Consider the following 50,896-nt stretch of genomic DNA (forward strand, 5'->3'; position numbering starts at 1 on the left):
TGTACTCAGAGACACAGGCAACACAAGCAAATTACCTGCTTGGAATGGATTAACCTTGCTTGGTGTTGATGGCGTAGTGTGGCGAGCAGAAGATACAGATGAAAACAATCAATCGTTCATGAAGCCAAAGAATAATAAAGGGTTAGAAACTCAGTACCCCCCAAGTTTTAATGGTTTGCCAAATGGAATTAAGCACTCATCTCATTACATGGAGTGCGTTTGACTCATATGCTGTAAATGAAATGGTATTGGCTGAGCAACACCATGTTTTACCGAGGCTTTTATTCGTTAGGTTTATTACATAAATGGGCAAATACAGGTGTGGAAAGACATTGGTTAATCCCCTTGAAAAAGAATGTTCAATATGAAGCTGTCCGCAAACTTGGGCAGCAAGATAAACTAGTTAAATTAAGCAGCAACGCAAGAGCTAGAAAGTTATGGCCTGATTTACCGAACGAACTCGTTGTTCTTAGTGTCTCGAAAAATACAAGGCAAGCAGTACGATGTTCTTACCTCAATGCCTGACCCAATGCAGTACCCTTCAGCAGAAATATCCGATTTATATAGTCACCGTTGAGGAAATAGAATTGGGTTATCGAGAACAAAAACAGTATATGTTTGGTAACCGCCTTACATTTAGAAGCCGTTTGCCTGAATTGGTCAAGCAAGAACTTTGGGGGATACTACTGACATATAATCTCATTCGATATCAGATGACACAAATGTGCATGATGTTAAAGGGAGATTATTTACCGTATCAGCTTAGTTTTAATGGTGCGCTTGACCATATAATGAGCTTAATAATTGGGCTGCCGTATTCTTCATCTGGTACTTTACCAAGGCAGCTCAAAAACTTTTATGACATGACATAAAGCTCGATTCTGGCTCCTAGACGGCAAAGGACATTCCCTAGATGGGTAAAGAAGCGACCACGTCGCTACCCTACAAAAAGAGATGCCGCTCACCTTAAGTGAACGGCATTACAGCTTATTGCTGCCTTTTTTGAGTTAACCGCCGAGAATTAAGCGATTAGATTTAGTGCATCATTGAACAGCTTGCTTGGACGCATTGCTGCAAACGCTTTTTCGTCATTTGGCTGGAAGTAGCCTTCAACGTCCATTGCTTGGCCTTGAACTTCATTAAGCTCAGCAACAATGGCAGCTTCATTTTCGGTAAGTTGCTTTGCAACATCTTCAAATTTAGCTTTTAGCTCTGCATCTTTCTCTTGTGCCGCAAGCTCTTGAGCCCAGTAAAGAGATAGGTAGAAGTGGCTACCACGATTATCTAGTTCATTCACTTTACGAGATGGAGATTTGTTCTCATCTAGGAATTTACCAGTTGCTGCATCAAGAGTATCTGCAAGCACCTGTGCTTTTGCATTGTTAGTTACTTGACTCAGGTGCTCAAGAGAAGCTGCAAGTGCTAAGAATTCACCTAGTGAATCCCAACGTAGGTGGTTTTCTTTTTCGAACTGTTGTACGTGCTTAGGTGCTGAACCACCTGCACCTGTTTCGAATAAACCACCACCATTCATTAGAGGGACGATAGATAGCATCTTCGCACTTGTTCCAAGTTCTAAAATTGGGAATAGGTCAGTTAAGTAGTCACGTAGTACGTTACCTGTTACTGAAATTGTATCTTGGCTGTCTTTCATACGCGCAAGTGAGAACTTAGTCGCTTCAACAGGTGCAAGAATACGAATATCTAGACCGTCAGTATCGTGCTCTGGAAGGTATGCATTTACCTTTTTGATTAACTCTGCGTCGTGTGCACGTTCTTCATTTAACCAGAATACTGCAGGCGTATTTGAAGCGCGTGAACGGTTAACCGCCAGTTTTACCCAATCTTTAATTGGCGCATCTTTCACCTGACACATACGCCAGATATCACCTTGCTCAACGTCATGTTGAAGAAGTACGTTATCTGTTTGGTCAACAACACGAATTACACCGTTTGAAGGCGCTTCAAACGTTTTGTCATGTGAACCATACTCTTCAGCTTTTTGAGCCATTAGACCAACGTTAGGAATAGTACCCATTGTACGAGGGTCAAAAGCACCATTTTCTTTACAGAAATCAATAGTTGCTTGATAAACACCTGAGTAACAACGATCTGGGATAACAAAACTTGTATCTTGTTGTTTACCTTCTGCATTCCACATTTGACCACTTGTACGAATTGCCGCAGGCATAGATGCATCGATAATTACGTCGCTTGGTACGTGTAGATTTGTGATACCACGATCAGAATCAACCATCGCGATGCTTGGACGAACATCATAAATTGCTGCTAAATCCGCTTCGATTTCAGCGCGCTTAGCGTCGTCTAGATTAGCAAGTTTGTTATAAACGTCCCCGATACCATTGTTTACGTCTACACCTAACTTTTCAAAAGTCTCGCCGTGTTTGTCGAAAACTTCTTTGTAGAACACCTTAACAGCGTGACCAAAAATGATTGGGTCTGAAACCTTCATCATTGTCGCTTTCATGTGAAGTGAGAAAAGAACACCTTTCTCTTTTGCCGCTTCAACTTCTGCTTGTAAAAAGCTACGTAGCGCGTTTACGTTCATGTGTGAAGCATCGATGATTTCGCCAGCAAGAAGAGGAGTACTTTGCTTTAATACACTTACCGTGCCGTCAGCAGCTACGTGTTCAATTCGTACGTCAGTTGCTGCACCGATAGTTGTAGATTGCTCAGAACCAAAGAAGTCACCTTCACTCATGCTTGCTACATAAGATTGTGAGTCAGCAGACCACGCACCCATTGAATGCGGGTTTTTCTGAGCATAAGCTTTAACAGAACCTGGCGCACGACGGTCAGAGTTACCTTCACGTAAAACTGGGTTTACCGCGCTACCTTTGATTTTGTCATAAGTTGCTTTGATAGCAGCTTCTTTGTCATCTTTAGGCTCTTCAGGGTAATCAGGAAGTGCGTAGCCTTTTTCTTGAAGCTCTTTGATAGTTGCTTTTAGCTGAGGGATTGAAGCACTGATGTTAGGTAATTTGATGATATTTGCTTCTGGAGTTTTTGCTAGTTCACCTAGCTCAGAAAGCGCATCGGCAATTCTTTGTTCTTCTTTAAGGAACTCAGGGAAGTTTGCGATCACACGACCAGCTAGAGAAATATCTCTTGTCTCAACTTCAACACCAGCTGCTTTTGTGTAAGCTTGAATTACTGGTAGTAAAGAGTAGGTTGCCAAAGCTGGCGCTTCATCGGTTTTTGTATAAATAATTTTTGATGTCATCATCATTCCTAGATAGTTTTGGGTCAACTAAGACCGTTCAACATAAGCAAAATCTTGCTAACTTTTGTTACCCAACGTTATATCGACGTGTGAGCACCAAAAAAATTAGCTTGTAAGATCAAATCTAAATTCGTAGTAATTAGCAAGTTTGTTAGTTATTTTTACTTATTAAAGCAATAAACATAACTAACAGACCTGGACATCGGCAGGGATTGTACCAATCTAAATGCAATGCTGCTAATGCAATTTACTTCAGATATAGATAAATATGTTACATAGAGGCTTTCGTGAGGGAATTTAATAAAGAGATGAAGCGAGGTACTTGCGTAACTCGCTTTTAGAGCCTTGAGAATATTCTACGCCATTTCACCAATTTTCGGTGCAATATTAGTAGCATGTAAGCCCTTAGGCCCTTCCTGTAGCTCGAATGTTACATCTTGACCAGCTTTAAGCGTCTTGTATCCATCCATTACAATCGTTGAGTAATGTGCAAAGATATCTTCGTCACTGCCGTCTTCTACGATGAAACCAAACCCTTTGGCATTGTTAAACCATTTGACTTTTCCGCAAGCCATACTTCTACATCCTTCTATAAGTTGACTAATTAAGTTAATCTAACCTTTGAAATTTGCTAAGCTGTCCATAACATGAACAACTAGGACTAGAATGTAGTTTAAATAACCATACAGTCAAGTTTTTTAGTGCAGTTTTTTAACATTTTATTTATTTTTTAATTCAAGTTTGCTTGAGTATATAAGACAAGACTATATTTAATTATGAGTGGGATAAAAGATTCAGGTGTGTTGGAAGAGGTCAAAGACCAAGAGAAGCAAAAACTTCAACCGCCAAGAAAATACAAAGTTATTTTAAATAACGATGATTATACACCTATGGATTTCGTCATTGAGGTATTAATGACATTTTTCAACATGGATAGCGAAAGAGCAACTGAAGTGATGCTACAAGTACATCACGAGGGAAAAGCGGTATGTGGAATGTATCCTGCAGACATAGCCCATACAAAGGCTGAGCAGGTGAACAGATACGCTCGCGACCATGAGCATCCGCTCTTGTGTAGCTGTGAGCAAGAATGACCTTATTTATTCTCGTTGGGGGTTGCCAATGCTAAATAAAGACTTAGAAATTACACTTAACACCGCGTTTCGCGAAGCTCGTACACGTCGTCACGAGTTTATGACGGTAGAGCATTTATTACTTGCCTTGATCGATAACCCATCGGCAAGTGATGCATTAAATGCATGTAGCGTGGACACAGAAGGGTTAAAGCGCGATCTTTCCGAATTCATTGATGAAACAACGCCAATCATACCAGAGCTGGAAGAGGATAGAGAAACTCAGCCAACTCTAGGTTTCCAACGTGTTTTGCAGCGTGCAGTGTTTCATGTGCAGTCTTCAGGAAGAAACGAAGTTACTGGTGTGAATGTACTCGTTGCGATTTTCTCAGAGCAAGAAAGTCAGGCAGTTTATCTACTTAAAAAAGCTGATGTAAGTCGTCTAGATATTGTTAATTTCATCAGCCATGGCATTTCTAAATCAGACGATGAGCCTGAACCAGAAGAACACGAAGATTTAAATGATGAGGGTACTGAAGTTCAAAGCGAAGAAAAAACTAAGCTTGAGAACTTTACGGCAAACCTTAATGTGATGGCAAAAGCCGGACAAATAGATCCGCTCGTTGGACGCGATCAAGAAGTTGAGCGTACTATTCAGGTTTTATGCCGCCGTAAGAAAAATAACCCGTTGCTGGTTGGTGAAGCGGGTGTAGGTAAAACAGCAATTGCAGAAGGTCTTGCATATCGTATTGTTAATGAGCAGGTGCCGGAGGTAATCGAGGATGCTGTCGTTTACTCTCTTGATATGGGGGCTTTGTTAGCTGGTACAAAATACCGCGGTGATTTTGAAAAGCGATTTAAAGCGTTATTAAAAGAGTTGCAAGCTAAGCCGAATGCAATTTTGTTTATTGATGAAATTCATACAATCATAGGTGCAGGTGCAGCCTCTGGTGGTGTTATGGATGCATCAAACTTAATTAAACCATTACTATCAAGTGGTAAGCTTCGCTGCCTAGGTTCAACAACATATTCAGAATTTAAAAACATCTTTGAAAAAGATCGAGCACTTGTTCGACGTTTTCAGAAAATTGATGTGGTCGAACCAAGTGTAGCCGATACAGCCAAGATTTTGTATGGGTTAAAGGAGCGCTATGAAGAACACCATGGCATTCGCTATACACAAAAAGCACTTAAAGCGGCGGCTGAATTGAGCGCGAAATATATTAATGAACGTCATCTGCCAGATAAAGCGATTGATGTGATCGACGAAGCAGGCGCTAATCAAAGATTATTGCCAGTTTCAAGACGCAAGAAAACGATCGGGGTGTCGGATATTGAGCAGATAGTTTCGAAAATTGCACGTATTCCCCAGCAAAATGTTTCATCTAGTGATAAAGAGGTCCTCAAAAATCTAGATCGTAATCTTAAGATGCTGGTATTTGGTCAAGATGAATCTATCGATGCCTTAACATCTGCAATTAGATTGTCACGTTCTGGTTTAGCCAATGAAGAAAAGCCAATTGGCTCATTTCTGTTTGCAGGACCAACAGGTGTAGGTAAAACAGAAGTTACCAAGCAATTGGCCAAGTGTATGGGCATAGAGTTTATCAGATTTGATATGTCTGAATATGCAGAAAGACATGCGGTAAGTCGTTTAATCGGTGCGCCTCCTGGTTATGTTGGGTTTGAGCAAGGTGGACTACTAACTGATTCTGTGATTAAACATCCTCATGCTGTAGTGCTTTTAGATGAAATCGAAAAAGCTCACCCAGATATCTATAACATATTACTGCAAGTTATGGACCACGGTACTCTGACAGATAATAATGGACGTAAAGCTGACTTTAGAAATGTTATCTTTGTCATGACCACGAATGCTGGTGTGCAAGAAACAGTGAGAAAGTCGATTGGTTTCCAACAACAAGATCATTCACATGATGCTATGTTAGAAATCAACAAGGTATTTACGCCAGAGTTTAGAAATAGACTCGACAACATTATTTGGTTTAACCACCTCGATAAGGAGGTTATCTTGCAAGTTGTGGACAAATTTATTGTTGAGCTGCAAGCTCAGCTTGATAAGAAGTCTGTAAACTTAGAGCTAACTAATGAAGCAAGAGATTGGCTGGCCGACACAGGTTATGATAAATCAATGGGCGCAAGGCCTATGGCCCGTGTAATACAGGATAATCTGAAAAAGCCATTGGCCAATGAAATACTGTTCGGCAAACTTGCTGATGGTGGTAGCGTTAAAGTATCGGTCAAAGGCAATGAATTGTTATTTACCTTTGAGCAAGAATTAGTACCCGCTTAAAGATACTTTATTTTAGCGTAATTTAGAAAGCCCGCTGTTTCAGCGGGCTTTTTGTTGTTAGCTACAGAATTGCAAGAGTGGGGGAGCTAATTGCGAGAGAGATGCCTGATGAGTCATTTAAGTCCATTTCGCAGCAACGCAAAGGGTCATAGAGGTGCTGAATAGTGTTTACGTAGAGTTATGATTGCACTTATCAATCACTTTCCCAACTCAGAGATAAACTATTAGGTGAAAAGAACAGAGCAAGCTTTTTGTTAAAGATGATTATTAGGAATGCTCTGAATGCAAAAAACCTAGCCATGAAGCTAGGTTTTTTGCTACATACGTCTTATAGCATCTCAGTTGATGCTGGCGAGACGAATAGAATTAACGCGCGCGGAAAACAATGCGTCCCTTGCTTAAGTCGTAAGGTGTTAACTCTACTGTGACCTTGTCACCTGTTAAAATACGGATGTAGTTTTTACGCATTTTGCCAGAAATATGAGCCACAACAACGTGACCATTTTCTAATTCAACACGGAACATAGTATTTGGTAAAGTATCAAGGACCGTGCCTTGCATTTCAATTACGTCTTCTTTCGCCATTTGGAGCGTATCACCTCTGTATAAGTTAATCGTTGGAGATTTTGCCCAAAAGCACGCAATAAGTAAAGGAGGGAGCCTAAATTAGTGACTTAAATATTTTTCCAAACGTCTTCTTTAAACTGTTGAGCGGGTAAAAACTGCTTTTTGTAGCGCATTTTTTTGCATTCGTCTATTTGGTAACCAAGGTAAACGTATTGTTTATTCTCGGATTTTGCGAGATCAATTTGTGCCATAATCATAATTGTGCCAAGGCTCATATGCTCATAATCAGGGTCAAAAAAGGTATAGATAGCTGAAAGGGCATTTGGCATCGTGTCAGTAACCGCAATCGCGATCAGTTTCTCTTCATGCCATAGCTCAATAAAGGAAATAGGCATCCATCTACAAAATAAAAAACTTTCATATTGCAACCGGTTAGGTGGGTACATAGTGCCGTCTTGATGACGTTCTGAAATGTACTTTTCATACAATGGATAATAGTTTGGCTTTTCATTGAAACTAACTTGTATTGAAAATTCGTTTTTGATTCTTTTGAACTTCCGTTTTTGGGATTTGGAAGCAACGTATTGTTGTGCTAGCACCCTTACTGATTGGCAAGCATTACACATTGGGCAGTGGGGTCGATAAATTTGATCTCCACTGCGTCTAAACCCAAGGGACAAGAGCGCTTCAAAACGTTCTGGTGAATAGCATTCGTGGTCAAGAATTACGAGCAGTTGTTCTTTTCTATTTGGTAAGTAACTGCAATCAAACTGTTGACTGAGTCCAATTTTTGATGGGAAGTGTTCAGTCATATATCGCCCTCAGTTCTTGTGGCTGCCACATATCATTTTCTGGAATGTAGTCGCTTGCTACTTTAAGTCTAGTCAAAAATTCAGCTCTAGGAATGACTTTTGCGCCCATAGAGCTTAAGTAGGGGTTATCCAGCTGACAGTCAATAAAGTGGGCATTATGCCTTTTTAACCAATTTACAAGGGCCCACATTGCCAATTTAGATGCATTGGGAACTATATGAAACATGGACTCACCGCAAAACACACCGGATACCATAATCCCATATAGGCCACCCACCAACTTGCCTTCTACCCACACTTCGACGCTGTGTGCAAAACCCTCCTGGTGCCCTTGGCAGTATGCTTGAACCATATTTTTGTTTATCCAGGTGCCTTCGTTATGCAACCTTTGTTCACGGCATCTGTTGATAACCTGTTCGAAAGCTGTATTTGTAGTTACCGTAGGGTTGAGCTTGTTCTTAGCTTTTCTGAGTGTACGTCCGATGTGAAAATCTGCTAATTCAAGAATACCTCGGTCACTCGGTGCCCACCACATTATGGGTTCGCGTTCATTGAACCAAGGAAATATTCCAAGTTGGTATGCTTTGCGCAGTCTTTGAGTGCTAAGACAACCACCAATTGCTAAAAGTCCATCAGGGTCTGTCAATGCAAAGTGGCAAGGTGGAAAAAGAAAATCAGATGGTGATAAGTGAAACAGCTGTTGCGTCATATCTGAATTAAAGAGTAAGGCAGTTAAGCGCTAAACATACAGTAAGTTTAGCAAAATAAGAATGGAAGCACGCCAAAAAATGACGTGCTTAGCGTATTATTTTAGATTGTCTAAATAACGCTCTGCGTCAAGAGCCGCCATACAGCCTGTGCCCGCTGACGTAATAGCTTGACGATAGATGTGATCTGAAACGTCACCAGCCGCGAATACACCTTCAACGCTTGTTTGTGTTGCGTTACCATTAAGGCCTGACTCTACTACTAGGTAGCCATCTTTCATTTCAAGCTGGCCTTCAAACATGTCTGTGTTTGGCTTGTGACCAATCGCAATGAAAACGCCCGCTAAATCCAAGTCTTCAGTCGCATCAGATTTAGTGTCTTTAATTCTAATACCTGTTACACCCATATCGTCGCCTAAAACTTCGTCTAGAGTGCGGTCAAAATGTAGCACTACGTTGCCGTTTTTCGCTTTTTCTAAAAGGCGATCAGAAAGTATTTTTTCACTGCGGAAACTATCTCTACGGTGAACAACGTGAACTTCTTCAGCGATGTTTGAAAGGTATAGAGCTTCTTCAACAGCAGTATTACCGCCGCCAACAACAGCAACCTTTTGGCCACGGTAGAAAAAACCGTCGCAAGTAGCACATGCCGATACACCACGACCTTGGAAGTTAGTCTCTGATTCTAGACCTAGATACTTAGCAGATGCGCCTGTTGCAATGATAAGTGCATCACAAGTATATGTACCCTGATCACCAGTCAAGGTGAAAGGTCTTTTAGTTACATCTACTTTGTTGATGTGATCAAAAATAATTTCAGTTTCAAAGCGCTCCGCGTGTTCTTTCATACGCTCCATTAATGCAGGACCAGTTAAGCCGTGTGCATCGCCAGGCCAGTTTTCTACTTCAGTTGTTGTTGTCAGCTGACCGCCTTGTTGCATACCAGTAATTAAAACTGGGTTTAAGTTTGCACGTGCAGCATATACAGCAGCAGTGTAGCCAGCAGGGCCTGAGCCTAAAATCAATAGTTTACAGTGCTTATCACTCATTAATTTCTGTCCTAAAATTTAGTATTAGCATTACAATGATGCCGATTCTAAGTAAATCAACCCAGAAGTAAAATAAAAATCAAATAAAGCAAATTGAGAAATTAGAATCTTGTCAAAAATACTGTACTTGATGGAAAAGTAGGCCAACGAAGCTTAAATTGTCGGATCTCCATGACCTTTCTATTTTTTTTTGATATGTTTTAAACAATTTTTTTGCTGCCGTAGTAACGGTCGCCCAGAATAAAAGGTATATATGGCATTTTGGCAGGACAACGCTGGCTTTTCTTTAGAGGCAAATAAGTGCACGGTTTTAACAGATGCTAAGTATTATCACAGTGAATTATTATCGCTGATCGGTAAAGCTAAAAAGCGAATTTATATTGCGGCTTTGTATTTGCAAGATGATAGCGCTGGTCAAGGTGTATTGACTGCGCTACATAATGCCTCGTTACAAAACCCCGATTTAGAGATCAAAGTGCTTGTTGACTTTCATAGAGCGCAACGCGGCCTTATTGGAGAGGCAAAGTCCGAAGGTAATGCACGCCTGTATTGTGACTTTTTAGAGAAATTTGGCTCAAATGTGCAAGTTTTTGGTGTGCCAGTAAAAGCCAAAGAATTGTTTGGTGTACTTCACTTAAAGGGATTTGTAATTGACGATACAGTGCTGTATAGCGGCGCGAGTATCAATGATGTGTATTTACATCAACAAGACAAATATAGACTTGATAGATACTTTTTGATTGAAAATACAAAACTTGCTGAAAGCTTTATTGGCTTTATTGAAAAGCACTTAGTCAGCTCTGAAGCTGTTCCTAGGTTAGACTCAAGACCTTTACCTTCTTTTGCAGATATCAAGCTTGCGCAAAAAAAGCTGATGCGTTCTTTGAAAAGGGCAAATTATGATATGTCTGCGGGCGATGAAACGTCTGGGTTAAATGTAAGAGCATTTTTAGGCTTTGGCCGCAGAACAAATAAGTTGAACCGATTGATTAAAGCGCTGTTCGACACGACAGAACAAGAGTTGATTTTATATACACCTTACTTCAACTTTCCTGCGCCTTTGCTGAGGTCATTGAGGAGGTTGTTGAAACAAGGCAAGTCAATTACCATAGTGGTAGGTGATAAAACAGCCAATGATTTTTATATATCACCAGACAAGCCATTTAGTCGGATAGGTGCACTTCCTTATTTGTATGAGCGAATTCTACACAAATTCTTAAAATCGCAAAGAAAGTATATAGAGCAGGGGATCTTAAATGTGTACTTGTGGAAAGATGGAGCTAACTCATTCCACTTAAAAGGCATAAATAAAGATAATCAAGTTCACTTAATGACGGGTCATAACTTAAACCCAAGGGCTTGGGGACTAGATATAGAAAACGGCATTTTGATCGAGGATAAAGCACAAGAATTAAAGCCTTATATCGATACAGAAAAAGAGGCTATTTTAGCCCATTGTCGAAAGCTCTCTGGGCCTGATGACATTGAGACGCTACAAGATTACCCAACGCCAGTACAAAAAATACTGGGGCAAGCAAAGCGGGTGAAAGTAGATTTCATTATCAAAAAGTTTATCTAGACACTGTCATCTGAAATCATCCGTGGGTGCTTTGTAACGGCGTAATGCCAGAGCAAAGCCCCGCTGTCAAAAAATTAGATAGATATGGTGAAGGCGTTAGATAGCGAACAGTTATTTGCACTTACCATTTTCATGTAGTCTGTAATCATTTAATGCCTCATTGTAATTACGTTATTTTCGAGCGTTCAATCTTTAGAGCAGATAGTAAGTCACGAAGGCTTGGAAGTGTCGTTATGGGTTTTAACCTTGTGTCGACGCAGGTACCCAGGGCTGACGCCGACAACTTTCTTAAAAGCCTTACTAAATGACGCTTCAGAACGATAACCCACCTGCTCAGCAATACTTACCATTGACTCTTTACCTGCCTTGAGTAGGTCTTGAGCGAGATGCATACGCCATTGACTGAGATAGGACATCGGTGTCATTCCAATGATTTCATGAAATAAATTCGAAAATGCTGATCGAGACATACCAACCGCCTTTGCCATACTTTGTACTGTCCATGACTCAGCGGGCCTTTTATGGATCAAACTTAATGCACAACTTAACCGTGTATCCGCTAATGCTTCAAAGTAGCCTTTGTTGGGCTGATTGCTATTGATATGCCACCGTAAAACTTGAATTACAAATGCTTCTGTGAGCCTATCCACTACGACTGTGCCACCTGGTAGAGTGGAACGAGATTCATGGGCTAACAGATTGGCAAGATTACTTAGCCGTGACAAAGACCCTTCCTCGTCGCTTTTTATATGCAAAAACTCCGGCATATCCCTTAATAAAGGCAAATTGGAGTGCTGTTGATATTTAAAGTATCCACATAAAAGGGTAGTGATATTTTTTTCACCAGCAAAAGGGTTTTCATTGTTATGGATTTTTCTTAATAACTTATCGCCGGGGAAAACATCACTACTTGGTTTGTCACTGATATGGTGAGCGGATCCGGTCGGGAACGCGACGATGTCCCCGGTAGATAAATAGGTTTGTTGTTTATCCGTTATACTTAGCCAAGCCTTGCCACTGACCACAAAGTGAAAAGTACCGTAGTCAGTATTTCTCTCTTCGATACCCCAAGGGGCTGCAAAGTCAGTACAAAAATAACTACTGGCTTGGAGCCTAATGGCATTGAGAATATCAGATAAAGCATCAGAGCCAGCGAGACAGTTATTAGCTCTAGGCAACTCTTCTTCTAAGCTAAATTTAACGGGCTGTGACATTTAACTACTCCAGTTGGTTCACAAAGCAAAAGTCAATGGAGCTAACATACATTGCCTTATTGATTATAGTGCGTAAAAAAGTATGTGATTGAATCGGCTATCAGCTTTATAAGCAAATGGCGACAGCGCTTATAAAAATCAGTTTTATAAGACTTTGCCCGCTATTTTCTCATCGAAACCTCAAGTTTTTCAGACTCTACGAACTTGGCGTAAAAACTCTTTCGACAATTATACGATCGGACAAAACATCAATCCCATTGGTCATGGATAATGCGCCTGATGGTGCATAGCATTTAGAGGTACCGCGTATTTGTACGTTAAGTCAATAAATTGCAGAGCGTGTTGCAATACAAGGCTACTAGCAAATACCTTGACCTTAAAATATGGAGGGGTGGGTATAACGAATAATAAGAAAACTTTATTGAATTGCACGACAGTATTACAGGAGAACATCATGAGTAAAACACGAGAAAATTCAATCAAAAAGGCTGTGCTTGGGACAATACTAGTGACTATTGGGTTTAACTTTAGTCCACCAATCGTGCATGCAAGCCACCATTTTGAAAGCAAATTGGCACAACAGCATCCAAAGTTTGATTTAACTGACATGTTTGTTTTTAACTCGGACCAGCGTGGTTACACATCATTTATGATGGATGTAAATCCTACCACTAAACACAAAGCGGAGTTCGGCACAAATGGCGTTTATAGCTTTCATATTGCGCGAGACACATCATTGAGTGGAGGAGGCTTGACGATAACGGCGCACTTAAAAGGTGAACAATTGGTTTTTGGTATAATAGATGGCGCAAATCAGGCTATTGGTACCAAAGGCAAAGTCTTTGGAAAAGCGACTGTTGGTAAGCCCGCTAAGTTCAAAAATGGCATTAAAGTTTGGAGCGGCGCTGCACACGACCCGTTTGTTGGAAACTCAGAGGGGATTATAGGGTTTTTAACGACTCTGATTGGAAAAGGCAAACTTGAGTTGACAAAGTTCAACAACGGAGTCGATTTGTTTAAAGATTTTAAAAGCAGCATTATTCTAATTGAAGTGCCAAACAAGATGCTACCCGAGAGTATCCAAGTGTATGCGACTAGCGCAATATACAATATTGACCAGTGGGTACAGGTTAATAGGGTGGCAAATCCGCTGGTAACGCATCTATTTTTAGCAAATAACAAAACGGAGGTCAGTGAGCATGTTCATCATCGTCCGGATAGCGATTTATCTCGCAGATATGCGATATCCGGTATGGTATTAAGGGCAGTGGCGCTTGATGGTAAGAAAGCAAACTTAGTAGAGTATTCAGACTATGTAGCTGAGCAATTGTTACCAGACATGATTGCTTATAAAGTGGGTAGTCGAGCAGAGTATCGTTATGGAAACATAAACGGACGCAAGCCAAGTGATGATGCGATGGATGCGGTGTTAAGTCTTTTTATGGGGCGTAAAGTAACTGATCATGCTAATACATTTAACCGACACCCCAATAAATTTCCTTACGTAGTACCAGTAAAATAGTGCAACTTATACGCTTTATCTAAGCTTTGGTGTTTCTACTATTTTTGAAACACCTTGCTCGAATGGTGGTCAAAAATTTTAAGTTGAAACCTCATTTATAGCCGAGGTTTAGGTATTACGCGGGTTTAGACGTTAACCCTGTGTGCTTTCTCAAACAAATGGTGTGCAAAAAAATACAGAGGCATTCTATTACAGGTAGCGTGTGGCCAGCTATGATTTGATAACTATGCCACTGCGCATTGTTAACCAAACTTGACACATTTAAATCGCTATACAATCTTCAATGATTGGAATGTATTTAATTTGTGTTCCGATAAATAGACGGAAACGCCTAAATAATGGCATTTAGATCGTGGTTTCAATAGACATTGGTTTGTGGTGTTTAGCAAGAAAATGGCAAGCTGAATTAGGAAGGCTTCTTAGTTAGGTAGCTTATGAAATGGCAGCAATTAAGCAGTAACGAAAAATCTAAGTACTTTGTTGGTGAATATCTTAGGGTAAGGGAGCGTTCAACTTCGCTTTGTTCATGTCTAGCAGCTGAAGATCACGCTGTTCAACCGGTTGCATATGTGAGTCCACCGAAATGGCATTTAGGCCACACTACATGGTTTTTTGAAGAAGTTATATTGGAAAAATGTTTGAGCGGATATACGCGGTTTAATCAGCAGTATCGGTTGTTGTTTAATTCCTATTATAAGTCAGCAGGTAAGCATTGGCAGCAGAACCAGCGCGGTGACCTTTCAAGACCAACCGTCGAGGAGGTAATACGCTATAGGAGTTATGTAGATAACCTTATCGTGAATTATTTATCCAGCGCTGAAGTTGATGATAGTGATTTATCCTTGCTCGAGATTGGACTTCATCATGAGCAGCAACATCAAGAGCTGCTGTTGATGGATATTAAATATATTTTTGGGTGCAACCCCATCTCACCGGTATTTAGTGAGGCTCGCCTTAGTACTGCCTCTCTCATCAACCAGACATGGCGTTCATTTAACGAAGGGATATCCCAGATTGGTGCTTTTGAGGGCTCTTTTGCGTATGACAATGAAAAACCTAAACATAAAACTTATATCTATTCATTTGCTATTAGCGAAAGCACAGTAACAAATGGTGACTATCTTGAGTTTATTGACAGCGGAGGATATGACCAAGCAGAGTTTTGGTTGAGCCTAGGGTGGGATTGGGTAAGTAATGAGGAAATCACGCATCCATTATATTGGCGAAAAATAGACAACGAGTGGTATGAGTTTTCGTTACATGGTCTAAATTTATTGGATCTCAATGCGCCTGTCACACACGTTAGTTATTTTGAAGCTGATGCATATGCAAAATGGAAAGGTGTAAGGTTGCCTAGTGAGCAAGAGATGGAAGTGTATCTGGCCTCATACGATGGCGAATTCTTTGGGATATCTGAGTGCGAAAAACGAGCGCGTGATAAACCTGACATTTATCACCCAACTCAAAGTGACGCACCGTTTGGTCAAGTTTGGTGTTGGAGCAAAAGCCAGTACTCAGGCTACCCCGGTTACAAACCATATCAGGGGATGCTTACTGAGTACAATGGCAAGTTTATGTGCAATCAATTTGTTCTGAGAGGAGGATGTATAGCCACACCTTACGGTCATTACCGTCATAGCTATCGCAATTTTTATGCACCAAATCAACGTTGGATGTTTTCAGGCATCAGATTAGCAAAGGATATTTAATGACACACTTCAGATTACTCACGCAAGACGCACATGGTGAAAATACCCAAGATGACCAGCTGGCAATAGAAGTCCTGACGGGGCTGAGCGCTACACCCAAACACCTGTCAGCAAAGTATTTTTATGACGATACTGGAAGTGAAATTTTTCAGAAAATTACTCGGCATGAAGATTATTATCTTACAGCCAAAGAAGTTGAAATTTTGACCCGAATTAGCGGGCAGTTAGCGCAGTTAATTGACGAACAAGAAATTGATATTATTGAGCTTGGTGTAGGGGACGGCCACAAAAGCAAATTGATTATAGATGGCTTTTTACAAAGTGGTTGTAAAGTAAACTTCTACCCTATCGATATATCAGAAAAAGCCATGGTGATGTTACAAGAGAACATTGTACCGGATGATAAGTTGACAATTCATGGTGTCGTTGCAGAGTATTTTGAAGGGTTGAAGCTAGTTAGAAGTCAATCGAGTAACAAACAATTGGTGCTCTTTTTAGGCTCAAATATTGGCAACTTTAATCGAGAGCAGAGCCAAGGTTTTCTGAGAAAACTATGGATGAGCTTGAATGCATCAGACTTCATATTAACTGGCTATGATTTGAAAAAGGATGTGAATAAACTCACTGCGGCTTACAATGATAGGGCTGGACTGACAGCGCAATTTAACCTCAACTTACTGCACCGTATAAACACCGAATTGGGTGGCAACTTTAAGCTAGAAAAGTTTCAACATTTTGGCGTTTATAATCCCATATTAGGCGCAATGGAAAGCTATGTGCTTTCAACCGAAAAGCAGGAAGTATATATTTCGGCCTTGCAACGAGCGTTTCAATTTGATGCATATGAAGCTATTCACTTAGAATATTCGTTTAAGTTTACACCAAATGATATTGAGTGTTTGTGCCAACAAACCGGCTTTAAAGTCATTAAACACTTTACAGATGACCAGCATCATTTTGTCGACTCTCTGTGGCAAGTTGTCAAAGATGGTCTGTAAAGCAGGCGAGAGAAGCGAGCATTGAGATTGGTTCACATGGCGACAGAAATCCAAATGAATGAGACTTTTGTTCGTCAAGTGTTTTGTTTTCAGCACTATCTAGGTAGCTTTGCGCATGTTAGGCTGTGCACGCGGTTCTCTGAGTTTACCAACGGTGAAAATCTTCAATCAGTGGCCGCTAGTAATGCAACAGCTGCTACCGCGTTTGTATTACCGAAGGTAAGTGGCCCCCATTTAATTCGTTGGTACTCACCTTATGGTGAAATTCAATTCTGTGGTCATGGGACTTTAGCAGCTGCTGATGTCTTGTTCACAGCCCTAAATACACCTCAAGATACGCTATGCTTCCAGTCTGTCAGTCACTTAATTTGTGTGGAAAAGGAGGCTTCGAGCAGTTACAAAATGTTGCTTCCTCAATCCAGACTTAAATCAAGCACGCCATTGAGCGACGTTTTCAAGATATTTAGTGATAATGTATGTAAATTAGAACACACAGAGCCCGGCGATGGCTATTTTGTAGCTCAGTTGCTAAATAGAGATAATCTAGTGACGTTTGACTTTGCTGTTGATAAATACTGTCAACTTACGCGCAGAGCGCTACTTGTAACTGCTCAAGATGTTGACCAATCTAACACCTTGTATTTTAGATACTTTGCTCCGCAGTATGGAGTCAAAGAAGACCCTGCAACAGGATCTGTGGCGCCACTATTGGCAGCATTTTGGCAGCTACCTACCAATCAGGTTTTCAACTGTTACCAATTGTCATCTTCAGGCGCTTTTTATCAAATTTCCCGGAACAACGATCAGGTATGTGTTCGGGCAAATGTGCGAACCCCCTGTTAGCCCACAATTTTGTATCGTTGCGGTAAGCTTATCTCTAATGATGAGTACATTTGTGTTAGATGAAGGTGGTAAAGAAAGCGAGTTCACTAAAAGGGTGAATTTATATTTCGACAGGTTTGAGCTGCTTTATGGAAAGGTATTGCAAGCGAGTTTTGGGTATAAGGGCCAAATTATTTTTGCATCAATTGTTCTGAGTAGTCTGATGGTGCCGTTCTACATGTACTCGGCGAAAGAGCTGGCGCCGGGAGGAGATCAAAGCTCAGTGTACATTGTTTCAGATGCGTCTCCTGCTTCTACCTTGGCAAATCATACGACCTAAAAATGCATTTAGTGGTATTAACTTTGTCGATTTTGAGCAAAGAGATGAGTCTGTTCAATACATGTTACCTACTTTATATGGACAGTTATCTCAGATCTCAGGTATTAAAGTGTTTCCGGTTTACCTATGCCATTGCCAACTGCCAGGCAGTTTGATGTGGAGCTGGTGGTTCAGTCTCAAGATAGTTACGAAGAGATGCTGAACTATGCTTATCAATTGGTCGGAGCCGCTTATGAAACAAACATGTTTCTTTTTGTCGACACTGATTTAAAAGTAAATAGGGTGCTTGCACACATTGAGTTTAAGCACGAACAACTAGCTGATTTAGGACTAGATGTATCAAGCGTTGTCAATCAAGTGTCATCTCTGCTGTGGTAAATCGGTTTGATACTTCTGCTAAGCTTGACTAAGTTGTACCCCAATATCAATCCCCACAATTCTTGATACACAAGCTCAGCTGTCTTACTCCTTAGCGTAATCGCATTATGTTGCATGGATGATTTTATATCGCGGTAACCCGGCTCTATTTCCCAGCGTTCATGATATAAGTTGGCTATGTCGTTCGCGCTAAATTTATCTCTAGGCAGTGAGGTAAAGACGGTTTTATCTTTTCCGTCAATTTGATACGTAACCGCTCTAACTTGCCACTTCAGCAATAGGTTCATTGCGAAAGAATACCATACCAACCACTAACCAAAGCACCGTATCGCTGGGAAGTCTGCGTCTTCTGATTGTCGCTTTAGTTGATAGTTCTGCTACCTGTGCAATCCACTCAACAGGAATGTGTTCACAAAATGTAGACAGTTGAGCCAACTCTAGTGATGAATCATCGATAACATCGTTGAACAAATACGTGTTTGGCATAAAAAAATCCGTAATCAGAAAACTAATTACGGATTTTCCATGACCTTTTGGATCGATCAACTGATCATTTTCTTAATAGATCAGCATTGAGGTTATGATCGGGCTTTTTACTATTTTATAGCTTGTTAAATTTTACAAGCGCCGCCTTCACAGCCATCATCTTCTGCTTCTGGTTTCAATTCGTCTTGCGCATCAGCTGCACCATCACGTGTGTTATGGTAGTAAAGCGTCTTAACACCAAGTTTGTATGCTGTAAGTAAATCTTTCAACAACAACTTCATTGGTACCTTACCGCCCTCGAATTTTGTAGGGTCGTAGTTTGTGTTAGCTGAAATTGTTTGGTCAATAAACTTCTGCATGATACCAACAAGGCCTAGGTAACCATCATTTGATGGAATATCCCATAGTAATTCATACTGATCTTTTAGTTTTTCATACTCTGGTACTACTTGCTTCAAGATACCATCTTTACTGGCTTTAACACTGATATGGCCACGAGGTGGTTCGATACCATTGGTTGCATTAGAAATTTGAGAAGACGTCTCTGAAGGCATCAATGCAGACACAGTAGAGTTTCTCATACCAAACTCTTTGACGCTCTCTCTTAGTGCGTCCCAGTCAAGGTGTAAAGGCTCATCGCAAATGCTATCGATATCTTTTTTATATGTATCGATAGGCATGATACCTTTTGAGTAGGTCGTTTCATTAAATTTAGGACATGCGCCACGCTCTTTCGCAAGCTCGTTAGAAGCTTTCATTAGGTAGTATTGAATCGCTTCGAACGTTTTATGCGTCAATGCGTTTGCACTGCCATCGGAATACTTCTTACCATTTTTAGCAAGGTAGTAAGCAAAGTTAATGACACCAATGCCCAGAGTACGGCGACCCATTGTAGCTGTGTGTGCAGCTGGAACCGGGTAGTCTTGGAAATCTAACAGGTTATCTAGTGCACGTACGGCAAGCTCAGCAAGCTCTTCTAGTTCAGATAAATCTTTGATTGCGCCTAAGTTGAATGCTGAAAGAGTACAAAGTGCGATTTCGCCTTCTGCATCATTTACATTGTTTAGAGGCTTAGTTGGCAAAGCGATTTCTAGACAAAGGTTTGACTGCCTAATTGGCGCGACCTTTGAATCAAACGGGCTGTGTGTATTACAGTGATCCACGTTTTGCAGGTAAATACGACCTGTACTTGCACGCTCTTGAGCAAACATTGAGAAGAGTTCAATCGCTTTAATGCGCTTCTTACGAATTGATTCGTCTTTCTCGTACTTAGTGTAAAGTTCCTCGAAAAGCTCTTGATCTTCAAAGAATGCGTCATAAAGCCCCGGTGTATCTGATGGGCTAAATAGCGTAATATATTCGTCTTTTAGAAGGCGCGTGTACATTGTTTTGTTGAACTGAACACCATAGTCCAAATGACGAACTCGGTTTTCTTCAACACCACGGTTGTTCTTAAGAACAAGTAAGTTCTCAACTTCTAGATGCCAAAGCGGGTAGAATAGGGTAGCAGCACCACCACGTACACCACCTTGAGAGCAGCTTTTCACAGCTGTTTGGAAGTGTTTGTAGAATGGAATACAGCCTGTATGGAAAGCTTCGCCGTTACGAATTGGGCTGCCTAGAGCACGGATCCTACCTGCGTTTACACCGATACCAGCGCGTTGGCTGACATATTTTACGATAGCAGAAGAAGTTGCATTGATAGAATCAAGGCTATCATCACATTCAATCAGTACACATGAACTAAATTGACGTGTCGGTGTACGTACACCTGCCATAATAGGCGTAGGTAGAGAAATTTTAAATTGAGATACAGCATCATAAAAACGTTTGATGTAATCAAGACGCGTTTCTTTGTCGTAATCTGAGAATAGACTCGCAGCAACAAGTAGGTACAAGAACTGAGCGCTCTCGTATATTTCGCCTGTTACACGGTTTTGAACTAGGTACTTTCCTTCCAATTGTTTTACTGCGGCATAGCTAAAAGTCATATCACGGCTATGGTCAATGTACTCGTTAAGTTCATTGAGTTCTTCACGTGTATAGTCTTTCAATAGGTGCTCGTCGTAGCGCTTTTCTTCCACAAGCTTGACGATTTGATCGTAAAGGTGTGGTGGCTCGAACTGACCGTAAGCTTTTTTCCTTAGGTGGAATACAGCTAAACGAGCGGCTAGGTATTGGTAATCTGGAGTATCTTTGGAGATTAAGTCAGCAGCTGCTTTGATGATAGTTTCATGAATGTCTTCAGTACGGATCCCATCATAAAACTGAATATGAGATTTTAACTCTACTTGAGAGACTGAGACATTATCTAGACCTTCTGCGGCCCAAGTTATCACACGATGAATTTTATCTAAATCAAGCGGTTCTTTACGACCGTTTCTTTTACTGACAGATAATTGTTGGTTCATAAGCTATGCCTGTATTCCCAAGTTCTTTATATTGGTTAGGAAATCACCACTAGATATGGTGCCTATTTGAAATTGCATCACAAGATAGTGTGGTTATTTGTATTTTGCAATAGAACAAATTGGCTCAGATTGTGGATAACATTGGGATAAATTCATGACGTTAGTATTTACTAACCTTCAATTATCCACGTTGTCTGAGCCCTTAAAAAAATCAACTTCAATACAAGGATTTTTGTCTTTTTTTGGTAAAAAATCCGAGTGATTTTTTTATGTTCAATTTCTTTCCCAACTAAGTGTAAGACACAATATGTAGTGTCTCAAATTATAATTTCTTACTATATATGCGAAATTATATCTATTGGGTGTTTCAGGTTTAATTCTGCTCCCCATGAAATTGCGTCTTCCAGTGAAGGTATGAACCCCCATAGAGCGGAGACGGAGCGCATTTCGGCGGCATGGGCGGCTTCAATGTCTCTTTGCGCATCACCCACATAGATACATTTGGCCGGCTCGACACCAAGTTGCTCTGCGGCTAAGAGTAATGGTTCTGGGTTGGGCTTAGCGACTTTCAGCGTGTCCCCACATACCACGACTTTAATATGGGCCAGATCAGGGATCTGTTGTAACAGGGGGATTGTTAGAAAGCCTGGTTTATTGGTCATGATGCCAACAGCAACATTCATTGATTCGAGCTTTTGCAATAGTTCGGTAATACCGTCGAAACAATGAGAATGAACTGCAATGTTTTGCGCGTAGCTATCTAGCACTTGTTGTCTCAGGGCTTCGACATCGTAGTTTTTAAGCTCCTCCCCGAATCCAACTTCAAGCAAAGCTTTTACTCCGTTTGAGATAGCTGGACTGTATTCACTTTTAGAAACAATTGGTTTGTTATGAATACGCAATACGTGGTTGAGTGCGCCGCCTAGGTCACCACTTGTATTCAACAAGGTTCCATCTAAATCGAAAATAACGGCTTTGGTCATGTTAGTTTCTCGAAATGGAGTAGATAATTAACACTGACGTCATCACTCAGTGTGAACGTTTTAGTGAATGGGTTATAGCTAATCCCAGCTGAATGACGGACTTTTAGTCCATGTTGTTCTGCCCAGCCGATTAAAGTTGAAGGACGAATAAACTTGTTGTGGTCGTGCGTGCCTTCCGGCACCATTTTTAGTAACTTTTCTGCTGCGACAACAGCGAGTAAGTACGCTTTATGTGTTTTATTTAGAGTCGAAAAGAATACACTTGCACCTGGCTTTGCTGCTTTGGCTACTGCTGCAATGATCGCAGAAGGATCCGGTACATGCTCCAACATTTCCATACAGGTTACGACATCAAACTGTTCTGGGTTCTCATCCGCAAACAGCTCGGCTGGTATTTTTCTATATTCGACAGGTATGCCGCTTTCCAGACTGTGCAGCTTCGCAACATTGAGCGGCTCTTGCCCCATGTCGATACCCGTAGCTTCTGCTCCAAGCTTGGCCATACTTTCGGTTAAAATGCCGCCTCCACAGCCAACATCAAGTACTTTTTTTGTGAAAAGCCCAGTACTTTTGTCATTTATAAAATCTAATCGCAGTGGATTGATGTCGTGTAGTGGTTTAAATTCACCCTCTGTATCCCACCATCTTTCGGCAATTTCTTCGAATTTCGCGATTTCTTCGTGGTCTACATTTTGATGTTCGGTCATAAAAAGCTTCCTCGTTTATCTGGGCGCATTGTATTGGCTATTTATAAAAATACCAGACATTTTACGACTGCAAATTAGATTTATCTGTGTTAGTATCGTCAGCCGAATAAATAATAACTTAACCCTTTGGCACCAGTAGTGTGACATAAAAGGGCAAGACTCTGAAGGAAAGTGGTATCAAATGACTGATCTCGCCAATGAAATCCTCCCGGTCAATATTGAAGATGAATTGAAAAATTCATACCTAGATTACGCGATGAGTGTAATCGTAGGGCGTGCATTGCCAGACGTACGTGACGGTTTGAAGCCTGTTCACCGCCGCGTGCTTTTCGCAATGAACGAATTACGCAATGACTGGAACAAACCATATAAAAAATCAGCTCGTGTAGTCGGTGACGTTATCGGTAAATACCACCCTCATGGTGATAGTGCGGTTTACGATACAATTGTTCGTATGGCTCAGCCTTTCTCTCTTCGCTACATGCTAGTTGATGGTCAAGGTAACTTCGGTTCAGTAGATGGTGACTCAGCAGCTGCGATGCGTTATACCGAAGTTCGTATGGCTAAAATGTCTCATGAACTTTTAGCTGACCTAGAAAAAGAAACAGTAGACTACGTACCTAACTATGATGGTACAGAGCAAATCCCTGATGTTTTACCGACCAAAGTACCTAACCTTCTAGTTAATGGTTCGTCTGGTATAGCGGTAGGTATGGCGACGAACATTCCGCCTCACAACTTGACTGAAGTTATCAATGGCTGCTTGGCGATTATTCAAAACCCAGATATCACCATTGAAGAGTTAATTGAATATATTCCAGGTCCTGATTTCCCGACTGCAGCAATTATTAGCGGTAAAAAGGGGATTGAGCAAGCCTATAAGACTGGCCGTGGTAAAGTTTACATCCGAGCTCGCGCAGAAATCGAAACTGACGAGAAGACCGGTAAAGAAACAATCATCGTCAATGAAATCCCTTATCAAGTTAACAAGGCAAGATTGATTGAAAAAATTGCTGAGTTAGTAAAAGACAAAAAAGTTGAAGGGATCAGTGCACTGCGTGACGAGTCTGATAAAGACGGTATGCGTATTGTTATTGAGATTAAACGTGGCGAAGTAGGCGAAGTTGTCCTCAACAACCTATATGCGCAAACTCAGCTACAAACTGTGTTCGGTATGAACATGGTAGCATTGGATAACAACCAACCTAAGTGTTTCAACCTAAAAGAAATGCTAGAAGCGTTTGTTATTCACCGTCGTGAAGTTGTAACACGCCGAACAGTGTATGACTTGCGTAAAGCGCGTGACAGAGCGCATACACTTGAAGGTCTAGCAATTGCACTTGCGAACATCGACCCGATCATTGAACTTATTAGAAAGTCTCCAACTCCATCTGAAGCTAAAGCAGCGTTAACATCTCGCGCTTGGGAGCTGGGTTCTGTTCAGCCTATGTTAGAGCGAGCGGGCGAGCAAAATGTTGCACGACCTGATTGGCTAGCTGCTGAACTGGGTATTCGTGATGGTCAATACTTCCTGTCTGAGCAACAAGCGCAGGCTATCCTAGACCTTCGTCTTCACAAGCTAACGGGCTTAGAGCACGAAAAGATCTTGGGCGAATACGAAGAACTTCTAGAGCTAATTACAGAGCTACTACTAATTCTTTCTTCTCCTGACCGCTTGATGGAAGTTATCCGTGATGAGCTAGTAGAAATTAAAGAAGTATATGGTGACGAGCGTCGTACAGAAATCACGGCAGCAGCCCATGATATTAGCTTAGAAGACTTGATCAACGAAGAAGATGTTGTAGTAACGCTTTCTCACGAAGGTTATGTTAAGTACCAGCCATTATCAGATTACGAAGCGCAGCGTCGTGGTGGTAAAGGTAAAGCAGCCACTAAGATGAAGGATGAAGATTTCATCGAGCGTCTACTTGTAGCGAATACACACGATACGATTCTTTGTTTCTCGACAGCAGGGCGTTTGTATTGGTTGAAAGTATATCAACTTCCTCTTGCTTCCCGTCAAGCACGTGGTAAGCCAATCGTTAATTTACTGCCACTTGAGGCAGACGAACGTATCACGACAATTCTACCTGTTCGTGAATACGAAGAAGATAAGTACGTATTAATGGCAACTGCTAACGGTACGGTGAAGAAAACACCATTGACTGCATACAGCCGTCAGCGCGCCAGTGGTATTATCGCTATCAATCTAAATGAAGGCGATAACCTGATTGGTGCAGATATCACCGATGGCAGTAACGACATCATGCTATTTACAGAACATGGTAAAGTTGTCCGCTTTAACGAGAAGCTACGTGACTCAGAAACTGGTGAAGTGAAACTAGATCCAGAAACTGGTGAAGAAATGCTAGCGCTTCGTCCTATGGGTCGTACTGCAACGGGCGTCCGTGGTATCAAGATGCCGGATGGCGTGAAAGTGGTCTCTTTGATTGTACCTAAGAATGATGGCGCTATCCTAACTGTAACAGAAAATGGTTATGGTAAGCGTACACCACTTGAGGAATACCCTTCAAAGAGCCGTGCAACGCAAGGTGTTGTATCTATCAAAGTAACTGAGCGTAACGGTAATGTGGTTGGCGCGGTACAGGTAGAAGACAACAACGAAATCATGCTAATTTCAAACAGAGGTACGTTAGTTAGAACTCGTGTTAACGAGGTGTCTACCGTTGGTCGAAACACACAAGGTGTTATCTTGATCCGTACCATTGAAGATGAGCAAGTAGTTGGACTTCAGCGTATTGAAGAAATCGAAGTGGACGACCTCGAAGAGGGAGTCACTGATGAGGCTACTGGTGATCAAGCACCAGAAAATACACCTGAACAAGACTCAGAAGAATAATAAAAGCGGCTTAGGCCGCTTTTTTATTAAAAAAATTCAATCAAATTAAATTATTTAGCAGATAATTTTGTTTCATCAAGCATCGTATTTGATGTAAATTCATAGGCTACTATTTTATGTTCGGCGCGTTTGACCTGCAGAGCATTCGTCTTTTATAACGTCTTTTATTTGGAATGAGGAAAAAATGACCGTTTATAATTTTTGTGCGGGGCCAGCTATGTTGCCTCCAGCCGTAATGGAAAAGGCCCAAGCTGAGTTTATTAATTGGCAAGACCTCGGAGTTTCGGTAATGGAGATAAGCCACCGCTCTAAACCGTTTCTTGAGCTGGCACAAGAGTGTGAGGCTAGTTTAAGAAGGTTAATGAATATATCAGATGAATTCGAAGTCTTGTTTATGCATGGTGGTGGTCGTGGCCATTTTGCTGCAGTACCGCTTAATTTACACCTAGACGATGCTCCAGGCGTTTATGTAGAAAACGGTATCTGGTCTGTTGGCGCCACGAAAGAAGGTGCTAAGTTTACGGCTGTAGAGTCTCTGGACATCAGGACCGATACTGAAAGTAAATTTGACATTCTGTCGGTAGACAAGTGGGCATTACCTGAGAAAGCGTCATTTATACATTATTGTCCGAATGAGACCATTGATGGCATAGAAATCTTTGATGTACCTAAGCATCCGACTGCGCCGATTGTCGCAGATATGTCTTCAATGATTTTGTCACGTGAAATTAATGTAGATGACTTTGACCTGATTTATGCTGGTGCACAAAAGAATATAGGCCCTTCTGGGTTAAGTATCGCGATTGTGCGCAAAACCCTATTGGAGAGAAAAGGTCTACCTAAACCTGCTATTTTGGATTATGCAATCGAAGCAAAACAAAACAGTATGTACAACACACCACCTACCTATGCATGGTACTTGGCTGCTGAGGTTTTCAAATATCTAGAGTCAATCGGTGGCGTGCCTGCAATGGAAAAGCACAACCGAGAAAAAGCAGCATTGCTTTATGACTACATTGATAGTTCGGAGTTTTATTTCAACAAAGTTGCAATTGATTGCCGTTCTTTAATGAATGTACCTTTCTGGTTAAAAGACGACGCGCTAAATGAAAAATTCTTAGCTCAGGCGGAACAAAACGGCTTGATGGCACTTGAAGGTCATCGTTTTGTTGGTGGCATGCGAGCAAGTATTTATAACGCAATGCCTAAAGAAGGTATTAAAGCTTTGATTGCATTTATGAAGCGCTTTGCACAGGAAAATAGCTGATGGAACAACTATCTCTACAACCGATTAAAAAAGTATCGGGATCGGTTACATTACCGGGTTCGAAAAGTTTATCGAATCGAATTTTATTGCTAGCTGCGTTATGTGATGGTGTGACTGAAGTCCGAAATCTTTTGGACAGCGATGACATTCGTCATATGCTTGGCGCTCTCGATAAAATGGGCGTGCAGGTTCAACTAAACGAAGACAAGACTGTTGCTACGGTACATGGAACGGAAGGTAAACTACTGACGCCTCAAGAGCCTTTATTTTTAGGAAATGCCGGTACCGCGTTTCGTCCTTTAACGGCTGTGTTGGCAGCGACGGAAGGCAAGTTCACGTTAACAGGTGAACCTAGAATGGAAGAGAGGCCAATAGGGCACCTTGTAGATGCATTGCACGCGTTGGGCGCTGATGTTACTTACCTTAAGAATGAGCATTACCCACCGTTAGAAATTGCGGGTAAAAAGATTGCCGGAGGCAGAGTAGAAATTGATGGTAGTATTTCTAGTCAATTTTTAACTGCGTTACTGATGGCTGCGCCTTTATTTGATGGCGACAGTGAAATCAAAATAATAGGCGAGCTTGTTTCTAAACCTTATATTGACATCACGCTCGGTGTTATGAAGCACTTTGGTGTAGTGGTTGAACATGACAACTATCAAGTGTTTTATGTTAAAGGACAGCAAGGTTATCAGTCCCCAGGTAGTATCATGGTTGAAGGGGATGCTTCCTCTGCATCATACTTTGTCGCTGCGGCTGCTATCTCTGGTGGAGAAATTGAAATAAACGGAGTTGGTTTATCAAGTGTCCAAGGTGATATTGGTTTTGCCAAAGTTATGGAGCAAGTAGGTGCCGAAATAGAATGGTTTGATGAAAAGCTCATTGTCAGAAAAGGCCAATTGAAAGGGGTCGATATAGATGCCAACGCCATTCCTGATGCTGCAATGACACTGGCAACTGTTGCACTTTTTGCTGAAGGAAAAACGGCAATAAGAAATATTTATAACTGGCGAGTTAAAGAAACGGATAGGTTATTTGCGATGGCAACGGAGCTTCGTAAAGTTGGTGCTAAAGTAGTTGAAGGTGAAGACTATATTGAAGTTACACCACCGACAGAATTCAAATTAGCCGAAATTGATACTTACAATGACCACAGAATTGCGATGTGTTTTTCTATGGTTGCTGTAGGTGGGAAGCCAGTTGTAATCAACGACCCAGATTGTACCGCAAAAACTTTCCCTACCTATTTTGAAGTACTATCTTCAATCTCTCAATTCTAAAAATTCAATAGGTGTGCAGCAGCACACCTATTACCCGAAAAGTAGACAAATGTATCAACAGAACAAAAAGTTACATGTTGATAAGGATCTATTCATTAAACTTGCGTATAATAGGCGCCGATTTATATAAGGTGTGCATTTCAGGAGGTATTAATGCAGGCTGCAATGCCCGTAATCACCGTAGACGGCCCAAGCGGATCTGGCAAAGGGACTGTATGTCGTTTGTTGGCTGAGAAACTAAATTGGGATGTTTTAGATAGTGGCGCAATATATCGTGTACTGTCTATTGCTGTTTTACATCATCAAATTGCTTTGGATAACGAAGAAGCACTAGTGCCACTCGCGGCAAACCTTGATGTTCAATTTATGATTGATAGCGAGACTAAAAAATCAAAAATTGTACTCGAAGGGGAAGATGTAACAAATACAATTCGCAATGAAGAAGTCGGTGCTACAGCATCAAAAATAGCGATGCTCCCTCGCGTTAGAGAAGCGCTTTTAAGAAGACAAAGAGCTTTTAGCACCGAAAATGGCTTAATCGCAGATGGTCGCGATATGGGAACAATTGTATTCCCTTCAGCTGAGCTAAAGATTTATCTGACGGCAAGTGCGCAAGAACGTGCTAACAGGCGCTTTAATGAGTTGAAGGATAAGGGCCTTGATGTTACACTAGAGGGCCTTTTAGAGGATATTAAAGCTCGTGATGATAGAGATATGAATAGGCCTGTTGCACCTTTAGTGCCAGCAGATGATGCTGTCCATATTGATACTACGTTGCTTGACGCTGATGCGGTATTCCAACAAGTGTTAAAGCTTGTTGAAGATGCTGTGTTAGCAGGAAAACTTCCAAAAGTTAGCTAATTTATTTCATATCACTGGCAGGGCTGCCGGTGTTTTTTTAACTACCCCATGCAGCATGGTTGCTTATTGGTACATTTATATATGAGACGTATTTAGTATGTCAGAAAATTTTGCGCAGTTATTTGAAGAAAGCCTAAAGGGTTTTGAAGCAGAGCAAGGCTCTATCGTTAAAGGTACTGTTATCTCTATCGAGAACAACATCGTTCTTGTTGATGCTGGCCTTAAGTCTGAAAGTGCAATCCCTGCAGAGCAATTCAAAAATGCTGCTGGTGAACTAGAAGTTGCTGTTGGCGACGAAGTAGACGTAGCACTAGATGCAATCGAAGACGGTTTCGGTGAAACTATCCTTTCTCGTGAGAAAGCGAAGCGTCATGAAGCTTGGATCCGTCTTGAGAAAGCTTGTGAAGAGCAAGAGACTGTTATCGGTATTATCAACGGTAAAGTTAAAGGCGGTTTCACTGTTGAAGTTGATTCAATCCGTGCTTTCCTACCTGGTTCACTTGTTGATGTTCGTCCTGTACGTGACACTGCTCACCTTGAAGGTAAAGAGCTTGAGTTCAAAGTTATCAAGCTTGATCAGAAGCGTAACAACGTTGTTGTTTCTCGTCGTGCAGTTATCGAGTCTGAAAACTCTCAAGAGCGTGAAGAACTACTTGCTAACCTTGTTGAAGGTCAAGAAGTTAAAGGTATCGTTAAGAACCTTACAGACTACGGTGCGTTCGTAGATCTAGGTGGTGTTGACGGTCTACTTCACATCACTGACATGGCTTGGAAGCGTGTTAAGCACCCATCTGAGATCGTAAATGTTGGTGACGAAATCGCTGTTAAAGTACTTAAGTTCGACAAAGAGAAAACTCGTGTTTCTCTAGGTCTTAAGCAACTTGGCGAAGATCCTTGGGCAGCAATCGCTGGTCGTTACCCAGAAGGTGCTAAGCTTACTGGTCGCGTAACTAACCTAACTGACTATGGTTGTTTCGTTGAGATCGAAGAAGGCGTTGAAGGCCTAGTTCACGTTTCAGAAATGGACTGGACTAACAAGAACATCCACCCTTCAAAAGTTGTTTCACTAGGTGATACTGTTGAAGTTATGGTTCTTGAAATCGACGAAGAACGTCGTCGTATTTCTCTAGGTCTTAAGCAGTGTAAAGCTAACCCTTGGCAGGAATTTGCTCGTCTACAGAACAAAGGCGACCAAGTTACTGGTAAGATCAAGTCTATCACTGACTTCGGTATCTTCATCGGTCTTGAAGGCGGCATCGACGGCCTTGTACACCTTTCTGATATCTCTTGGAACACTCCAGGCGAAGAAGCTGTACGTGAGTACAAGAAAGGCGATGAGATCACAGCAATCGTTCTTCAGGTTGACCCAGAGCGCGAGCGTATCTCACTAGGCGTTAAGCAAATCGAAGCTGATCCTTTCAATAACTACCTAGACGCAAACAAAAAAGGTGCTATTGTTAAAGGTAAAGTGACTGAAGTTGACGCGAAAGGCGCAACTGTAGAGCTAGCTGAAGGCGTTGAAGGTTACATCCGTGTAGCTGACATTGCTCAAGAGCGCGTAGAAGATGCAACTTCTGTTGTTTCTGAAGGTGACGAACTAGAAGCTAAATTTGTAGGTGTTGACCGTAAGAACCGTGCGATCAGCCTATCTGTTAAAGCTATCTTCGAAGCTGAAGAGAAAGAAGCGCTAGAGAAGCTTAAGAAAGAAGAGCCTGCATTCGAAAATGCAATGGCAGCAGCTTTCAAAAACGCTCAAAAAGACTAATTTTTAAAGTCTAAACAAGAAGGGCACTTTTGCCCTTCTTTTTTACCTTAAGGAAACGTTATGACAAAGTCTGAATTAATAGAAAAACTTGCTGAACAGCATGCGCATGTTCCTGTTAAAGATGTAGAAAATGCAGTAAAAGAAGTTTTAGAACAAATGGCAGGTTCGCTGTCTGGCTCAGATAGAATTGAAATCCGTGGCTTTGGCAGTTTCTCTCTACATTACCGTTCACCTAGAACAGGTCGTAACCCTAAAACTGGTGATACAGTAGAGTTAGATGGTAAATATGTACCACACTTCAAGCCTGGTAAAGAGTTAAGAGATCGCGTTAACGATAGTATTGAAGGCTAATTGGAGAAACCTAGTTTGGTTCGAGTTGTAAAAAAAGGACTGTTGTTAGTGTTGCTGTTGGTGGCTTTTGTTGTAGGTACACAAAATCCAAACCTTGTAGAGGTCAACTTTATTATTGCAAGTGCTGAAATGCCGTTGGCGACACTATTAAGCTTATGTCTTTTTACTGGTATTTTGGTAGGACTTTTGTTTAATTTTTTATCTTTGATAAGGCTTAAACAAAAAAATGGTCAATTACATAAGGCAAATAACTTACTACTGACTAAAAATCAAAGCCAGTCATGATAGAGCTTTTGTTCTTGTTGCTTCCTGTTGCTGCAGCTTACGGCTATGTAATGGGTAAAAATAGTGCTAAAAATTTAGCGCATGAGCAAAATAGAAAAATCACATCTGAATATAGTAAGGGCCTAAAATTCCTTCTCGATCGAGAAGAAGATCAAGGTCTTGAACATTTGATTCAGCTGCTTGAAGTTTCAGCTGACTCCGTTGAACACTATTTGACACTCGCAACTCTTTTTAGAAAAAGAGGAGAGTTGGATAGAGCAATTAAAATCCATGAATTATTAATCGAACAACCCAACCTTGATACTGAGCTGGTGAAATCGTGTCGGCTTGAATTGGCGCAAGACTATGTTATGGCTGGATTGTTAGACAGTGCTGAGTCAAACCTTGTCGTACTGATTAAAGTTGGGTTTGAAGATGCAAGAGAGCCAATCATTCAGTTGTACTCTCAAACAAGGGACTGGGAGAAAGGCATTAATATGTATGAAGCCCACTCTGACTTGTTTGTAGATAAAAATAGTTGCTCTGCTATAGCGAATTTTTATTGTGAAGCCGCGCTTGAGTCAAACGATGTTTTGTTGTTAGACAAAGCAACCAAATTAAATCATCAAGCAATTAGGCCGCTGTATGAGTTAGGGTTAGATGCTTTTAACCGACAAGATAATGTAAAGGCAATTTACTACTGGCGAAAACTACTCTCTGAATACCCTCAAATAGCACCTCTGATAATCAATGACTTACAAACCTGTTATAAATCTCTGAATATCGCATTGGAATACTATGAGTTAATTGAAGAGTTGCTACCAAATAGTGGTGTGACGATTAAAATTAAGTATTGCCAAGGGTTAATTGAGGACGGGGAAACCGCGACAGCAATAGAGTTTCTAACAGATAGCTTAAAGAGAGAGCCATCTATTAGAGGCTTTAGCTACTTACTCCAATTGTTAAGTACTAAAAACCCCAAAATACAGGACGTGCTGGGTGAAATTGATCACTTGGTAACTTCGTACATCGCGACAAAACCTGACTACCAATGCCATAAATGTGGCTTTACTAGCCATAAGCTATACTGGTTGTGCCCATCTTGTAAAACATGGGAGTCAGTCGTTCCAAATCGTGGTTTAGATGGATACTAGATTTTCTTGATTCTTTTTGAACAAAGTAAGGTAATTATGTCAAACATTGAACTAAAAAAAGTGCTAATTGCGTTGGATTATGATGACGAAAGTGCGGCATTAGAATTTGTTTCTCAACTGTCTCCGAATGAGTGTCGTCTTAAAGTTGGCAAAGAAATGTTTACCTACTTTGGACCTCAATTCGTTAAAAAACTTGTTGATCTTGGGTTTGATGTATTTCTTGACCTTAAATTCCATGATATTCCTAACACGGTAGCAAAAGCGGTAACGGCAGCAGCTGAATTAGGTGTATGGATGGTGAATGTACACGCTAGTGGCGGAACAGAAATGATGTCAAAAGCAAAAGAAGCCTTAGCTCAGTATGGTGACAAAGCGCCTCTTTTAATTGCAGTAACTGTTTTGACAAGTATGGATCAAGCACAATTGAGTAAGTTGGGTGTAGAAAAAACGCCTCAAGAGCAAGTTTTGTATTTAGCTAAACTAGCTAAAGAGGCAGGCTTAGATGGTGTTGTTTGTTCTGCACAAGAGGCTGAGTCTTTAAAAGCTGAGCTGGGTGAAGAGTTTAAGTTAATTACACCAGGCATAAGACCGGCAGGCAGTGATGCGGGAGATCAAAAGCGTATCATGACTCCAGAAAAAGCAATTGCAGCTGGGAGTGATTATTTAGTTGTTGGCCGTCCAATTACAAAGGCTGAAGATCCTGCACAGGCACTTAGAGCAATCAACACAAGCATAGCTTAAATACATACTTCTTTCTATTTATGCCATTGTATAAAGTCATACATTGGCATTTTAAAATCTGAACACTTCTCCTTAATTTTGATCTGCCGCTAATCTATATACTTATTTCCTACGTATTGAGCATTGTTAAATAGCATTATCGAATGGGTATTACTACACAATGAAAACAGCCCTCTACTGGTTCACAGAAGATCTGCGTATAAATGATAATATTACGTTAAACGCCACATTGTATGCATGTGACAAGATACTATTTGTCTTTGTTTTAGATGAAAGGCTGCTAAAACCAACTAACTACAATCACGCGCAGGTAGGAGTTAGTAAATTACAGTTTATAAAAGAGTCCCTGTTAGACTTGTCAGAACAATTGCAGCAGCTTGGTTACGAGTTACTTGTTTTACGTGGTGACACAAACGCTGTTTTAAAAAAACTTGTACACACTTTTGATGTTGACGTAGTTGGCTGCCACTATTCTAGTGGACTACAAGAGAGACAAAATCTATTAAGGTTGAAGGCGCAGCTTCCGAAATTGCGCTTTATATGCCAAAACAATAATTTACTGTTTGGCAGTAAACAGATTGAAAGCAACGCGTTAAGCGGGTCATTCTCTAAGTTTCGTAAAAAAACTGCGCATACAGTTGTGTATGAGCCAGTTGACAGTGCGCTTTCTGATACGCTTCCCATGCCATTAAATAGTAGCGTAGGTGGGTTAGTACAGTGGGACTTGAACGAAGAAGTCGGTGGAGAAAATAACACTGCTGTCTTTCGAGGTGGTGAGTCAGAAGCATATTGCTTGATAGAAAGGTATTTTAAATCAAATGCTGCTTTGCAATATAAAGAAACGCGTAACGAGCTTGATGGTTACGACAACTCCACCAAGTTCAGCCCGTATTTAGCTTCGGGCAATATTTCCCCAAGGCAAATAGTGGCTCGCTTAAAACGTTGCGAACAAATACACGGTGCCAATGACTCAACATATTGGATATTCTTTGAGTTGCTGTGGAGAGAATTTTTTCATCATAAAGCAATGATAAAGGGCAGTAAATTGTTCGAATTCTCTGGGGAAGCAGGCAAGCGCCCTCTGACAACGTATTATCCACAGCGATTTTTAGGCTGGTGCAGTGGAGACACGGTATATCCATTGGTTAATGCATTAATGCGAGAGTTAAACTCTACGGGGTTTATGTCAAACCGTGGACGACAAATTGTAGCCAGCTGCTTAGTCAATGAATTACAAGTAGATTGGCGCTATGGAGCCGCTTACTTCCAACAACAGCTCATAGATCATGACGTCGCGTCAAATTGGGGGAATTGGCAATACATTGCAGGAGTTGGTGACGATCCAAGAGGAGGTAGACACTTTAATATCGACAAGCAAACCGAAATGTATGACCCTAAAGGGGAGTTTGTTCGTAAATGGTTAACAAACAGCCCTGTTGTCAATACAGAAGTTGATATGGCCGATTGGCCTCAAGAGGTCTAACGTTGTGCCCATTAATATTGTCTGGTTGAAAAGAGATCTTAGGTTGACTGATCATCAAGCATTATTTAACGCCGCGCAACATGATGAACCTATTCTCCTTTTCTATTGCTTTGAACCTATTGCACTACACGACAAACACTCATCAATGCGACACTTTCAGTTTATTGCGCAGTCATTGCTTGATATTAAATCGAGATTGCCCGATGGCGCGCTTTACTGTGCATACGGAGATTGCGTGGAAGTGTTAGAACAAATTCAAGCATCTGTAGGCATTAATGAGGTTTTTAGTCATCAAGAGATTGGCCTTTCATACACTTTTGAGCGAGACAAACAAGTTGCAAAATGGTGCGACTCAAAAGGCGTAGTCTGGTATGAATACCCTCAAGGTGCTGTTGTAAGAGGACTTCGAGCAAGAACCAATTGGGATAAAAATTGGCAAAAAACGATGCGTGATTCAGCACTTGACGTCGATATCGAACAAGTTAATTTCTTTAACGAAAAGCATAGATTAAACAATCATGTCGATCTGGATTTTTTTATTCGCACACAGACAAATAGAGGGTTTCAAACTGGTGGAGAGGGAATTGGGCGGCAAGTTTTAGCGTCTTTTTTTGAAAGTAGGGGCAAGGAGTATGCGTATTCTTTGTCGAGTCCTGAAAAGGCTGTCGAACATTGCTCTCGGCTTTCAACCTACCTTGCTTGGGGCAATTTGAGTTTACGTCAAGTCTATCAAGAAGTACTCAAAAACTGGAAAAAGCCATATTGGCGCAAAACACTCATTGCTTTTACTTCTAGGCTTCACTGGCATTGCCATTTTATTCAAAAATTTGAAAGTGAGTGTGACATGGAGTTCAGGTGTGTGAACCGAGCCTATGAAAATATGCCCAGAGTTACAGGGGATGCAGAGCATGAGAGGCTTGAGGCATGGAAAAGCGGCAATACTGGGATCCCAATGGTAGATGCTTGTATGAGGAGCTTGATTGCAACTGGTTATCTTAATTTTCGCATGCGCGCAATGCTCGTGAGTTTCTTGTGCCATCATTTAGAGCTGGATTGGCGCACAGGTGTAGCCCATTTGGCGAGGTTATTTCTAGATTTTGAACCAGGGATACATTACAGCCAATTCCAAATGCAAGCAGGTGTGACTGGCATCAACACAATCCGAATCTATAACCCAGTAAAGCAAGGTGAAGACAAGGACCCAGATGGTCACTTCGTTAAAAAGTGGGTTCCTGAGCTATCTGATATACCTGCACCACTGGTACACAGCCCTTGGACTTTGACTGAAATGGAGCAGATGATGTATGGCATCGAACTTGGAGTAGATTATCCTTTACCAGTTGTAGACCTGAAAGAGAGCTATTCAAAAGCGCAAACATTACTTTGGCAGTGGAAAAAGCGTGTTGATGTAATCAGTGAAGCAAAGCGTGTTCTTTCAATTCATGTTAGGTAATCGCAATGCACAAAAAGCTTAATTTACCGACAAAAGTATGCGTTATTTGTCAAAGGCCGTTCTCATGGCGAAAAAAGTGGCAAAGAGATTGGGAAAACGTGAAATATTGTTCTAAGCGTTGTGCTGGGAAAAGTAAAAAAGAGGCTGATTAGAAAATGGTAGATAAGTACAAAACGCTCAGACTTATATTAGGCGACCAATTGAATGCCAGCCATTCTTGGTATACAAATAAAAATGATGACACACTCTATGTGATAGCCGAATTGCATCAAGAGACGAGTTACGTAAAACATCATGTCCAAAAAGTTTGTGCATTTTTTGCGGCTATGCAGGCGTTTAGCCACGCGTTAATAAAAGTAGGACACAAGGTTTCTTATTTGACTTTGGATGATACAAAGCATTACACGCAACTACCAGCGTTACTCAATAGCCTGATAGAGAAGCACAAAATAGAGTTATTTGAATATCAGTTACCGGATGAGTATAGACTTCGTTCTCAATTGAGCGAATTTCGAAATAAGCTCAGTATTGCCTCTAACGCTTATGAAACCGAACATTTTTATCTATCAGATAGCGAGCTAGGCAGCTATTTTAAAGCGGGTAAGAAGCATCGACTAGAAGCGTTTTATAGAAAAATGCGCACTCGGTTTAATATCCTTATGGAAGGTGAACACCCTCTAGGAGGTGAGTGGAACTTTGATAGCAAAAATCGCAATAAGTTGAGGCAAAACGATTTGTCAGAGATCCCCGAGCCGCTTGTGTTTGCGAATGATGTAAGTGACATAGGGGAAAGGCTCAAGCGACACAATGTGAGTACTTTCGGTGCATATCACGAACAGCTTTTATGGCCTATCAATAGAGTACAAGCAAGAGAGTTGATTTTGGCATTCTGTAAAACACAGTTGTCGAAGTTTGGTTTTTTTCAAGATGCGATGACTTGTAACGCCGATGACATGTACACACAAAAGCAATGGAGCTTATATCATTCTAGGCTATCTTTTGCACTAAATAGTAAGATCATCAGTCCAGCCTTTGTAGTGGATACGGTAATTAATTATTATTATGATCATACTAACGAAGTCGATATCGCACAGATTGAGGGATTTGTTCGTCAGATCATCGGCTGGCGAGAGTTTGTTCGGGGGATTTATTGGGTAAATATGCCAGAATATGCCCAGTTAAATGCAATGGGGGCAGAGCGCGAATTACCTCGTTGGTTCTGGACCGGTGAGACAAAAATGAACTGTCAAAAACACGCCATTAAGCAATCATTAGATTACGCCTATGCTCATCATATTCAAAGGCTTATGGTCACGGGTAACTTTTGCTTGATAGCAGGGATCGATCCGAGACAGGTAGATGATTGGTATTTAGGAGTGTACATTGATGCCATTGAATGGGTAGAAATGCCCAATACGCGAGGTATGAGCCAGTTTGCTGATGGCGGTATTGTAGCTTCTAAAGCGTACGCCGCTAGCGGGAATTATATCAATAAGATGAGCGACTATTGTAGTTCATGCCACTATGATATCAAGTCTGTAGATGGCCAAAATGCGTGCCCTATGAACTCTATGTATTGGCATTTTATGACAAGCCATGAAGCAGAGTTTTCTAAAAACCCTCGTAACAAGATGATCTATTCAAGTTGGAACAAAAAGCAGCCAGAGCAAAGAGAGAAAACTCTATCGAGGGCAATGGGTTATCTAAATTCGTTGTCAGATTTATGATCACTGATGCTCAAAGTAAATTCTGTAAGTACTCGACCAAATCGGAAAATCGACATGGGTCGCGTAACAAATAAAGTCTTGAGCATCTGTATTACTAACATCAAGTAAATATTGTATCCTTTCCATTTGGCTTTGCTCTAATTGGCTGTGTACAAAGTTATTTTCTAGCGATGTCACGTTTAAGTTTGGAAACTCTGGGAAGCGTTCGGTCCACATGTCACTGGCTCTTAATTTACCCTTCTCAACTTTTTGATTATTGTGATAGCAATCAATGTTGACGGTACTACAACAGATCAATCTGTTTTTCTAATAGAACTAGCATAGTAAGCTTTTTAACAGGGTTTTTATGGAAAGGCTTGTGGAGCTGCATGGACTATTTTGATTCAATGGGTTGACCACTTCATCTGGGTTATTAAATACAAATGTGACATTGCAATTATGTGTCGGAAGTGGTTCAAACACGAGGCCTGAATTACTAGGAGAGTATGTACTAAATGAGTCTAAAAATCCGTTAGTCGAATACTCCTTGGAAACACTAAGAGTAAACGCCTGTGACTCTAGTTTACTGTCACGGGTAATATTTGTCGGTGATTCAAAGTCTTCAGGGTGGGGATGAGTATAAAATTGGACAAATGGTATTGCGCCGGCTTCCCGTTTAATTCCAGATTTACTAATTAATGCAGTTTCTTGCAAAAAATTCGGGTCGTTCTTATTTTGACGCAAAATGTAAATACAAAATACCTCGTCTACGCTGAACTTTAGAAACGCTTTCGCAGCATAGTAAAGCTGTGCTTTTTTATCCTGTTCCCGTGGGTGCGATCGAGGGTTTTTATTTCGTCGAAGATTAAACGCTTTAATTGCGCATGACTTTTCGCGTGTTGTTTTAAGCACTGAACAAATAGGTGAACGAATAGTTGAGTGAAAAATAAATACTGGTAAGATCAGATAGCTTTTTACCTACTTTTAAGTTAGATAATTGTTCCAAAAGAATATTTTTGTAATACTTTATTTGCAGTTGTGGCTGGTTTAGAAAAGGAAAAATGTCGGCTTAAAATGAGTTCGGTAATGTAAAGCTGGTTTTGAAGCAAAGCGAGTCATAAAATAAACTCGCTTTGCATTTTTGATTACTTATCTAATTTAAAAGCTATATCTCGCAGAAAGTTTCCAGTTACGAGGCTCACCCCATGTGACGGACCCACTCCATGGCGCTATATCATTGTGATAGCTTTTATCAAATACATTATCAACGTTTAGTGAAACGCTTAATGTGTCTGTCACATCGTATCTTGCCATTAAATTGAATAAGGTGATAGATCCATGATCACGGCGTTCACGACCTTGAATATTAGGCCTGCCACTTTCAACCCAGTAACCATCTTTCCAATTCATACCAAAACCTACTGTCAAGCCTTCAACTAAGTCTGACGGTTGATAAGTTGTATATAGGTTGAATAGCTGTTTAGGTATATCCGAGTTTAGCTGCTCTCCGTCTTGATTTTCTGTTTTTGCGTAAGAGTAACCCGTATAAATATTAAATCCTGACGATACTTCTCCACTGAGCTCTAATTCAAGGCCACGCGTGGTACCTGTGTCAACTACAATTGTTGGGTTTATTTGGGTGCCTTTAAATTTGAAGCGACGGTCAAAAGCTGGATCATCTATTGCCTCGTTCATCTTGTTTGATTCGAATATTGCAAAAGAGAAGTTGAGTAAGCCTATTTCAGCTTTCAGTCCGGCCTCGAGGCTGTCGCCGATAATCGGACCGTGAAGCTTCATGTTTTTGTCATATTCTAACTGGGGTTCAAATGCATCAGAGTAACTTGCATACACACTGTATTCATCATTAACATCATAAATAATGCCGGCATAAGGCGTGGTTTCTATCTCTACTTGCTTTACAGTATGGGCGCTTACATCTATGCCATTTTTATCTTTGTTCTGGCCGTATTCTTTATACTCCCAGTCGGTTCTTCTTGCACCGAAGATTGTTTTTAGGTTGTCTGTAAGAGATATGCGAGTCGCAAAGTAAACGCCGCTACTTACATGTGTTTCGAGCCTGTTCGGGTGAGTATCACTGAATGGGTAATGAGGAACGTCACCAGTCCATGTGAAATAATTTATTTTATTGAGTTCACCAATTTGGACTTCTTCTTGCCTATGCTCGTTACCAATATACGTTCTTTCGCGGTCGAAGCTATTGTAGCCAACAATGAGGTCATGCTCTTGCCCTAGGAACTCAAAGCTACCTTGTAAGTTGATGTCAAAAGTTCTTTGAACATCTTTAGAGCTACTAATAACGGCGCTAAATCCAAAGCCATCATCGGTAAATCCATCTTGATTATAATAACCATTCTCATATAGGAAAAAGAGCTTGCCACCTTCCATATCTATGGTGTTATATGTAGCGATTGAGTTTAATTGCCACCCATTATCAAAACCATGACTGAGCGATGCGAAATACGTATTTTCTTCCAGTGGCCAAGCACTATTTTTAGCAGTTAAACCGGTGTCACTTCTTTTGGGGTTGAATAAACTGCCGTCAGCATAGTAATAGGGCGCTGCGTGGGAGTTAATAACGCCACGAGACGCAGTATCGGCATACTCATAACCAACACGTACAAGTGTAGTGTCTGTTAAGTCACCTTCAGCCGTAGCATAAATAGAGGTTTTTTCTTGGCCATACCTATCGACAAATGAATCTCTATCGTAATGTGCTGCTGCCAATCTACCTCGGACGCTACCATCACTACTTAACGGTGTGGAGATATCTAACTCAACTCGCTCATTGTTCCAACGACCCGTCATTACACCAATATGGCCTTTTAGTTCCTTACTAACCGCGCGCTTTCGCACTAAATTGATAGTGGCTGTAGGAGAGCCTATACCAGTCATTAGACCATTGGCACCACGCAAAATCTCAACACGTTCGTAGGCAATAGAGTCGCCGTTAATGTCGGCTCGACGCCCACCAGGGAACTGCTGAACTCCGTCTATTTGAATAAGGTTGACGTTGTCACCACGAACAATAAACTGCGTACGGTCTTGGCTACGGCCACTATTGGCATATACACCAGTCGTGTGCTGTAACACATCTTTAATATTGATTGATTTCCAATCTTCTAATTGTTGCTGAGTAATAACGGATACCGATTGCGGCGTTTCTTTTAATGACAAGATCATCTTAGTTGCAGATTTAGTTGCTGCGTCTGAATAATTACCGACTGTTGAAGCCGTCACATAGATACGCTCGATTTCATTTGCGGACTGAGCCTCGTCAGAGGTAATTTCAGCAAAAGTATGTGTACTAGCCATCACCGTTGATAGTGCGATGGCAATTGGCCCAAGGCGAAGAGTGGGGCGTTTTTGAAGAGAAGTTCGTAGTTTTGAATTGTCCATAAAACCCTATTCCAGAAGAACAAAAAAAGCTGCAATAAACAGCGCAATCGATGTCAGTTATTCAAAAGATTAAAGTTAGAGTAATTGTACCAACTTTGGGTCATAACTGATAATGGTTTGCATTATCGTTATAGTTTGTGCGAAGTCAAGACATATTGAGAAGAGAAAAAGTAATAATTGGCATATATTAAGTTTTTAATAATTATAGACTTTTTTATATAAACTTTCTGTTTCTAGCTGCGTCTAATATTAAGGCCCATAGCAAACCGTAATTTGAGTGCCTAATAATATGCGCTTGGTACTTAGGTCAAACTGTAAGTTCACTTTGACTTAAAGTTACTAAAATTATGTCGAGCTAAAAGGGTGGAGGCGTCTATTTTATTTCTGTTGAATGCTTAACTTCTTGAAGGGCAGTCACAAGTATTTGCGAGTTACAACTTTTTTTTAGTCAATGGTTGTTTTTTGAACTCTCTTTGTTAGTCTTGTAGTGCTACTTTATATAGTACCTAATTTATTACCTAACTATAATTATAAGAAGATAAGCTATGGGAGATCTCTTTCTAAAGCAGCGTGAAAATTGGTGGGTTTGGATCGTATGGGGAGTTATTGGGTTATTATCAAGCAAGCTGTTGTTATCAATGTTAGATAATACGTGGTGGTCTTTGTTGGCGCCGATCACTATTTTGATAATTCTGACTGCTTGGATGAACTTTAACCGTCGATTTGATTTCATCAGAGCGCTGAAGATATTGATGCTGGTAGGGACCATATCTTTGATTCCGCTTTTTGAACAGCGATGGAGCAGCTGGGATCAGATGATACATATCGCTGTAGAGTCTGGTACTTTACTCATATCTTTACTGACAGTTAGCATAGTGTGTGCTTTGCTGGCCAAAAGGCCAAAGCAGTATTATTGAGTATATATGTGGTGCAATAACAATTGCGAAATAGTCAAAAAATTACTTTACATAATTATTATTAGCAATTATTATGCGCGCCAAGAACGGAGAGATGGCTGAGTGGTTGAAAGCACCGGTCTTGAAAACCGGCATACGTTAATAGCGTATCTAGGGTTCAAATCCCTATCTCTCCGCCACCTCATTCCCAAAACCGCCTAACGGCGGTTTTTTTCGTTAGGAGAGTTCAATGGCCCAAAATGTTGCTAAACATTGTTCACTATGGATTGTCTTTAGTTTTTTCTATTTGAGCGGATTGCAAATGGCTGTAATTATGTCAATTGACGGTCAAATGGAGCCTACATTATGGCAAACCCTTTTATACACATTTTTGTATAATGCGCTAATTGGGCATTTGATAACAAAGTACGAAAAGTTATGGCCATTCCTCGCTTCAATTGTAATTTCTGTATTTGGCATCATGGGCTTCGGTGTATTCTTTGGCGACAAACTCGCAGGATATAGCAATGAACTGCTAATTGGCCTTGTGCTTTCCCTACCATTTGCAACATTCCTAGTAAATGAGCTTAAGTCTCGACATCAAGAGAAGCAATCTTAATTTCTTTTTAACTTATAGGGTATCGTTTTGAACCGCGCCCTATAAGTTATGTTTTCTCTGTGCTAAACTGCGCGTCCTTTTAAGCTGATAAATAAAGTGAATTTGATATGTCAGATTTATTCAATACGGACGCAGGTAAAGCGAGCTACGGTATCGGTCTACAAATGGGTGAGCAATTAAAAGCTAACCCATTTGAAGGTCTTGATTTAAACGCAGTGTTTGAAGGCATGAAAGATGCTTACACTGGCGGTGAATTCCGCGTTGAGATCCCTGAGATCCAAGCTGCTTTCGAGAAAATTAACAGCGAGATCCAAGCGCGTCGTGAAGAAGAAGCTAAAGTACTAGCAGCAGAAGGTACAGCTTTCTTAGAAGAAAACGCAAAGCGTGCTGAAGTAACTGTAACTGAGTCAGGTTTACAGTATGAAGTAATTTCTACTGGTGAAGGTGATAAGCCAGCAGCTGAATCTACAGTTCGTGTACACTACCACGGTACACTAATCAACGGTACAGTATTTGACAGCTCTTATGACCGCGGTCAGCCAGCTGAGTTCCCAGTAAATGGTGTGATCAAAGGTTGGACTGAAGCACTACAGCTTATGACTGCTGGTTCAAAATTGCGTTTATACATCCCACACGATCTTGCATATGGCGAGCGTGGTGCAGGTGCTTCAATTGCGCCTTACTCAACTCTAATCTTTGATGTTGAGCTACTTGAAATCCTATAATTAAAAACTTGTTTTTGATTAATAGTAATACCCAGTACAAGCTGGGTATTTTTTTAGAAAATTCTACTGATCAAAAAATTCATAGAGCTCAGACAGTGTATCCTCCTGATCAGGGCCTGTCGCAGAAAACTCTATACCGTAGTATGTGTACTCGGTATTTTTATCATCTTTGCGAACGACCCGAGCTGTAATTTTCATCGGCGATTGATCCATGTATTCTTTGTAGTTATTTTTGGGTAAATACAACACTAGCATAACTGCGGAATCAATATCCAAATCCTGATTAAGCTGCTTACTCAGCTGTATCCCACAGCCAACACAGCTGAGCTCCCTAGTAATAGTTGAGTAGTCGTTATCGTCCTGAGATATTGTAATTTTGACCTTGGCTTCGAGTCTAACAGAGCGTCTTTTTTCCTGTTTTTTCTGAACTAAATCATCATCCTCATCAAAATGGAACCCATCCATTAAACTATTTACAAGTTCTGAGGTTTGGTATAAATCGCCACCAATCATGGATACCATTTGCGCCTTTTCCGCATTTTGCTGTAGAGATGAAAATAAATGCTGCAGTTTGATTTGCATCTCAAGCATTTGATTGCTTTGCTCGTCAGAGCGATGAGCTATTTGGTCATTGGCATCAATAATGCCTTCGATGGTTGTCGTCATTGCTCTTAGCGCTTGGCCACTTTCATCAGAACGGGTTTTACTCACATCTACCTGATGAATAATATCGGTCATCAACCTAATGACATCGCCTACTTTATTGGTAAGTTGCGAGATGACGTTTCTAATTTCATCTGTAGAATTGGCCGTTCGCTGTGCAAGACTTCGCACCTCGTCTGCAACAACAGCAAAGCCACGTCCTTGCTCCCCAGCCCGAGCGGCTTCAATGGCTGCATTGAGAGCGATAAGTGCCGTTTGGTCTGCCACGGTTGATATAGCATCTGTGACGGATTCGATTTCTTCACTAGCCGTTTTCAGCTCTTCAACACCTTCAGAAGCTAGCGTAACAACATCGACCGTTTTATTCATTTCATCTAAATTGCTATTTACCGCCTGAATGCCGGTATCAGCTTGTGCTTTTGCTTGTTCTAGTACCACTTGGCTTTGCTCAATGGCTTGCCCTGACTCTATTAACAAGTCCATAAATGATTCAATTACCCGCATGACCTCGGAATAACTGGAGTTTTCGTTCTTGGCAACAGTAGAGATTTCGGTTGCAATAGCGGCGACTTGATGCGCAGAATGACCAACCTGTCTTGATTGCCTCCGAACGGTAGAAATAGTAGATGACAGCGAAAGGGTCATATGATTAAAGCTCTCGGACAATTGATTGAGTTCGTCGTTTGAGCGAATGACAAAGTAGTCAGTCTGGGTCTGAAAATCTCCAACAGAAATATTCTTGGCGCGTGCAAGTAAAGACTGAACACGATTTTTCAATTTGTTACTAAATATGACGCTAATTGTACCGGCAATGATAATGGTTAGGGTTGAGCTAATTGCAAGTACAATGAACATATTTGAAAGCGCGTTTTGTGTATCATCAATCCCTTGTTTCGTAACGTCTGTAACGTGCTGATTCATGGCCTGTAATTCATTAAAAATCGTTGCAGTTAACGGTTTGATGACTTTTCTGAGGTGGTTATTGGCAAAGTTGGACTCTTCGCTGGCTTGTTTTTCAAAAGCTAGAATAGTGATCGGTGCGAGCTTTTCTCTTTCTTCACTATAGTCATTCCAATACGCTAATTGCTCATCGGTAAATAAGTCTTCATACTCGTCTAAGATCGAAACAAACGCATCGCTGTTTTGAAACCAAGCTTGGTCAAACCCATCGATATTTTTTTGCTCCCGAGTCAGTAAAAAAGCTCTCAATTCTGAAATCGCAGTCGCAAAATTTATTTCGGAGTCAACTAATAGCTTGAATAACTCAAATCGATCTTCATCTACGTCTTCCTCTCTCTCTATCTCAATCATTTGTGCTAAGAGCGCGACCATAGATTCAGCCAAAGGGATAGCTTCAGTAACAAGCAACTTTACTGCAGGTTCATTATCGAGTGTGTTGGCGATATCAGAGGTTACTCTTTGCTCATGCTTTAACTCTTGAAGGTGCTCTTTTATTCTATTGAGTCTTACTTCATCAAACCCAGTTTCCCTAGCAAACTGTGCAAGCGTTTCAAAGCCATTTTCGATATCTTTCCATGCAGCATTTCTTTCAACGATAGCATTCTTTTTTGCGGTCTCGTTACTGCCCGTTATGATTTGCTCCTCTAGTGCAATCAGAGAGTCCAAGATATTCATTTTCAGATCTGAATTAACGTTAACTAATGGAATAGACACGGAGGAAACTTGGGTGAAATTTTGGGCTAGGGTACCTGTACTTAAATAAACGAAAAAGTTACTGAATATCCCCAATGATGTTATTACACCAAAAGCCAAGAGCATTTGCGCAGCGATGCCTGGAACAAATCTAGAAATCATCATATTGTTATGCGTGTCTCAGAGTTGGTAATTAGCTATCTTAATTAAAGTTAAGTTTGTGCGTTTACCTATTTTGCGAAACTTTTATTAAAGTGGGCTAATTTTTTGATTTATTAACAAATATAGTCAATCCTTCGATAAGGTCAAAGTTTAACTATTAAAATTAACATGTGTAAACGAACTATTTCGGGGGACGAGTAATGGATTGTAAGAAGTTGATTATAGCCGCTTTACCTTTGCTATTTTGTACTCAGATACAAGCCAAAGACATGCCTATGTTTGGCAACCTAGCTACACCTGATGTCGACGACATCGAGTACATAGATGAGGAAGAGCCGTCGGAAAGAGAAGTTAAATTAGGCAAAATGCTATTTTTTGATAATAGATTGTCAAAACACCAAAACCAATCATGTGCAACTTGTCATAACCCAGAATTAGGTTTCAGTGATGGAGTAGCAAAAGGAATAGGAAGTGGTGGTGATATTCTTGGACGTAACGCTCCACACCTATATAACTTAGCATGGTCTGGTATCTTCTTCTGGGATGGTAGAGCTGGGTCATTGCAGGAACAAGCTTTAGGGCCGCTGGTGTCTGATGTTGAAATGCAAATGACGCCAAAGGATGTCTTACAACGGCTTGAAAAAGTCCCGTTTTATAAAAAAGAATTCAAAGCGCTATATGGTGATATGACGTTTGAGAATGTCGGCAAAGCGATAGCAGCATTTGAAATGACAATTGTTAGTGATGACTCGGCGTTCGATAAATATCTCGCGGGTCAAAAAGAAGCAATGTCTATGTCTGCGGTGAGAGGATTGCAATTGTTTGTCGGTAAAGCTCGCTGTGTGAAATGCCATGATGGAGCAAACTTTACTGACGACAGCTTTCACAATATAGGCATTCAAAGTGGTGACGAAGGGCGCTATACCATCGACAAAAATAAAGAGTTAAAGGGCGCTTTTAAAACCCCCGGTCTAAGAAACATCATCATGAGCGCACCATACATGCACGATGGATCCTTAGCGAGTTTAGAAGAGGTGGTAGAGCATTACGATAATGGCGCGATCAATGTAAAAAATGTCAGCCCACTGATTGTTCCACTAAATCTAAACCCGCAAGAAAAAGCAGATTTGATAGCGTTTATGGCAGCGTTGACTGATCCCGTTGTAATTGAAAGACCAATTTTACCGAATTGAGGAGTAGACATGAAAAAGTACGCATTGTTAATGGTGGGGGTTAGTTCAGTATTCTGTGTTGAAGCAGCGACGTTAACTGGTGAGCTAGAGTTTGTAAAAAGACCATCATTTGTAGGGGTTGTATATGCAAAAGGGGGCGTTGGACCTCAAAAGGCTGAATTGGACCAATCAAATAAGGTGTTTGATAAAAAAGCCGTAGTCATTGGACCCAAAGGCGACATCACTTTTAAAAACTCTGATGAGTTCCAGCATAACATTTTTGCTAATGATCCTAATTCAGGGGTTAAATTTGATGTTGGCTTAATGAGCCAAGGGCAAACAACAAAAGTTTCGGCAGACTGGTCGGAAAATACACTTACACGTATAGGCTGTAAGATACATCCCAAAATGCGCAGTTACATCGCGAATGTTAACTCAGATGCTTATCAGGTGTTGTCATTTAGTAAAAAGCAGAAAGTATATCCAATTAAATTGGATGTGGGTTCTCATACCGAGTTTGTGCTGCAAATACCTAAATATGACGCTGTAGAACTAAAGTTGTCGAAGGGGCAAGATACAAGTGTCGATGTTATGTATAAAGGCAAAAAGCGTGCGACTTTGAAACTGGCTCTTAATTAAGGTTTTTCTATGAAACGTATAATAGCATTACTTTGTATGAGTGCGCTTTTTACTGTAGGTACGGCGGGCGCTGATCCTTTTAAAGTATACCCCTTTAAGATCCCAGAAAAATACCAAGAAGCACTTAAAGACTATCGAACTAGTTGGCACCGAGTAACGGGCTTTGAGCATTCAGGACTTCATTGGCAGCAGTTTATAGTCGTTTTTTTAAACAAGGACGTAAGAGCATATGAAAACAACTATTTGGAGTACCTTAGATATTACCAAGACTATGATGAAGAAGAAGAGGAAGAAGAATTAGCAGAACCGAAATTTAGAATATATAAACCGGGTACAATCGTACTTAAAGAGAACTTTTCTTCTCAGTCAGGTGCACCGCATGATGCCTTAACAATTACTATGATGTTAAAAAGGGAAAAGGGCTATTCTGAAGGGTATGGAGATTGGGAGTATGTCCAGTTTGATAAGTTGGGTAATATAATATTGGCAGGAAAGGGAAGTGAGCCTGCTATTAAGCACACATGCTCAAATTGCCATGCGAGCATTGCTGAAAGAGATTTTATATTCGCTAACTTTTATTCTAAGAAAAAATAAAGCTTGATTGCTGGGTAGTGTGGTTAAATCGATTACCCAGCGATGATAGTGAATAAGTTATTTACATAACTCAATCAATGATTATCGATTATTTATTCTTTTGGCAACTAAAAGGTAGTAAATGGATTACCTTTTAATTTTAGACTAGATGCTAAATTGAGCACAATAATGCCATAATGGGAACTTGAGCCCGATTAAATTTTTTCACTTTAAATAGTCCACTAATCTGAGCTTAATTGGTTCAATTTTTTAAATTAAGCAATTATTAGCCATGCTGTAATTTTAAGTCTAGAGTATGTTGTATGACCTTATAAAGGTGGGACTAGTGCATGAGTTTATCAGCTAGACAAAAGCAATTGGTACAGGAGAGTTTTGCAAAGGTTGAACCTATTGCAGAACAAGCCGCAGAGATATTTTATAACACGCTTTTTCATTACGACCCGTCACTTAAAGTGCTGTTTAAGAATAGCATAAAAAGCCAAGGGCAAAAATTAATGGCCACATTAAAGGTGGCGGTGAAGTCGCTCGATGACCTAGACAGCCTGGTTCCAGTGTTACATAAGTTGGCTGAAAGGCACATAAATTATGGTGTCAAAGCTTCTCATTTTACACCTGTTGGTAATGCATTACTCTACACCTTAAAAAAGGGGTTGGGAGAAGATTGGAACCCAGAGCTAAGGCAAGCTTGGATAGAAGTGATACGTTTAGTCGCAACAGTAATGAAGAGTCACGCGTTCAAAAGCTAAATGCTATTTGACAGTCGTTACCTTAATTAACTCTCTTTATATTTTGTTGCTTTTATTGGTATTAATTGCTGCCTTTCTTTGTCTTTATGCCTTTACAAAAATTCAATATAAGAACTTACTTATTCATGTTATTTAAAAAGGGAATTTAATTTCTATACAACATGGAGAAGGTTATGTTTAAAAAAAGTTATTTAGCGGCAATGGCTGCATTTACTTTGGGCTCAGTAGGTTTAAATGTGCTTGCTGCGGAATCCTGCCCTAGGGTAGAAGGTTTTTATTCAACTTGGGATTACCCTGCTGGCGGTGAGCTGGACGTCAAAGACCTTGCAACAGATCAGTTAACACATATCATTGTCGCTTTCGCATACCCTCGCGCAGATGGTTCATTGGATACTACAGAAGCAGATCGATTCATAGATGATATTGTAGAACATGCACATGCGAACAACACCGGTGTAATGATTTCTGTTGGTGGGGCGGGTGTTGATTTTTTATCTATGGACGCTGCTGCAAGAAGTAAACTTGTCGACAATTTAGTTGCTTATGCTGAGTTACATAATTTGGATGGTATTGATGTAGACTGGGAGGACTGGAGCACATATAACCAACCTAACCCAGTTGAAAGTGGTTATTTATTAAATTTAGTAAAAGAGCTTAGAGAAAAATTACCACAAAACCTAGAGGTCTCTGTAGATGTTCAAGCTGGTGGCTGGTCAGGCATCAATTTCCATAAAGATCTAGATGACCATGCCGATATTATTCGCTTTATGGCATATGACTACACAGGTGGGTGGGGTGGTTCGCCCAAAAATCACCATGCAGCTTGGGAGTATATTCATGGTGGTTTGGTAAACCCACACGAATGGAGCCAAAGCATGATCACCAAGTACGACGTTTCTAAAACCAGTTTAGGCATACCTTTTTACAATAAATCATTTCCTTTGGCGAATGGGCCAGTTCAGACGCTTACAGCTCGAGAAATTGTTGAAACCCTGGTCCAAGGGGAAGGTGTTGATTACAATCAAGGCACGTATGAACTGGGTAATTATGTTCATTTCTGGGAGACACCTGAACTCTTAAAAACTAAAACAGATTTCGTTTCTGAGAATAGTTACCCAGGTATTTTTATTTGGGAATTACACCAAGATTCACGTGATGATGGCTATAAGTTGTTAGATATAATTGCGAATGAATTACCAAAGTGCCAACCATGTGCAGCGCAGTGGCAGCCACACCCTAGCGTTTATAGCACAGGTGATGTAGTGAGCTTTGAAGGTAAAAACTGGCGTATAAATGGTGGACCTTTGCATGGCGTAGCCCCGCAAACGCTGGGACATGCTCACAGATATACAGAGCTAGGCTCATGCCAAAATTATGTTGCGAGTCACAGTCTATAATCGCAAATATTTATGACAAAGTGAGATCTAACCGCAATAAAAGAGCCCCTTGAATAAGGCAATGCTGATCTATTAAGAAAATGATCAGTTGGCCGATCCAAAAGGTCATGAAA

The 50,896-nt window shown here is 40.8% G+C and carries 44 protein-coding genes, 1 tRNA gene and 2 pseudogenes; 32 read left to right on the forward strand and 15 right to left on the reverse strand.

Features of this window, described 5'->3' with window-relative positions:
- A pseudogene (locus N482_RS24150) lies at window positions 1-974 on the forward strand (IS4 family transposase); the annotation flags it as partial.
- 47 nt (window positions 975-1,021) lie between these two features.
- Here the strand turns inward: N482_RS24150 and N482_RS06380 are convergent.
- A complete protein-coding gene (locus N482_RS06380; protein WP_063376264.1) occupies window positions 1,022-3,244 on the reverse strand; it encodes an NADP-dependent isocitrate dehydrogenase in 2,223 nt (740 codons plus the stop codon).
- A gap of 356 nt (window positions 3,245-3,600) precedes the next feature.
- Entirely contained in the window at window positions 3,601-3,819 is a 219-nt protein-coding gene (cspD, locus tag N482_RS06385) for a cold shock domain-containing protein CspD (RefSeq protein ID WP_063373876.1), read from the reverse strand.
- A 201-nt stretch (window positions 3,820-4,020) separates the two neighbouring features.
- Here cspD and clpS point away from each other — a divergent pair, with 201 nt between their 5' ends.
- Together clpS and clpA are read left to right on the forward strand one after the other, a co-directional pair.
- The gene (clpS, locus tag N482_RS06390) at window positions 4,021-4,338 is read left to right on the forward strand and encodes an ATP-dependent Clp protease adapter ClpS (protein WP_063376265.1); all 318 of its coding nucleotides are present in this window, start codon (window positions 4,021-4,023) and stop codon (window positions 4,336-4,338) included.
- Between the two features lie 28 nt (window positions 4,339-4,366).
- Entirely contained in the window at window positions 4,367-6,631 is a 2,265-nt protein-coding gene (clpA, locus tag N482_RS06395; RefSeq protein ID WP_063376266.1) for an ATP-dependent Clp protease ATP-binding subunit ClpA, read from the forward strand.
- A gap of 366 nt (window positions 6,632-6,997) precedes the next feature.
- Here the strand turns inward: clpA and infA are convergent, their stop codons facing one another.
- From infA to trxB, 4 genes are all read right to left on the reverse strand, one after another.
- On the reverse strand, window positions 6,998-7,216 hold the full coding sequence (infA, locus tag N482_RS06400; protein ID WP_010560183.1) for a translation initiation factor IF-1: 219 nt from the start codon (window positions 7,214-7,216) through the stop codon (window positions 6,998-7,000).
- An 89-nt stretch (window positions 7,217-7,305) separates the two neighbouring features.
- Complete coding sequence (locus N482_RS06405; protein WP_063376267.1) at window positions 7,306-8,010, reverse strand: arginyltransferase; 705 nt, start codon at window positions 8,008-8,010, stop codon at window positions 7,306-7,308.
- Window positions 8,003-8,719: a leucyl/phenylalanyl-tRNA--protein transferase gene (gene aat, locus N482_RS06410; RefSeq protein ID WP_063376268.1), complete on the reverse strand. Its 717-nt coding sequence runs from the start codon at window positions 8,717-8,719 to the stop codon at window positions 8,003-8,005. Before aat ends, N482_RS06405 begins: the two co-directional genes overlap by 8 nt.
- Window positions 8,720-8,815: 96 nt before the next feature.
- A complete protein-coding gene (gene trxB, locus N482_RS06415; RefSeq protein WP_063376269.1) occupies window positions 8,816-9,766 on the reverse strand; it encodes a thioredoxin-disulfide reductase in 951 nt (316 codons plus the stop codon).
- Between the two features lie 253 nt (window positions 9,767-10,019).
- On the opposite strand from trxB, the gene pssA reads away from it, so the two are divergent.
- Window positions 10,020-11,345, forward strand: coding sequence for a CDP-diacylglycerol--serine O-phosphatidyltransferase (pssA, locus tag N482_RS06420; protein ID WP_063376270.1), 1,326 nt, complete (start codon window positions 10,020-10,022; stop codon window positions 11,343-11,345).
- Window positions 11,346-11,554: 209 nt separating this feature from the next.
- Here the strand turns inward: pssA and N482_RS06425 are convergent, their stop codons facing one another.
- Entirely contained in the window at window positions 11,555-12,559 is a 1,005-nt protein-coding gene (locus N482_RS06425) for an AraC family transcriptional regulator (RefSeq protein ID WP_063376271.1), read from the reverse strand.
- A 454-nt stretch (window positions 12,560-13,013) separates the two neighbouring features.
- Here N482_RS06425 and N482_RS06430 point away from each other — a divergent pair, with 454 nt between their 5' ends.
- The 6 genes from N482_RS06430 to N482_RS06455 all read left to right on the forward strand — a co-directional run bounded on the left by N482_RS06430 (window position 13,014) and on the right by N482_RS06455 (window position 18,328).
- Window positions 13,014-14,081, forward strand: a complete 1,068-nt coding sequence (locus tag N482_RS06430) for a DUF4331 family protein (RefSeq protein WP_063376272.1) — start codon at window positions 13,014-13,016, stop codon at window positions 14,079-14,081.
- Between the two features lie 434 nt (window positions 14,082-14,515).
- Complete coding sequence (gene egtB, locus N482_RS06435) at window positions 14,516-15,790, forward strand: ergothioneine biosynthesis protein EgtB (protein WP_063376273.1); 1,275 nt, start codon at window positions 14,516-14,518, stop codon at window positions 15,788-15,790.
- A complete protein-coding gene (locus N482_RS06440) occupies window positions 15,790-16,788 on the forward strand; it encodes an L-histidine N(alpha)-methyltransferase (RefSeq protein WP_063376274.1) in 999 nt (332 codons plus the stop codon). Before egtB ends, N482_RS06440 begins: the two co-directional genes overlap by 1 nt.
- A 36-nt stretch (window positions 16,789-16,824) precedes the next feature.
- Window positions 16,825-17,631, forward strand: a complete 807-nt coding sequence (locus N482_RS06445) for a PhzF family phenazine biosynthesis protein (RefSeq protein WP_063376275.1) — start codon at window positions 16,825-16,827, stop codon at window positions 17,629-17,631.
- Between the two features lie 37 nt (window positions 17,632-17,668).
- Window positions 17,669-17,950: a hypothetical protein gene (locus N482_RS06450; protein ID WP_155730521.1), complete on the forward strand. Its 282-nt coding sequence runs from the start codon at window positions 17,669-17,671 to the stop codon at window positions 17,948-17,950.
- Window positions 17,951-18,076: 126 nt separating this feature from the next.
- Complete coding sequence (locus N482_RS06455; RefSeq protein ID WP_063376277.1) at window positions 18,077-18,328, forward strand: hypothetical protein; 252 nt, start codon at window positions 18,077-18,079, stop codon at window positions 18,326-18,328.
- On the opposite strand, the pseudogene N482_RS26065 reads toward N482_RS06455, so the two are convergent.
- The 5 genes and pseudogenes from N482_RS26065 to ubiG form a co-directional block, all read right to left on the reverse strand.
- A pseudogene (locus N482_RS26065) lies at window positions 18,316-18,597 on the reverse strand (transposase); the annotation flags it as partial. The gene N482_RS06455 and the pseudogene N482_RS26065 overlap by 13 nt on opposite strands.
- Entirely contained in the window at window positions 18,587-18,814 is a 228-nt protein-coding gene (locus N482_RS26070; protein WP_063376278.1) for a transposase domain-containing protein, read from the reverse strand. The gene N482_RS26070 and the pseudogene N482_RS26065, both read right to left, overlap by 11 nt.
- A gap of 125 nt (window positions 18,815-18,939) precedes the next feature.
- Window positions 18,940-21,225 (reverse strand): class 1a ribonucleoside-diphosphate reductase subunit alpha, encoded by a 2,286-nt coding sequence (nrdA, locus tag N482_RS06465; RefSeq protein WP_063376279.1) that lies wholly within the window; start codon window positions 21,223-21,225, stop codon window positions 18,940-18,942.
- Window positions 21,226-21,560: 335 nt separating this feature from the next.
- Complete coding sequence (locus N482_RS06470) at window positions 21,561-22,208, reverse strand: HAD family hydrolase (RefSeq protein WP_063376280.1); 648 nt, start codon at window positions 22,206-22,208, stop codon at window positions 21,561-21,563.
- Complete coding sequence (gene ubiG / locus N482_RS06475) at window positions 22,205-22,915, reverse strand: bifunctional 2-polyprenyl-6-hydroxyphenol methylase/3-demethylubiquinol 3-O-methyltransferase UbiG (RefSeq protein ID WP_063376281.1); 711 nt, start codon at window positions 22,913-22,915, stop codon at window positions 22,205-22,207. The genes N482_RS06470 and ubiG overlap by 4 nt, the downstream gene beginning before the upstream one ends.
- A gap of 181 nt (window positions 22,916-23,096) precedes the next feature.
- Here ubiG and gyrA point away from each other — a divergent pair, with 181 nt between their 5' ends.
- The 13 genes from gyrA (at window position 23,097) to N482_RS06535 (ending at window position 38,121) form a co-directional block, all read left to right on the forward strand.
- Window positions 23,097-25,775 (forward strand): DNA gyrase subunit A, encoded by a 2,679-nt coding sequence (gyrA, locus tag N482_RS06480; RefSeq protein ID WP_063376282.1) that lies wholly within the window; start codon window positions 23,097-23,099, stop codon window positions 25,773-25,775.
- Between the two features lie 184 nt (window positions 25,776-25,959).
- Window positions 25,960-27,042: a 3-phosphoserine/phosphohydroxythreonine transaminase gene (serC, locus tag N482_RS06485; protein WP_063376283.1), complete on the forward strand. Its 1,083-nt coding sequence runs from the start codon at window positions 25,960-25,962 to the stop codon at window positions 27,040-27,042.
- The gene (gene aroA / locus N482_RS06490; protein WP_063376284.1) at window positions 27,042-28,322 is read left to right on the forward strand and encodes a 3-phosphoshikimate 1-carboxyvinyltransferase; all 1,281 of its coding nucleotides are present in this window, start codon (window positions 27,042-27,044) and stop codon (window positions 28,320-28,322) included. The genes serC and aroA overlap by 1 nt, the downstream gene beginning before the upstream one ends.
- Window positions 28,323-28,475: 153 nt before the next feature.
- Entirely contained in the window at window positions 28,476-29,183 is a 708-nt protein-coding gene (gene cmk / locus N482_RS06495) for a (d)CMP kinase (RefSeq protein ID WP_063376285.1), read from the forward strand.
- Window positions 29,184-29,280: 97 nt separating this feature from the next.
- On the forward strand, window positions 29,281-30,948 hold the full coding sequence (gene rpsA / locus N482_RS06500; RefSeq protein ID WP_063373857.1) for a 30S ribosomal protein S1: 1,668 nt from the start codon (window positions 29,281-29,283) through the stop codon (window positions 30,946-30,948).
- Window positions 30,949-31,008: 60 nt separating this feature from the next.
- The gene (ihfB, locus tag N482_RS06505; RefSeq protein ID WP_063376286.1) at window positions 31,009-31,299 is read left to right on the forward strand and encodes an integration host factor subunit beta; all 291 of its coding nucleotides are present in this window, start codon (window positions 31,009-31,011) and stop codon (window positions 31,297-31,299) included.
- A gap of 60 nt (window positions 31,300-31,359) precedes the next feature.
- Window positions 31,360-31,584, forward strand: a complete 225-nt coding sequence (locus tag N482_RS25535) for a LapA family protein (protein WP_269202103.1) — start codon at window positions 31,360-31,362, stop codon at window positions 31,582-31,584.
- A complete protein-coding gene (locus tag N482_RS06515; RefSeq protein WP_063376287.1) occupies window positions 31,581-32,717 on the forward strand; it encodes a lipopolysaccharide assembly protein LapB in 1,137 nt (378 codons plus the stop codon). The genes N482_RS25535 and N482_RS06515 overlap by 4 nt, the downstream gene beginning before the upstream one ends.
- A gap of 36 nt (window positions 32,718-32,753) precedes the next feature.
- The gene (gene pyrF, locus N482_RS06520) at window positions 32,754-33,458 is read left to right on the forward strand and encodes an orotidine-5'-phosphate decarboxylase (RefSeq protein WP_063376288.1); all 705 of its coding nucleotides are present in this window, start codon (window positions 32,754-32,756) and stop codon (window positions 33,456-33,458) included.
- Between the two features lie 160 nt (window positions 33,459-33,618).
- Window positions 33,619-34,941 carry a DASH family cryptochrome gene (locus tag N482_RS06525; RefSeq protein ID WP_063376289.1) on the forward strand — a complete coding sequence of 441 codons (1,323 nt, stop codon included), beginning with the start codon at window positions 33,619-33,621 and terminating at the stop codon, window positions 34,939-34,941.
- A gap of 4 nt (window positions 34,942-34,945) precedes the next feature.
- Window positions 34,946-36,394: a cryptochrome/deoxyribodipyrimidine photo-lyase family protein gene (locus N482_RS06530; RefSeq protein WP_063376290.1), complete on the forward strand. Its 1,449-nt coding sequence runs from the start codon at window positions 34,946-34,948 to the stop codon at window positions 36,392-36,394.
- 5 nt (window positions 36,395-36,399) lie between these two features.
- Window positions 36,400-36,546 (forward strand): DUF2256 domain-containing protein, encoded by a 147-nt coding sequence (locus N482_RS24160; protein ID WP_081227796.1) that lies wholly within the window; start codon window positions 36,400-36,402, stop codon window positions 36,544-36,546.
- 3 nt (window positions 36,547-36,549) lie between these two features.
- Window positions 36,550-38,121, forward strand: coding sequence for a cryptochrome/photolyase family protein (locus N482_RS06535; RefSeq protein WP_063376291.1), 1,572 nt, complete (start codon window positions 36,550-36,552; stop codon window positions 38,119-38,121).
- Here the strand turns inward: N482_RS06535 and N482_RS06540 are convergent, their stop codons facing one another.
- Window positions 38,122-38,337 (reverse strand): hypothetical protein, encoded by a 216-nt coding sequence (locus tag N482_RS06540; protein ID WP_063376292.1) that lies wholly within the window; start codon window positions 38,335-38,337, stop codon window positions 38,122-38,124.
- Window positions 38,338-39,258: 921 nt separating this feature from the next.
- Window positions 39,259-41,517 (reverse strand): TonB-dependent siderophore receptor, encoded by a 2,259-nt coding sequence (locus N482_RS06545; RefSeq protein WP_063376293.1) that lies wholly within the window; start codon window positions 41,515-41,517, stop codon window positions 39,259-39,261.
- Between the two features lie 545 nt (window positions 41,518-42,062).
- Between N482_RS06545 and N482_RS06550 the strand changes: the two genes are divergently transcribed.
- From N482_RS06550 to N482_RS06565, 4 genes are all read left to right on the forward strand, one after another.
- Window positions 42,063-42,434 carry a hypothetical protein gene (locus N482_RS06550; RefSeq protein ID WP_063376294.1) on the forward strand — a complete coding sequence of 124 codons (372 nt, stop codon included), beginning with the start codon at window positions 42,063-42,065 and terminating at the stop codon, window positions 42,432-42,434.
- Window positions 42,435-42,522: 88 nt separating this feature from the next.
- Window positions 42,523-42,613, forward strand: a tRNA-Ser gene (locus tag N482_RS06555).
- 50 nt (window positions 42,614-42,663) lie between these two features.
- Window positions 42,664-43,032 carry a hypothetical protein gene (locus tag N482_RS06560; RefSeq protein WP_063376295.1) on the forward strand — a complete coding sequence of 123 codons (369 nt, stop codon included), beginning with the start codon at window positions 42,664-42,666 and terminating at the stop codon, window positions 43,030-43,032.
- Between the two features lie 107 nt (window positions 43,033-43,139).
- Window positions 43,140-43,757: an FKBP-type peptidyl-prolyl cis-trans isomerase gene (locus N482_RS06565; protein WP_063376296.1), complete on the forward strand. Its 618-nt coding sequence runs from the start codon at window positions 43,140-43,142 to the stop codon at window positions 43,755-43,757.
- A gap of 63 nt (window positions 43,758-43,820) precedes the next feature.
- Here the strand turns inward: N482_RS06565 and N482_RS06570 are convergent, their stop codons facing one another.
- The gene (locus N482_RS06570; RefSeq protein WP_063376297.1) at window positions 43,821-46,238 is read right to left on the reverse strand and encodes a methyl-accepting chemotaxis protein; all 2,418 of its coding nucleotides are present in this window, start codon (window positions 46,236-46,238) and stop codon (window positions 43,821-43,823) included.
- A 197-nt stretch (window positions 46,239-46,435) separates the two neighbouring features.
- On the opposite strand from N482_RS06570, the gene N482_RS06575 reads away from it, so the two are divergent.
- The 5 genes from N482_RS06575 (at window position 46,436) to N482_RS06595 (ending at window position 50,783) form a co-directional block, all read left to right on the forward strand.
- The gene (locus tag N482_RS06575) at window positions 46,436-47,428 is read left to right on the forward strand and encodes a cytochrome-c peroxidase (protein WP_063376298.1); all 993 of its coding nucleotides are present in this window, start codon (window positions 46,436-46,438) and stop codon (window positions 47,426-47,428) included.
- A 9-nt stretch (window positions 47,429-47,437) separates the two neighbouring features.
- Entirely contained in the window at window positions 47,438-48,046 is a 609-nt protein-coding gene (locus N482_RS06580) for a hypothetical protein (RefSeq protein ID WP_063376299.1), read from the forward strand.
- 9 nt (window positions 48,047-48,055) lie between these two features.
- A complete protein-coding gene (locus N482_RS06585; protein ID WP_063376300.1) occupies window positions 48,056-48,640 on the forward strand; it encodes a cytochrome P460 family protein in 585 nt (194 codons plus the stop codon).
- Window positions 48,641-48,969: 329 nt separating this feature from the next.
- Entirely contained in the window at window positions 48,970-49,386 is a 417-nt protein-coding gene (locus tag N482_RS06590) for a globin family protein (RefSeq protein WP_063376301.1), read from the forward strand.
- A gap of 173 nt (window positions 49,387-49,559) precedes the next feature.
- On the forward strand, window positions 49,560-50,783 hold the full coding sequence (locus N482_RS06595; protein WP_063376302.1) for a glycoside hydrolase family 18 protein: 1,224 nt from the start codon (window positions 49,560-49,562) through the stop codon (window positions 50,781-50,783).
- Window positions 50,784-50,896: the final 113 nt, after the last annotated feature.

The sequence above is a fragment of the Pseudoalteromonas luteoviolacea NCIMB 1942 genome (genome assembly GCF_001625595.1).
Taxonomy (GTDB): Bacteria; Pseudomonadota; Gammaproteobacteria; order Enterobacterales; family Alteromonadaceae; genus Pseudoalteromonas; species Pseudoalteromonas luteoviolacea_A.

Coding starts and splice junctions, on each gene's coding strand:
- N482_RS06380 (WP_063376264.1), bottom strand. CDS start 3,244: ATGACATCAAAAATTATTTATACAAAAACCGATGAAGCGCCAGCTTTG.
- cspD (WP_063373876.1), bottom strand. CDS start 3,819: ATGGCTTGCGGAAAAGTCAAATGGTTTAACAATGCCAAAGGGTTTGGT.
- clpS (WP_063376265.1), top strand. CDS start 4,021: ATGAGTGGGATAAAAGATTCAGGTGTGTTGGAAGAGGTCAAAGACCAA.
- clpA (WP_063376266.1), top strand. CDS start 4,367: ATGCTAAATAAAGACTTAGAAATTACACTTAACACCGCGTTTCGCGAA.
- infA (WP_010560183.1), bottom strand. CDS start 7,216: ATGGCGAAAGAAGACGTAATTGAAATGCAAGGCACGGTCCTTGATACT.
- N482_RS06405 (WP_063376267.1), bottom strand. CDS start 8,010: ATGACTGAACACTTCCCATCAAAAATTGGACTCAGTCAACAGTTTGAT.
- aat (WP_063376268.1), bottom strand. CDS start 8,719: ATGACGCAACAGCTGTTTCACTTATCACCATCTGATTTTCTTTTTCCA.
- trxB (WP_063376269.1), bottom strand. CDS start 9,766: ATGAGTGATAAGCACTGTAAACTATTGATTTTAGGCTCAGGCCCTGCT.
- pssA (WP_063376270.1), top strand. CDS start 10,020: ATGGCATTTTGGCAGGACAACGCTGGCTTTTCTTTAGAGGCAAATAAG.
- N482_RS06425 (WP_063376271.1), bottom strand. CDS start 12,559: ATGTCACAGCCCGTTAAATTTAGCTTAGAAGAAGAGTTGCCTAGAGCT.
- N482_RS06430 (WP_063376272.1), top strand. CDS start 13,014: ATGAGTAAAACACGAGAAAATTCAATCAAAAAGGCTGTGCTTGGGACA.
- egtB (WP_063376273.1), top strand. CDS start 14,516: ATGAAATGGCAGCAATTAAGCAGTAACGAAAAATCTAAGTACTTTGTT.
- N482_RS06440 (WP_063376274.1), top strand. CDS start 15,790: ATGACACACTTCAGATTACTCACGCAAGACGCACATGGTGAAAATACC.
- N482_RS06445 (WP_063376275.1), top strand. CDS start 16,825: ATGGCGACAGAAATCCAAATGAATGAGACTTTTGTTCGTCAAGTGTTT.
- N482_RS06450 (WP_155730521.1), top strand. CDS start 17,669: ATGATGAGTACATTTGTGTTAGATGAAGGTGGTAAAGAAAGCGAGTTC.
- N482_RS06455 (WP_063376277.1), top strand. CDS start 18,077: ATGCCATTGCCAACTGCCAGGCAGTTTGATGTGGAGCTGGTGGTTCAG.
- N482_RS26070 (WP_063376278.1), bottom strand. CDS start 18,814: ATGCCAAACACGTATTTGTTCAACGATGTTATCGATGATTCATCACTA.
- nrdA (WP_063376279.1), bottom strand. CDS start 21,225: ATGAACCAACAATTATCTGTCAGTAAAAGAAACGGTCGTAAAGAACCG.
- N482_RS06470 (WP_063376280.1), bottom strand. CDS start 22,208: ATGACCAAAGCCGTTATTTTCGATTTAGATGGAACCTTGTTGAATACA.
- ubiG (WP_063376281.1), bottom strand. CDS start 22,915: ATGACCGAACATCAAAATGTAGACCACGAAGAAATCGCGAAATTCGAA.
- gyrA (WP_063376282.1), top strand. CDS start 23,097: ATGACTGATCTCGCCAATGAAATCCTCCCGGTCAATATTGAAGATGAA.
- serC (WP_063376283.1), top strand. CDS start 25,960: ATGACCGTTTATAATTTTTGTGCGGGGCCAGCTATGTTGCCTCCAGCC.
- aroA (WP_063376284.1), top strand. CDS start 27,042: ATGGAACAACTATCTCTACAACCGATTAAAAAAGTATCGGGATCGGTT.
- cmk (WP_063376285.1), top strand. CDS start 28,476: ATGCAGGCTGCAATGCCCGTAATCACCGTAGACGGCCCAAGCGGATCT.
- rpsA (WP_063373857.1), top strand. CDS start 29,281: ATGTCAGAAAATTTTGCGCAGTTATTTGAAGAAAGCCTAAAGGGTTTT.
- ihfB (WP_063376286.1), top strand. CDS start 31,009: ATGACAAAGTCTGAATTAATAGAAAAACTTGCTGAACAGCATGCGCAT.
- N482_RS06515 (WP_063376287.1), top strand. CDS start 31,581: ATGATAGAGCTTTTGTTCTTGTTGCTTCCTGTTGCTGCAGCTTACGGC.
- pyrF (WP_063376288.1), top strand. CDS start 32,754: ATGTCAAACATTGAACTAAAAAAAGTGCTAATTGCGTTGGATTATGAT.
- N482_RS06525 (WP_063376289.1), top strand. CDS start 33,619: ATGAAAACAGCCCTCTACTGGTTCACAGAAGATCTGCGTATAAATGAT.
- N482_RS24160 (WP_081227796.1), top strand. CDS start 36,400: ATGCACAAAAAGCTTAATTTACCGACAAAAGTATGCGTTATTTGTCAA.
- N482_RS06535 (WP_063376291.1), top strand. CDS start 36,550: ATGGTAGATAAGTACAAAACGCTCAGACTTATATTAGGCGACCAATTG.
- N482_RS06540 (WP_063376292.1), bottom strand. CDS start 38,337: ATGTGGACCGAACGCTTCCCAGAGTTTCCAAACTTAAACGTGACATCG.
- N482_RS06545 (WP_063376293.1), bottom strand. CDS start 41,517: ATGGACAATTCAAAACTACGAACTTCTCTTCAAAAACGCCCCACTCTT.
- N482_RS06550 (WP_063376294.1), top strand. CDS start 42,063: ATGGGAGATCTCTTTCTAAAGCAGCGTGAAAATTGGTGGGTTTGGATC.
- N482_RS06560 (WP_063376295.1), top strand. CDS start 42,664: ATGGCCCAAAATGTTGCTAAACATTGTTCACTATGGATTGTCTTTAGT.
- N482_RS06565 (WP_063376296.1), top strand. CDS start 43,140: ATGTCAGATTTATTCAATACGGACGCAGGTAAAGCGAGCTACGGTATC.
- N482_RS06570 (WP_063376297.1), bottom strand. CDS start 46,238: ATGATGATTTCTAGATTTGTTCCAGGCATCGCTGCGCAAATGCTCTTG.
- N482_RS06575 (WP_063376298.1), top strand. CDS start 46,436: ATGGATTGTAAGAAGTTGATTATAGCCGCTTTACCTTTGCTATTTTGT.
- N482_RS06580 (WP_063376299.1), top strand. CDS start 47,438: ATGAAAAAGTACGCATTGTTAATGGTGGGGGTTAGTTCAGTATTCTGT.
- N482_RS06585 (WP_063376300.1), top strand. CDS start 48,056: ATGAAACGTATAATAGCATTACTTTGTATGAGTGCGCTTTTTACTGTA.
- N482_RS06590 (WP_063376301.1), top strand. CDS start 48,970: ATGAGTTTATCAGCTAGACAAAAGCAATTGGTACAGGAGAGTTTTGCA.
- N482_RS06595 (WP_063376302.1), top strand. CDS start 49,560: ATGTTTAAAAAAAGTTATTTAGCGGCAATGGCTGCATTTACTTTGGGC.